The organism is Stenotrophomonas sp. 62841_Sma, from assembly GCF_056482945.1.
This window is the reverse complement of record NZ_CM151224.1, coordinates 4,308,570-4,363,238: the sequence shown is the minus strand read 5'-3', so window position 1 is coordinate 4,363,238 and position 54,669 is coordinate 4,308,570. Positions and strand designations below refer to the sequence as shown.

Genomic DNA, 54,669 nt, shown 5'->3' with positions numbered 1-54,669 from the left:
GGTGGCCGTAGTGGCGGCCGTTCCGGCAGTGGTGGTGGCCGCGGTGGCCGCGACGGTGAGCGCAGCGGCGAGCGCCGTTCGCGTGGCCCGCGCAAGCCGCGCGTGGAAGGCGAGCAGGGCGCTGCCGCCCCGGCCGCCGGTGCCGAAGGCGCTGCCGCGCAGGCCCCGCGTCCGCCGCGCCCGCCGCGTGCTGAAGGCGCACCGGAAGGTGCGGTGGACGGCGAGCACAAGCCGCGCAAGCGCCGTCGTCGTCGCCACGGCCGTCCGGTCGAAGGTGCCGAGGGTGTGCAGAACGCCGCCGGCAATGGCGCCAGCCCGGTCACCCCGGTGCAGGTGGTGGCCAAGCCGGTGCGCACGGCTGCTGATACCGGCGATTCGTTCCTGACCCGCATCGGCCGCAAGATCCGCCGGATGCTGTCGGGCAGCTGATCCGCCGATGGTGGTGCCCCATGGGGCAGGGTAGTGCCGGCCGCTGGCCGGCAACCCACGAAGCTGCCGGCCAGCGGCCGGCACTACCGATGGCGCTACCGATCCGTCGCGCCGCTCCTGCATAATCGGGGCATGAGTGTCCTGCGCTTCGACAATGTCAGCAAACAGTACGCCGGTGGCCACGAGGCGCTGACCGATGTCAGCTTCGAGGTCGCGCCGGGCGAGATGCTGTTCGTCACCGGCCATTCCGGTGCGGGCAAGAGCACCCTGCTCAAGTTGATCCACCTGGACGAGCGGCCCAGCCGCGGCGCGGTGGTGTTCGACGAGCGCAACCTGCTGAAGGTGCGCGGTGGCGACGTGCCCCGCCATCGACGCGCGGTCGGCGCGGTCTACCAGGACCACCGCCTGCTGATGGACCGCTCTATTGCCGAGAACGTGGCGCTGCCGCTGATCCTGCGCGGCACCCGCCGTAGCGACATCAACAAGCGTGTGCGCTCGGTGCTCGAGCGGATGGGCCTGGGGCATCGCGAGAAGGCACTGCCCTCGCAGCTGTCGGCCGGTGAGCAGCAGCGCGTCGGCATCGCCCGCGCCATTGTCGGTGAGCCCAAGCTGCTGGTGGCCGATGAGCCGACCGGCAACCTCGACCCGACCCTGGCGGCGGAGATCATGGCCCTGTTCGCCGAGCTGCCCGCGCGCGGCACCAGCGTGCTGGTGGTCAGTCACGACCTGCCGCTGCTGCGCCGCATGCGCAAGCGCGTGCTGATCCTTGACCACGGCCGGCTGGTGGATGACATCTCGCCGCAGGACCTGGCGGAGTAATCGATGGCGAAGAACGAAAACAGCGAAGCCGCCGCCCCGTCGCGTGTGGGCGTCTGGTTCCAGCACCACGTGCACAGCGTGGTGTTCAGCCTCGGCCGCGCCTGCCGCAAGCCGTGGGCGACCCTGCTGACGGTGATGGTCATGGCGCTGGCGCTGGCCCTGCCGCTGGGCCTGTCGATCGCGCTGGACAACCTCAAGCAGTTCGCCGGCAGCGTGCAGCAGTCGCGCGACATCAACGTGTTCCTGAAGGGCAACGTCGATGGTCCCGGCGCGCTGCGCCTGGCCGGCCAGCTGCGCGATCGCGATGACGTGGCCGAAGTGAACGTGCGCACGCCCGAGCAGGGCCTGCAGGAACTGCGCGATGCCGGCCTCGGCGAGGCGATCGATGCACTCAACGATAACCCGCTGCCCTCGCTGCTGGTGATCACTCCGGGCCAGGGCAAGGACGACGCACGCCTGGCGCGCGCGCTGGAAAGCCTGCCCGAGGCCGACCTGGTGCAGCACGATGCGCTGTGGCGCCAGCGCCTGGATGCCTGGCTGGCGTTCGGTGCAAGGCTGGTGCAGGTGCTGTCGGTGCTGCTCGGCGTCGGCGCCGCGCTGGTGGTCGGCAACACCGTGCGCCTGGACATCCAGGCCCGCCGCGAAGAGATCGGCGTGCTGCAGCTGCTCGGCGCCAGCGATGGCTTCATCCGCCGCCCGTTCCTGTACCTGGGCGCGTGGTACGGCCTGGGTGCCGGTGCGGTGGCGCTGGCCCTGATCGGCGCCGCCGGTGCCGCACTGCGCGTGCCGCTGGCTGAACTTTCCCGCAGCTACGGCAGCCCGTTCGTGCTGCACGGCCTGGACCTGCTGCATGGCGGCCTGGTCCTGCTCGGCACGCTGCTGCTGGGTTGGCTGGGCGCGTGGCTGGTGACCGGCCACTTCCTTCGCCAGACCCGCCCGACCGACACCTGAGACCGGCATGCAACCGCAAGCGCTGAAGCACCTTGATGGGCCCGCGACGCGGGTGATGGTGGTCGATGGGTCAAAGCTGGTCCGCAAACTGATCGCCGACGTCCTGCAGCGCGACCTGCCGGGCGTGGAAGTGATCGGCTGCGACAGCATCGAGGATGCGCAGCTGGCGCTGGCGCAGGGCCCGGTGGATCTGGTGACCACCTCGCTGACCCTGCGTGATGGCGACGGCCTGGCACTGGCGCGGATGGTCCGCGAAGCCGCAGGCCAGGCCTATGTGCCGGTGATCGTGGTCTCCGGCGATGCCCAGCAGCATCTGGAGCAGCGCCGCTTCACCGAGTACGTCACCGACTATTTCGACAAGGCGCTGGGCCACGAGGCACTGGCGACCTTCATCCGCGGCTACGTGCAGCCGCAGACCATTCCCGGCGCCACCATCCTCTACATCGAGGACAGCCGCGTGGTCGCCGAGGCTACCAAGCGCATGCTGGAACGCCAGCAGTTGAACGTGCTGCACGTGGTCAGCGCCGAAGAGGCGTTCACCCTGCTCACTGCCGAGTCGCTGGGCCGCAGTCGCCACCGCATCGACCTGGTGCTGACCGACGTCACCCTGAAGGGCGAACTGAGCGGTCGCGACGTGGTGCAGCGCGTGCGCGTGGACTTCGGCTACGGCAAGCGTCGCCTGCCGGTGCTGGTGATGACCGGCGATGGCAACCCGCACAACCAGACCGGGCTGTTGCAGTCCGGTGCCAACGACCTGGTGCTCAAGCCGATCGAAGAGCGCCTGCTGGTCACCAAGGTGCTGTTCCAGCTGCGCCTGGCCCGGTTGAACGATGGACCCCTGATTCGATGAAGTGGCGTGATGATTGATGAAGTAGCCGGCACCCCGACGATCCAGCTCGAGCCGAGCTGGAAGCAGCATGTCGGCGATTACCTGATGCAGCCGCAGATGCGCGAGCTGTCCAGCTTCCTGCGCCAGCGCAAGGCCAGCGGTGCGGCGGTGTTCCCGCCCGGCCCGCAGATCTTCGCTGCGTTCGATGCCACGCCGTTCGAGCAGGTGAAGGTGGTGATCCTCGGCCAGGACCCGTACCACGGCCGCGGTCAGGCGCATGGGCTGAGCTTCTCGGTGGCGCCCGGAGTGCCGGTGCCGCCGTCGCTGCTGAACATCTACAAGGAGATCGAGAGCGATCTCGGTATCCCGCGTCCGGACCATGGCTGCCTGATCCCGTGGGCGCAGCGCGGTGTGCTGCTGCTCAATGCCGTGCTGACGGTGGAAGAGGGCCAGGCCGGTGCCCACCAGGGGCGTGGCTGGGAAGGTTTCACCGACCACGTGGTGGATGTGCTCAACCGCGAACGCGACGGCCTGGTGTTCATGCTCTGGGGCGCGTACGCGCAGAAGAAGGGCAAGGTCATCGACACCCGCCGCCACCGTGTGCTGAAGTCGCCGCACCCGTCGCCGCTGTCGGCCCACCGCGGCTTCCTGGGCTGCCAGCATTTCTCGATGGCCAACGAGTACCTGCAGCGCCGCGGCCAGGCCCCGATCGACTGGTCGCTGCCGCCGCGTTCGGCGCTCTGAGCGGGCCGGGCAGTAGCCCGGCGCCGCCAGCGATGGATCAATGGCCCGCTGCTGGCGCGATATCCGCGCGCCGATAGTAGGCACGCGCGCCTTCGGCGATCACGCTGAGGGCTTGGGCCGTGCCGTCGCCACCACGGTGGAACAGCAGCTCCGCACCTACGCTGCCGGCGAGGAAGCGAACAGGGGTCAGTGCCTGGAGCATGACGGCCTTGCCCCGTCCTGGAAGGCGCAGTTCCAGTCCCGCTTGGCCTGCCTGTACGTCCAACGTCGTGGCTTCGAACCAGTCAGCGAGACCGCCGCGGACGTCCATCGGCAGCGCGCCATCGAGTACGAAGTGGCCGCTGAAACCTGGGTAGCTGTCGCGCAGAAGCGCCGGGTCAAGCGTGCGGATGACTGGTTTGGCATTGTGGCCGAGTGCGTCGGAAAGGGCATTGCGGATCTCCCCGCGCAGTGCGGGGCCGTTGTCGCCATTGGTCAGGATGACGAATCCATCGCCGCTCTCCGGGTAGCCTTCGATGCCGGCGTGATAGCTGTCATTGCTGCCATTGTGGAAGAAGCGGCGACTGGCGCCGTTGCCGGCGAGCTCCGGTCCCAGGCCACGACCGGCCGGCGCCACTTCGCTGACCATCTGCAGGGCCAATGACTGCGGCAGCCATCCATCCTTGGTGCGGATGCTGCGCAGCAGGGCCGCGACGAACAGGCCCATGTCGTTGGCGCTGGTCCACAGCCCGGACGCCGCCTGTTCCGGAAAGCTCTGCCAGCCGCGTGGCAGGGCCTCCGGCAGGCCTTTGTTGTCGTGCGCATGGGCAACGTTGCCGTAGCCGGCAGGCAAGGGGCTCTGGTACGTGCTGCGGGACATGCCCAGTGGCGCGAACACCTCGCGACGTGCGACGTCGGCGAATGCTCTGCCCGTCAGGTCTTCGATCGCCAGCTGCACCACCGTGTAGCCGCCACCGGAATAGTCGACCTGCTGGCCGGGCGCGTGGATCAGGCGTATCGGTTCATTCTTTGCAGGCGCCAGTCCATCCAGTGTCTGCAGCAAGGTCGGCAAGCGTTCGGCGGGCTGGTAGTCCTGGAAGCCATGCACATTGAAGCCGGCGGTGTGCGACAGCAGCATGCGCAGGTTGATCGGCGGGTGCAGTCCCTGCGCATCGGCAGGCACATGCCAGCGGCGCAGGCGTGGATCGATGTTCTCCTCCAGCGAGACCTTGCCGGCAGCAACCAGCTTCAGGGTGGTCGCCGCAGCGCCCATCTTGCTGACCGAGCCCACCGAGAACACGGTATCGGCATCCACCGCGTCGTGCGTGCCCGCCTGGCGCAGGCCGTATCCGGCGGCGTACACCACCTTGCCATCGCGGATCACCGCAACGGCGGCACCCGGCACCTTGTAATGGGCAAGGCGTTCCTCGATCGACCACTGCGGCAGCGCCGCGCCCAGCTGCGCGGTGCTGGGGCGCAGGCCATGGGCCATTGCCTGGGCAAAGCGCGCAGCGTCTTCTGCGCTGGCGTCAGTGGCCATCACGTGGAACGGGGTCAGGCAGACCAGCAGCGAACACAGCAACAGGCGGTTCATCATCGACATCCTTGCGGGAGTGGAAGAGGGTTGGGATCGGCGCAGGCGTTGCCACGCACGCCTGCCGCGTCCGATCGTTGCGGGTGGAACAGGTTGCCGCCGCAGCGCAGAGGGCGATGCGGCGGCGGAGTCAGCGTCGTTCGCGGCGGGCGCCCTGCGTCAGCAGGTAATCGCGTACGGCCGCGGTGCCGGCCTGGTTCAACGGTGTCCGCCAGCGGCCCAGCCAGCCGTCGGCTTCCACCCCCAGGTTGATATCGGCGCCGTGCGCGAGCAGGTACTGCACGGTGACCAGATGCCCTTCGCGCGAGGCATTGATCAGCGGCGTCTCGTCATAGGTCACGACCCGGTTGACGTCTGCACCGGCCTGCACCAGCTGCTCGACGATGGGTTGCAGGCCCAGCGCGGAGGCGACGATCAACGGATTGCCTTCGCCCAGCGCAGCGCGATCAGGGTCGGCTCCCAGCTGCAGCAGGGCGTCGACCATCACCGGATCGCGTGCGCGGATGGCCTGGATCAGCGCCGTGCCATCGCCGAGCACGCGCGCATCGAGATCGACGCCCGCCACCGCCAACGCGCGCACCTGCGCGACGTCATGCGTGCTGGCGGCCTGGAGCAGAGTGTTGACGCGCGTATCGGAGGTGCTGGCCGCTGGTGAGGCCAGTCGTGGTGAGACAGCCACCGCGGTGCCGACGCAGGCCAGCAGAAGCAGCAGGCCCAGCATCAACAGACTGCGGCGCCGAGGGGCGTACGACGGGGCGTCCAGCAGTTGGTCGATGCGCTGCGCCAGCTGGCTGCGTGCACTGAACATGCCCAGTGCAAGCGTCGGCGCCTCTTCGCGCAGGGCCTGAAGCTGTTCGATACCGGCCAGCAGCGAGCCTGCATAGTCCAGCGGTTCGCGTGCCTGCATCGCAGCGCGTGCATCACAGGCCATTTCGCGCAGTAGCGCCAGGCGTGCCTGGGCAAGGTGCAGGAGTGGATTCCACCAGAACAGTGCTGTTCCCGCCCGCAGCAGCGTGCTTGTCCACAGATCGCGTCGATCCAGGTGTGCAACCTCGTGGCGGACGATGTCGCGCAGCACGTTGTTGTCCAGCCGTGCCAGCAAGGGGCGGGGCAGCAGGATCTGCGGGCGCCACAGGCCGACCACCATCGGCCCGACGACGGCGCAGGTGGCGATCGTCACGTGGGCGGGCACGATGTCGGCCAGGGCCGCGCGCAGTCCGGCGGACGCCGGTTGTGCCAGCCGCCGCAGCCGGCGCGCGTGCAGCATCGCGTCCAGCAGGCGCATGCCCAGCCACAGGGTGCCAAGCAGCCACACCACTGCAAGCACTGTCGGCAGGGTCTTCGGTAGTTCGACGTAATAGATGTCGGGCTGCCGTCCAGCTTCGAAGATGGCCTCTCCCGCCGTTGCGCCTTCGCCGGGCAGGGGGTGGAACGCGGCGGCGGGCGGTGCCGGTGCAGGCAGGGTGGTCGACCAGCCCGGCAGGAAGGCGCTGAGCGGCAACAGCAGGGCCGCTGCCATCGCGGCGGTCAGCAGCCAGGAGCGCTGTTCGGCACTGAGGGCCCGCCGCCGTGCCAGCCACAGTGCGGGCAGCAGCACAACGGCAGACAACAGCAACTGCCGAAGGCCCAGTGCCATCGCCATGTCGATGAGGTTCATTCCTTCCTCCCGGCCCTGGCATCGCTGATGCGCTGCTGCAGTGCCTGCAGTTCGTTGCGGTCGATTTCGCGTTCGTCCACCAGGTGCTGTGCCAACACGTTCGGTGAGCCGTCGAAGAACTGATGCAGCAGATGGTCGAGCGCTTGCCGGCGGGCCTGCTCGCGGCTGAGCGTGGCGTGATAGATGTAGGCGCGACCTTCCTGGCGATGACTGACAAAGCCCTTCTTCGCCAGCACGTTGAACATGGTCAGCACCGTGGTGTACGCGACCGGCTTGTGTTCGCCGAGCACATCCGCCACATCGCGGACGGACGCTTCGCCCTTGTCCCAGAGGATGTCGAGGATGGCCTGCTCGGCGGGGGTGGGATTCTGCGAGACAGGGCGGGCCATGCGCTTCTACGTATGAATTAGTTGATGCATCGGAGCATGTCGCCGGATGGCTGTCAACGGGTTTCTTAGTAGTAAAGGTGCGGCCCTCAGCCTTCGGGCCTGAACACCCGGCAACGTCTTCTGGCCTGAATGGGCCTCAAGAACGGCCCGTTCAGCTCCGCTTGACCGGAATCGGCCGGTTTCCAGCAGGTAATTGATTGAATTCCAAGGGATTGTGAATCCCGAAAAGCGTGCTCGCCACTGTCATCAAATCGCGCTACGGTAGGGCTCTGTTTGGGACCAGTGTTGCATCAATAGGATGCTGGAACTTTTTCCTCCTTTAGCAGTCCAAATGCCGGACTGCTAAGATGGGTGCCTATGAGCCAGAACACCTCTACTGCCCTTGTGGCAAACAATCTCCCGATTCCCAGTGCGCTCGGTTCGCTGGACGCCTACATCGGTGCCGTGCACCAGATTCCGGTGCTGTCGGTCGATGACGAACAGGACCTGGCCCGTCGCTTCCGCGACGGCAACGATCTCGACGCCGCCCGCGAGCTGGTGCATTCGCACCTGCGCTTCGTGGTGCACGTGGCCCGCGGCTACAACGGCTACGGCCTTGCGCTGGGCGACCTGATCCAGGAAGGCAACATCGGCCTGATGAAGGCGGTCAAGCGCTTCGACCCGGACATGGGCGTGCGCCTGGTCTCCTTTGCCGTGCACTGGATCCGTGCCGAGATGCACGAGTTCATCCTGAAGAACTGGCGCATCGTGAAGGTCGCCACCACCAAGGCGCAGCGTAAGCTGTTCTTCAACCTGCGCAAGTCGAAGACGCGCCTGGGCTGGATGAACGCGGCTGAGGTCAGCGCGGTGGCGAAGGACCTGAACGTGTCCGAGCGCGAGGTCATGGAAATGGAGTCGCGCCTGTCCGGTCGCGATATCGGTTTCGATGCGCCGACCGACGAGGACAACGAACACGCGCCGCCGTCGCCGGCTGCGTACCTGGTTGCCAACGACGAAGACCCGTCGATGGCCTACGAACGTGCCGACAGCGAAGACAACCAGATGCAGCTGCTGCGCGAAGGCCTCGCCGAGCTGGATGCGCGCTCGCGCGACATCATCCGCCGCCGCTGGCTGGATGCGGACAGCAAGGTGACCCTGCAGGAACTGGCTGACGAATACGGCGTGTCGGCCGAGCGTATCCGCCAGGTTGAAGCGAACGCGCTGAAGAAGATGAAGGCGCTGTTCACCGCATAAGCGGAAAGGCGTCGCAATTGTGAAAGGCTCGGCAGCAGTGCCGGGCCTTTTTCGTTTGTGGGGCTTAGCTACGCATGACGTGGCTCTATTCTGACGCCAGGACGGTGGTTGCGCCGACCTGATCATGTGCTGGATGCTGATGTTCACGCTGTACCACGCAGTGGCACGGTATGATCATGCCACGCGTCTTCCTCACACGAAGTTTCAATCGCAGCATGCGCAGGACCACCCTGTCCGACGCTGCGCTGTACCGGTCGGTACGTGAAATGGAAGCGGGTCTGGTGGATGCTGATCTTGGCGGCGGAATCTTCAAGAAGCGCGTTGCCTTGCCGGGGCGAGGAAAGCGTGGGAGCGTTCGAATCATCGTCGCCACACAGCGAGGCGGGCATTGGTTCTTACTTTTCGGCTACGAGAAGAATGAGCGTGCTGCGATCACGAATGCGGAACGCGATGCGCTGCAGTTGTACGCATCGGAGTTCCTGAAAATGAGTGCGGCGCAGTTGAATCGTGCCGTGGAGTACGGGGATCTACAGGAGATCGACCATGACGAAGACCCCTGAGCGACGGCGCGCGAAAAGTGCGCTTCTTGAAGCGGTGCATGATGCCGCTGTGAGTCTGCACGCGCATGGTTTCATCGATAAACGTCGATTGAGCAGCTACGAAGCGCTTTGCCTTGAGCCGGTGCCTGAGTACAGCAGTGCCCAGATACGTGCCCTGCGTACGTCATTGCAGCTCAGTCAGCCGGTCTTTGCGGGAGTTCTCAATACCAGCGTTTCCACCGTACGCAGCTGGGAGCAGGGCGAAAAGAAGCCCAGCGGACCGTCACTGAAGTTGCTTAACCTGATTGATCGGAAGGGACTCGAAGCAGTCCTGTAAAGCAAAGGCCCGGTTCTGCCGGGCCTTTGTTTTTCCGAGGCGTTCAATCCACGCATGGCGTGGATCTACTGCTGATTCCAGTAGAGCCACGCCATGCGTGGCTGCTCTGCTATCGCGTGGGCCTCAGCCCTCGCGTGCGATCGCCCGCCAGCCGATGTCGTTGCGGTGGAACTCATTGGCCCAGGTCACCTTGGCCACGCCTGCATAGGCATTGGCCTGCGCGTCGCGCACGCTGTCGCCCAGCGCCGCCACACACAGCACGCGGCCGCCGGCACTGACCACCTGGCCCTGTGCATCCAGCGCGGTGCCAGCATGGAACACCTTGGCACTGGCCGGCACATCATCCAGGCCGGAAATCACGTCACCGGTGATCGGTGCTTCCGGGTAGGGCTTCGCGGCCAGCACGACGCCCAGCGACGGGCGCGGATCCCAGTGTGCTTCCACCTGATCCAGCCGGCCATCGATGGCGGCTTCCACCAGCTCGACCAGGTCCGACTGCAGGCGCAGCATCACCGGCTGGGTTTCCGGATCGCCGAAGCGCACGTTGAATTCGATCACCTTCGGCGCGCCGCTGGCATCGATCATCAGGCCGGCGTAAAGAAAGCCGGTGAACGGGATGCCGTCGGCGATCATGCCCTGCACGGTCGGGTTCACCACCTCGCGCATCACGCGGGCGTGCACCTCCGGGGTGACCACCGGGGCCGGCGAATAGGCGCCCATGCCGCCGGTATTCGGGCCGGTGTCGCCGTCGCCGACGCGCTTGTGGTCCTGCGAGGTGGCCATCGGCAGCGCATGAACGCCGTCTACCATCGAAATGAAGCTGGCTTCCTCGCCGTCGAGGAATTCCTCGATCACCACGCGGGCACCGGCATCGCCGAAGGCGTTGCCCGAGAGCATGTCACGCACAGCGTCTTCGGCTTCGACCTGGGTCATCGCCACGATCACGCCCTTGCCGGCGGCCAGGCCATCGGCCTTGACCACGATCGGTGCGCCCTTCTCGCGGATGTAGGCCAGCGCGGCGTCCACCTCGGTGTGCACGGCGTAGAACGCGGTGGGGATGTTGTGGCGGGCCAGGAAGTCCTTGGCGTAGGCCTTGCTGCCTTCCAGCTGCGCGGCAGCGGCGGTCGGCCCGAAGATACGCAGGCCGGCGGCGCGGAAGCGGTCGACCACACCGGCCACCAGCGGTACTTCCGGGCCGACCACGGTCAGCGCCACGCCTTCGGCCTGCGCCAACGCCAGCAGGCCGTCGATATCGGTCACCTTCACCGCCACGTTGCGGCACTTGTCTTCGCTGGCGGTGCCGGCGTTGCCGGGCGCCACGATCACTTCGGTGACACGGGAGGACTGGGCCAGCTTCCATGCCAGGGCGTGTTCGCGGCCGCCTGAGCCGATGACAAGGATTTTCATTGAGAGGAGATCCTGGGAGACAAACATGGTTGAAAACAGCAAATCATTCAGATGGGCTTCTTGTCGGAAGCCAAGAGCGCTACCTCTGCATTGAGCTTCCTGATATCAAGCTCAGCTTCGTGTTCAGATGCCTTCACTGCGGATGCACGTCGTGTTGCTTCGAACGCAGCGTAACGTTCTGTGATGATGGTCTCCATCTGCTGCTTGGATACTCGCCCGGGGCCGTCGAGAATGGCGCGTTCATTGAAATCAAGGAAGCGATCGGTCTGCTTGATCCAGTCCGACATACGGGTTTCGATTCGTCTCTCCGCCCGATCCTCAGCGAAGTCCAGAAACATAGAGACCAACCGGTTGAGCTGTTCAAGTTCTGGCTGGAGTAGGTAGTTCTTGGAGATGACGGCATCCGATTTACGAGGTGTTTCGCCTGCCCAGTTGGTCAGCCCCATGTGGGGCGCGTCGGGGGATGCGCGTTCCACGATTAGTTGGGCGGCGGTGCGGCCGGTGACTGCGTAGACCAGCTTGTTCTGAATGGTGGCGAAGAACGTTCTAGCGGTGGAGGCGGTGCCGTCGTAGTCGGAGCTGCTGATTTTGAAAAGGTCACGCAACGTCTGATAAAAGCGCTTCTCCGTGCTGCGGATGTCACGGATTCGGAGCAGGAGTTCCTTGAAGTAGTCAGCACGCTCGGCGTCTTTGAGCCGCTCGTCGTCTAGAAGAAAGCCTTTGACCAGATACTCGGACAGGGTATCACTGGCCCATCGGCGGAACTGGCTCCCTCGGGGCGACCGGACGCGGAAGCCGACCGCCAGGATCATCTCCAATCGATACAGCTGAATCGATCGGCTGACTGTGCGCTTGCCCTCGGTTTGAACTGTCAAGTAATCCTTGACGGTTCCGTCGGCTTGTAGTTCGCCATCCTGCAGGACATTCCGGATGTGAAGGCTGACGTTCTGCTTGGTGGTGTCGAAAAGCTCAGCCAGCTGGCCTTGTGTCAACCAGACTGTGCCGTCTTCGGCACGCAGATGAATGGCCGTCCGACCATCCTCGGTGCGATAAAGGATCAGCTCGCCGTGGTTTTTGATCATGACGTTGTCCCTGCCTTGCCCAATACTGTCATTGGCAGTGAAATCTCCCAATGGTCGTCAGTCGATACCCACCGGCCGCTTGGCAACACGGCTGCCAGAGACGGCGGCGGTGAACTTTACTGCACTATCCTTTCGATCAAAGCGAGCGCCGGAGGGGCAATTGCAGGAATGCTGCTTGCCACTGTCATCAGGTCAGCAAGAATCGAAAGGCCTTCCCTCAGCGCATTGGAGTTCGGCATAGTTTCGCCTGCGTCCTTAAGGGTGCTTATATCGAAAGCGGTTGCCTTAAGTAGATCAAATATTGCTTCCTGCCCGACAATGCCATAGTTCTCGATTGCAGCAATCAAAGACCGAATCCTCTCCAAGAGGATGATCTTCGCTTCTGGCGCGAGCTCTGATGCAACAATGTCATCAAGTGAAGTCCGCAGAGCGGACAGGGCGTGATCCAGGCGGTCCCCGTCAAGCTTCGCAGTCCGGCGTTCGCCATTCACCAATTTTGCCTGCATTTTCAGGTAGGTGATGGAATGGGAATCCACATGCTTGAAAAAGTCATTCCAAGACGACTGGAGGGTTGCCATAGACATCGCGGCTGTCAGTCTGGAGCGCCAGTGATCGACGCCTGCGGTGCAATCAGGGTGAAGCTCCACGATCTGTCGCGCAGCCTCGCCAGAAAGCGACAGCAACGCACCAATGTGTTCTGGGACTTCATGATCGTGATCAATGCCAAACAGAACCTTCCAATTGTGCAGGCATGGATTGGATGGGGGTAGTTGCTTCGCACGCAACAGGATGTCAAGAAGTCTGGATGCTGCATTATCCATGGATACCTCGTGAGCGGATCAGTGGCGGAAGTGGCGCACGCCGGTGAACACCATGGCCAGGCCATGTTCATCGGCGGCGGCGATCACTTCGGCATCGCGCATCGAACCGCCCGGCTGGATGACCGCCTTGATGCCGGCGGCGGCAGCGGCATCGATGCCGTCGCGGAACGGGAAGAACGCGTCGGAGGCCATCACCGAGCCCTCGACCACCAGGTTCGCATCGGCGGCCTTGATGCCAGCGATGCGGGCCGAGTACACGCGGCTCATCTGGCCGGCGCCGACACCAATGGTGCGGTTGTCCTTGGCATAGACGATCGCGTTGGACTTCACGAACTTGGCCACCTTCCAGGCGAACAGCAGGTCGGTGAACTGCTTGTCGGTCGGCGCCAGCTTGCTGACCACCTTCAGTTCGTCGCGGGTCATGCCGCGGTTGTCCGAGGACTGCAGCAGCAGGCCCGAGCCGACGCGCTTGCTGTCGAAGTTGTTCAGGCCATCGCCGTGCGGGATGCGCAGCACGCGCACGTTGGCCTTCTTCTGCGCGTATTCCAGCGCGGCCGGCTCGTAGTCCGGGGCGATCAGCACTTCGACGAACTGGCGGTCCAGAATCACCTTGGCGGTGGCGGCGTCCAGCGGTTTGTTGAAGGCAATGATGCCGCCGAAGGCGCTGGTCGGGTCGGTGGCGTAGGCCAGCTCGTAGGCATCGCCGTTGCCGGCACCGACGGCCACGCCGCACGGGTTGGCGTGCTTGACGATGACGCAGGCCGGCGCATCGAACTGGCGCACGCATTCCCACGCCGCGTCGGCATCGGCCAGGTTGTTGTAGCTCAGTTCCTTGCCCTGCAGCTGCTGGAAGGTGGCCAGCGTGCCCGGCACCGGGTACAGGTCGCGGTAGAACGCGCCGCTCTGGTGCGGGTTCTCGCCGTAGCGCAGGTCCATCACCTTCACGAAGGTGGAGTTCATCTGTGCCGGGTACTCGGTACGCGCCGGCACCGCAGCGTGGGTGGCGGTGACCGCCGACAGGTAGTTGCTGATCGCGGCGTCGTACTGGGCGACGCGGTTGAACGCGGCCACCGAGAACGCGAAGCGGGTGGCAGCCGACAGCTGGCCGTTGTTGGCCTCCAGCGAAGCCAGCAGCTCGGCGTACTGCGACGGATCGGTAGCCACCGCCACGCGGGCGAAGTTCTTGGCTGCCGAACGCAGCATCGCCGGGCCGCCGATGTCGATGTTCTCGACCGCGTCGGCGAGGGTGCAGTCGGCCTTGGCGGTGACCGATTCGAACGGGTACAGGTTCAGCACCAGCAGGTCGATGGCGCCGATGCCGTGCTCGGCCATCACCGCATCATCCAGGCCGGAACGGCCCAGCAGGCCGCCGTGCACCATCGGGTGCAGGGTCTTGACCCGGCCGTCCATCATCTCCGGGAAACCGGTGACGTCGGCGACGTCCTTCACGGCCAGGCCCATGTCGCGAATGGCTTTTGCGGTGCCGCCGGTGGACAGCAGTTCCACGCCACGTGCGGCCAGCGCAGTGGCCAGCTCGACCAGGCCGGTCTTGTCGGAAACGGAGAGGAGGGCCCGGCGGACGGGCAACAGATCGGCAGTCATGGGACAGAATCGGCAGCGGAGCGGGGCCGATATTGTAGGCGGTGGGGGCCGGTGGCGGGTGCCGCAGGAGCAGATTCGCCGCGTTCAAGGCCGGCTTGACCGTGATGGGCACGATTGGCGGGCTTGTCAGCCATCGCCGGGCACGGCACGGTGCCGCCTGTCCCCCGTGTGCAGGATGCCGCCCCATGACCGTCGCCAAGCGCCTGCAGGCCGCCCTCGATGCCGAAGGGGCGCTGCTGTTCCTGGCCCGCTATGTGCGCCACGCGCGTTGTGGCCAGGCCGCGGCCTGGTGCGCCTCGGCCGATGTACCGACGCTGCAGGCTGAAGCCGCCGAGCGCTGGGGTGAGCAGGCCGAGATCCTGTCCTGGGAGGTGCAGCGCCGTGAACGCCGGCGCTGGCGGCGGCTGGAGTTCAAGGTCTACCTGGACGACGACAAGTGCTGGTATGGCGATGCCATCGCGCCCTACCGGCGCGCACCGAGCGTGGCCGAACTGCTGCAGGTGATGCATGCGCAGTACTGGCTGGACCCGTTCGAGCTGTATCTGTACGCCGATGGCCTGGATGAGGGCGCCATCGTGCTGCCCGCCGGCGGCATCATCCACTTCCAGCGCTCGCCCGGCGGTGTGTACCGGCTGCTGGCGCTGCAGGCGGGGTTCGCCGATGCTGGGGCGCGGGAGCGGGCCGTGCAGGCGGTGCGCAATGCCATGCAGCGTAGCCATGACGCGGTCTGGTTGCGCCGCCATATCGATCCGCAGCTGCCATGGCAGGACTGGCTGGGCCCGGCGGAACTTGCCGGTACCCGTATTTGATGGGGTAGGCTGTGGCCGCACTGCCAAGGACCAGCGGATACAGATCGTGTCGATCTATGCACTGAAAGGACGTTTCCAGGACCTGTTGCGTCCGGCCGTACGCGGCCTGTACCGCATGGGGATCACCGCCAACGCGGTGACCGTGGCCGCCGCCGTGGTTTCGCTGCTGGTGGCCGTTGCCGTGTGGTGCTGCGCGCCTGCCCAGCCCCTGCTGTACCTGCTGCTGCCGCTGTGGATGCTGCTGCGCATGGCGCTCAACGCGGTGGATGGCATGCTGGCCCGCGAGTTCGGCCAGCAGTCGAGGCTGGGCGCCTATCTGAACGAGCTGTGCGATGTGATCGCCGACGCGGCGCTGTACCTGAGCCTGCTCAGCGTGCCGGGCGTGCGCCCGGAAGCGCTGTGGCTGCTGGCCTGGACGGCGGCCCTGAGCGAGTACACCGGGGTGCTGGGGCTGATGGTCGGTGCCAGCCGCCGCTATGACGGCCCGATGGGCAAGAGCGACCGCGCGTTCGTCATCGGCGTGCTGGGCCTGCTGTTGGCGTTCGGCTGGGGGGCTGCGATGACTGTCACTGGCGTGGCCGCGGCCATGGCGGTGCTGTGCGTGCTGACGATGATCAATCGCGTCCGTCGCGGACTGCGGGAAGCGGCGGTTTCGCCGAATTAATCAAGCAGATACAAAAAGACAATCAGGAGATTGCATGCGTCAGGCGCAGGAACGGGAATTCCACAGCTTCGACCAGGTACCGCTGTTCTACCGGTACTGGGCGGGCACCACTGCAACGCCGGCCACCAAGGCCATCGTGCTGCTGCACCGCGGCCACGAGCACTCCGGGCGGGTCACCCACCTGGTCGATGAGCTGGACCTGCCCGACACCGCCTTCTTCGCCTGGGATGCGCGCGGCAATGGCCGTTCGCCGGGTACGCGTGGCGATGCACCGGGCTTCCCGGCGCTGGTGCGTGATCTGGACAGCTTCATCGCCCACATCGGTGCCGAGCACGGTATCGCGGTGCAGGACATCGTGGTGATCGCACAGAGCGTGGGGGCGGTGGTCGCCGCCACCTGGGTGCACGACTATGCACCACGCCTGCGCGCGCTGGTGATGGCTTCGCCGGCGTTCAAGGTGAAGCTGTACGTGCCGTTCGCACGCCCGGGCCTGGCGCTGATGCAGAAGCTGCGCGGCAATTTCTTCGTCAACAGCTACGTCAAGCCGCAGTGGCTGACCCATGACCCGGCGCGGGTGGAAAGCTATCGTACCGACCCGCTGATCACCCGGCCGATCTCGGTGCGCGTGCTGCTGGGCCTGTACGAGGCGGCCGACCGCATCGTGGCCGATGCGCAGGCGATCAGTGTACCGGTGCAGCTGCTGGTGTCCGGCTCGGATTTCGTCGTGCACCGTGGCCCGCAGGACCGCTTCTACGAGCGCCTGTCCAGCCCGATCAAGGAGCGCGTGCACCTACCGGGCTTCTTCCATGACACGCTGGGCGAACGTGATCGCGCGCCGGCACTGGCGCGCATCCGCAGCTTCATCCAGGCGCGTTTTGCCGAGCCGCTGCGCGAGCTGTCACGGCGCGACGCGCATCGCCATGGGCCGACCTTCGAGGAATCGGAGATCCTGGCCTGGCCACCGGAACGCAACGGCCTGGCCGACCTGCGCTGGCGCGTGGTACGTGGCGGCCTGCGCTTCGGCGGAACGTTGTCCGAAGGCATCGCGCTGGGTCTGCAGACCGGATTCGATTCGGGCAGCACGCTCGACTACATCTATCGCGATGAGGCGCGCGGCAAGGGCCCGTTGGGGCGCATGGTCGATCGCAACTATCTGGATGCGATCGGCTGGCGCGGCATCCGCATTCGCGGCCAGCACCTGCAGGAACTGCTGCGCGACGCTGCCCAGCGCCTGCGCGGGCAGGGCACGCCGGTGCGCGTGCTGGACGTGGCTGCCGGCCATGGCCGCTACGTGCTGGAAGCGCTGGGCCAGGGCGAACAGCGCGCCGAGCGCATCGTGCTGCGCGACTTCAGTGATCTGAACGTCACCCAGGGTCAGGCCTTGATCGAGCGCCTGGGGGCGGCCGACATCGCGCGCTTCGAGCAGGGTGATGCGTTCGACCCGGCACAGCTGGCCAAGGTCGATCCAGCACCGACGCTGGCCGTGGTATCGGGCCTGTACGAACTGTTCCCCGACAACGATGCGGTGCTGCGCTCGCTGCAGGGCATTGCTGCGACGGTGCCGGCGGGCGGCTACCTGGCCTATACCGGCCAGCCGTGGCACCCGCAGCTGGAGTTCATCGCACGCGCACTGACCAGCCACCGTGGCGGCGCCGCGTGGGTGATGCGCCGCCGTACCCAGCAGGAAATGGACGAGCTGGTGCGCCTGGCCGGGTTCGAGAAGGTGGCGCAGCGTATCGACGACTTCGGCATCTTCACGGTGTCGCTGGCGCGCCGGACCGCGTGATGGCGACGCTCGCCGCATCCCCGCTGGCCGCAGAGGGGCGCCCCTGGCGGCGCGCCCTGTTGTGGCTGGCCCTGCTGGGCCCATTTTTCTTCGCCAGCTATGGCTTCGCCAACTGGATGGCCGGCCGCCATGCCGAACTGCCGGTGATGGCGTTCGGATGGGAAACGCAGATTCCGTTCGTACCGTGGACGATCGTGCCGTACTGGTCGATCGATCTGTTCTATGCGGTTTCCTTCTTCCTGTGCCGGCAACGGTTGGAGCTGGACCGGCATGCGTTGCGGTTGTTCAGTGCACAGTTGATCGCGGTGACCTGCTTCCTGCTGTGGCCACTGCGCTTCAGTTTCGAGCGGCCGGAGATCGGCGGTGTGTTCGGTTGGTTGTTCGATGTGCTGCTGGGCTTCGACAAGCCGTTCAACCAGGCGCCATCACTGCACATCGTGTTGCTGATCGTGCTGTGGGTGAAATTCGCGCAGTACCTGCATGGGGCGTGGCGTTGGGTACTGCATGTGTGGGCGCTGCTGATCGGCGTCTCGGTGCTGACCACATTCCAGCATCATTTCATCGATATCCCGACCGGCCTGCTGGCCGGTTGGCTGTGTGTCTGGCTGTGGCCGGAGCAGGGCACGCCACCCTTGCGTGCCTGGCGCACCGCGCGTGACGCCAAACGTTGGCGCCTGGCAGCGCTGTACCTGCTGGGGGCCGCTGCATTGCTGGTGCCGGTGGTGCTTCTGCGTGGCGCGGCGTTGTGGCTGCTGTGGCCGGTGGTATCGCTGCTGCTGGTGGCGTTGGCGTATGCGGGGCTCGGTACGGCGGTGTTCCAGAAGCGTGCCGATGGTCGCCTGACCATGGCGGCACGCTGGTTGCTGGCGCCGTACCTGGGTGCGGCCTGGATCAATTCGCGGCTGTGGACGCGCCGCGCGCCGCAGCCGGTGCCGGTGATGGACGGTGTATGGCTGGGGCGTGTTCCCTGCGCTGCATTGCCGGCACCCTTGGTCGGCGTGGTCGATGCCTGTGCCGAACTGTCCTGTCGTGCACCGGGCGCGGCGTATGCCAGCGTGCCGATGCTGGACCTGGTGGTGCCCACGCCGCACCAGTTGCGCGAGGCGGCCGAGGCCATCGAGCGGCTGCGTGCGCACGGACCGTTGCTGGTGTGCTGCGCACTGGGCTATTCGCGCAGCGCCGCCAGCGTGGCGACCTGGCTGCTGCGCAGTGGCCGTGCGGACGATGCCGAAGCAGCGGTGGCGATCGTGCGCGCTGCACGCCCCGGCATCGTGCTGGGCACGGCGCATCTGCAAGCCATCACTGCTGCAGCGGGAGTGCGCGCATGAGTACGGTTCCCGATCTGGCGACCATGCAGTTGCTGCTGAGGCAGGGGCGTTGGCCGGCGCTGCTGTCGCTGGGCCTGTTGCTGGTGGCGTTGCTGCTGCTCGGCACCGAACCGGGCCTGGCGATGATTGCCGCCGGCCTGTTGCTGCTCAGTGTTGCCGCGGGCATCGCACAGATCTACCACGCGTGGCGGGTGGCGCTGGATGCCAGCCTGCTGCAGCTGCTGCGCGATGAAGGCCTGGAGGGTGACGCCGCCGCGCGCCGCACCGACCAGCTGCTGCACGCCAGTGGCCTGCGCCGCATGCAGCCCGACGCGCCGCTGCGCGGCTGGGATGCGCGCTGGGCCGGCATGCGTCGCCTGCTGCTGCGCCAGTACCTGCTGACCGCAGTGCAGTTCGCACTGCTGGTGCTGGCCGTGTTGTGGCCGCAGACGTGAACGGGAGGGACCGATGTTCGCTGAATTGATTGCGCGCGCCTGCAGTGGCGCGATCCATGTAGTGACCGGCGCCCGCGCGCTGTGGATCGGCTGTGCGCCGTCCAGCGAACGGCGCGTGTATTACGGCAACCACGCCAGCCATGGTGACTTCGTGCTGATCTGGTCGTCGATGCCACCGGCACTGCGGCGCCAGGTGCGCCCGGTGGCCGCGGCCGAATACTGGCAGCGCGATGGCCTGCGTCGCTACCTGATCGATGCGGTGTTCAACGGCGTGCTGGTCGAGCGCGAGGCCGGCCATCGCCAGCAGGATCCACTGCAGGCCCTGCGTGACGCGGTGGACGAAGACTGCTCGCTGATTCTGTTTCCGGAAGGTACCCGCAACGTGGGCGAAGAGCCGCTGCTGCCGTTCAAGAGCGGCATCTATCACCTGGCACGGCAACGCCCGGAGCTGGAATTCGTACCGGTGTGGATCGACAACCTGAAGCGGGTGATGCCCAAGGGCCGGTTCCTGCCGCTGCCGCTGCTGTGCACGGCCACCTTCGGTACGCCGCTGCGGCTGCAGGCCGACGAGGACAAGGCCGCCTTCCTGGCCCGCAGCCGGCAGGCGCTGCTGGACCTGGCGCCGAACGGGGGCAGGGCATGAGCTTCCTGATCGATGTGTCCGGCGACCTGGCCACGCAGAGTGTCGGTCAGCAGACCGGCCTGCTGTTTGCTGGCGTGGGTGCGGTGCTGGTGCTGGCCACGCTGGTGGCCGAGACATTGCGCTGGCGCCAGCGTGGGCAGCCCAGCGCGGTGATCGCCAACCTGGTCTCGCGCATCCGCGCGTGGTGGGTGATGGCGATCGTGGTCGGGCTGGCGCTGTTCTTCGGTCGTGCCGGGGTGATCGTGCTGTTCGCGATCATCTCGCTGTTCGCACTGCGCGAGTTCATCACCCTGGCGCCGACCCGCTCGGGCGACTACTACGCGCTGCTGGCCGCGTTCTACATCGTGCTGCCGTGGCAGTACTACCTGGTCTGGATCGACTGGTACGGCATGTACACGCTGCTGATTCCGGTCTATGCGTTCCTGTTCCTGCCGATCCTGTCGACCATTGGCGGTGATACCACGCACTACCTGGAGCGGACCGCGAAGGTGCAGTGGGGGTTGATGATCTGCGTGTTCTGCATCTCGCATGTGCCGCTGCTGCTGAACCTGCACGTGCCCGGCCATGACCCGGCGCGCAACGTGCTGCTGTTCGCCTTCCTGGTGATCGTGGTGCAGTCTTCGGACGTGCTGCAGTACATCTGGGGCAAGCTGCTGGGCAGGCATCTGATTGCGCCGAAGCTGTCGCCGTCGAAGACGGTGGAGGGCTTCGTGGGCGGCGTGCTGAGTGCCAGCGCGCTGGGCGCGGCACTATGGTGGATCACCCCGTTCACACCGCTGCAGGCGTTCGGCCTGTCGCTGCTGATCAACCTGATGGGGTTCTGGGGCGGCCTGGTGATGTCGGCGATCAAGCGTGATCGTGGCATCAAGGACTGGGGCCACATGATCGAGGGCCATGGCGGCATGCTCGACCGGCTGGACTCGGTGTGCTTCGCCGCGCCGGTGTTCTTCCACGTGGTGCGGTATTACTGGAAGGCGGGCGGCGGCGGTTGATTCTGCCGGCTTCCATCCACGCATGGCGTGGATCTACTGGCGGGCGGGGGCGGTTTACTCTGCCGGGCCTTCATCCACGCATGGCGTTGATCTACCGGTAGTGCCGGCCGCTGGTCGGCAACTGCAACATCCTGCCATCGTTCATGGGGTTGCCGGCCAGCGGCCGGCACTACCCTGGTGCGCGCTTACGCGCTGATGCCGTATTCCTTCAGCTTCTTGCGCAGGGTGGCACGGTGGATGCCCAGCATCGCGGCGGCGCGGCTCTGGTTGCCTTCGCAGTGGTTGAGCACTTCCACGAACAGCGGAATCTCCATCTCGCGCAGCACGATCTCGTAGACATCGTCCGCATCGCAGCCATCAAGGTCACGCAGGTAGCGGCGCACGGACTGGGCGACGTGTTCACGCAGCGGTGGCCGGGGAGCGCCACGACTGTTGTCAGGACGAGAAAGGACAGCGTTCAAGGGGGTTCCCGATTCGGTTGGCCCGTGCGCGCGGAGCGCGCGGCCGGACGAGGTGGTGGCGGCCAGTCTAGCGCGAGCGTGCCCGGCCTGCCACGGCTGGTCGCCTCTCCCCGGTCAGAGGAAGTCGAAGGTGAATGCGACGGTGGACGCAGCGGGCTCCTGCAACCGGAAGGCGACGCGCGCGCTCTGGCCCGGTTCCAGCAGGGCTGCACCGGGGTTCTCGCCCAGGTACTGCGCGGGCGTGAACACGCCGCTGCCGATCACCCGGCCATCGGCATCGGACAATGACAACCGCAGGTCCGGCCACGCCTGTGCCCAGCGCGCATCGTTGCGGATGCTGGCCTGCACCTGCAGCACACCGGCCTGGCCCGGCAGGGGGCGGATCTCGCGGCTGGTCATGGTGAACGCAGTGGGCTCGTGCCAGGCAGGCAGGCTGCAGCGCAGCACGCCGCACAGCGTGCCCAGCCATGCGCGGTTGCCGGCGTCGGCGGCCAGCCGCGCGCGGTCGGCCAGCACGCTCTGCAGTACCAGCAGCAATGCCAGCCCGGCGACCAGCAGCCAGTGCCAGCGGGGTGTTGGCAGCGTGCGCGTGCGCGCGCTGCCGAGGAAGCTGGGGGCATCACTGGCGACCGCCGTTGCCTGCACCGCGACCGGCGCCGGTTCGATGGCCGCTGCTTCATCAACGATGACAACGTCATCGTCGTGTCGCATCTCTGTCGCCGGTGGGCGTGCCAGGTCGATGGGCTCGGCCTGCATCTGCTCCACAGGCGCTGCGTGCCGGGCTTCGTCCTGCATGCGCGCATCGGTCGCAGGCGCAGGTTCACCCTCCGGCGTCGTGCGCAGGAAGGTGGCCAGGGGACGGCGCGGTGGGTTCGGCTCGGACATGCTCAGGGCGCGGGCTCGGATCCAGCGGTCATTCAACCACGATCAGGCGCGGCGCACGCCGGTGATGCGCATCCAGTCGCCATCCTGGGTGGCCTGCAGATCGTCGAACCATGCTGCATAGCGCTGCAGCAGTTCGCCTTCCTGGCCATGCAGGATGCCGGACAGGGCGATGCGGCCACCGGCAGCAACGCGCGCAGCCAGCAGTTCGGCCAGCGCATCCAGCGCCGAGGCGAGGATGTTGGCGACCACGATCGGATAGGTCGCGACCGCTTCGTCCTGCGGCAGGTACACATGCATGCGGGCCTGCTCGCCGTTGCGCTCGGCATTGTCGGCGGTGGCGACCAGGGCCTGCGGATCGTTGTCCACGCCGATGGCTTCGGCGGCGCCCAGCTTCAGCGCGGCCAGTGCGAGGATGCCCGAGCCGCAACCGAAGTCGAGCACGCGCTGGCCCTGCAGCAGGCCATCGACCGCCAACTGGTCCAGCCAGCGCAGGCACAGTGCGGTGGTCGGGTGGGTGCCCGAACCGAACGCCAGGCCCGGGTCCAACCGCACCACGGCGGCATCGGCGGCCTGTGCGGCATCGGGCAGTTCATGGTTCCACGGCACGATCCAGGTACGGCTGCCGAAGTCCATCGGCTGGAACTGGTCGAGCCAGGCACGTTCCCAGTCTTCATCCTCGACCGCGCGGAAGCTGCCGCTGCTCCAGTCCAGCTCCGGATCGAAGGATTCCAGTGCGGCCAGCAGCAACAGCGCGTTGCTGTCGGCGGGGAACAGCGCGCTCAGCACCAGCGTGTCCCACAGCGGGGTCTCGCCCACGCCCGGTTCGAGAATGGCCTGTTCGTTGCTGGTATCGGCCTCGGCATCGAGCAGGGTCACGGCCAGTGCACCAACGTCCTCCAGCGCATTTTCATAGCGGGGCTGGGTGGCTTCGGTGCAGCGCAGGGTCAGTTCCAGGAACGGCATGGTGGTTGGGGGCAATCGCAGGAAAGGGGGCCATGCTAGACCATCGGGGCGTCTCCGTATTGCCTGAGATGCCGCTCCGAGATGAACGAAGCCCGTTCAGACAGGCCCGTCGGGCCTTGCTAAACTTCGTGCTTTCCTATGCGCCGCATCGCCTACCGCCGCCGATGGCCTTCGCTCCGACCCTGAAAACCTGGTTGCTCGTACTGCCGGCTGTGGCCGTGCTGGGCGTGGCCGGTTATCGGGCCAGCGGCCATGCTGCGACGTCTTCGGTAGCGTCGGTGGATCTGGCAGGTGCGGTCGCGGCCGCTGACAGTGCGGCGCCGCTGCCGGTGATGCCGGAGGCGCTCGCGCGCCGCCTGGCACCCTTCGAGCGTGGCAACGCATTGCCGTCCGGGCTGCCCCTGGATCTCCGCGCCGATATCGAAGACGCCACCGACCTGTATGCCTATGCTCAGCGGTTGCGTGCCCAGGCGGACGAAGGCAACCACGAGGCGCGCTGGATGCTCAGCCGTGTCTATGACTACTGCGCGCAGTACGCGGTCGATCCGGGTGGCTACCGCTTGGACAACAACGTGCTGGCCGGGCTGGGCCTGACCGCCGCACCGGCGATGGTGCAGGCGCGCGAACGCGTCGCGCAGCGTTGTGGTGGTTTCGTGCCGGGCGACAAGCTGGGCACGGCCTTGGTGCTGTCCGAACGTCGCAAGGCGGCCGCACAAGGCAATCTGGCTGCTGAGGCTGCGTTGTTCGCCGAGGGCGAACCGCTGCAGGACAGCCCCGAGTACCGCCGTGACCTGGTTGAACGGGTGCGCACCTCGCGCGACCCGGAGGCCTTCATGGCGATCGCACCGGGCATGGGCGTGCGCGCCTCGGGTGACCGCGCGCTCAACGGCCTGGTGGCGGGCGAGCAGCTCAGTGAACTCGCATGGCGGCTTGCGGCCTGCGAACTCGGTCTACCGTGTGGGGCAGACAGTGTGCTGGTCAACAGTTTTTGTGCGAACGGAGGGATCTGTTCGCAGGATGGTACGCAGGATTTCCGGGATTTCGTGTATGACGCTGCGGTATCGCGGCAGGGCGCTGGGAAGATGAAGGAATGGATCAAGCGATTGGTTGGAAAGAGGAACGAGCAATGAACTACCGCCGATTCCTGCACGGGGCCAAGTTCTGGTTCTGGGTGGCCCTGTTCGTGGCCTACTCGGCCGGCGCGGTTGGCCTGTTGATGATCGATACCTATGAAGATCGCTACCGGCATCTGTCGAAGGTGGAACTGACCACGGTGAAGGCGCAGGAAGACGTGCGCCGTGCCGGTGCCAGCCAGGTGGCCGCGGTCTATCGCGCGCAGAGCGGCATGCCGTTCGCGTCGCTGCCGGCGGGCAGCACCTTCCAGGTGGTGTGGCCGGATGGTTCGACCGAGACCATGGTGATCGTCGACCCGACGTCGCCCAATGGCGTGCGTCCGCTGGCGAACTCGCAGATTCCGGCCGAAGCTGCCGACAAGCGCTGATGCGCCTGCTGTAGCGCCGAGCCCACGCTCGGCTGAGCTTTCCGGCAAGCCGAGCATGGGCTCGGCGCTGCAGCAACAGAAAAGGGCGGGGATATCCCCGCCCTTTTCATGTCCAGCACGTGGCGCCGATCAGGTCAGCGCGATCGGCTTGTTCTTGCGTTCGGCCAGGCGCTTTTCCAGGTAGTGGATGTTCTGGCCACCGGCCTGGAAGCCCTTGTCGCGCATGATCCGCTGCTGCAGGGCGACGTTGGTCTTGATGCCATCGACCACCATTTCGCTCAGTGCCACGCGCATGCGGGCAATGGCGGTTTCGCGGTCCGGGCCGTGCACGATCAGCTTGCCGATCATCGAGTCGTAGTTCGACGGCACGCGGTAGCCACTGTAGATGTGGGTGTCCACGCGCACGCCGGGGCCGCCCGGCGGATGGAAGCCGGTGATGGTGCCCGGGCTCGGCACGAAGGTTTCAGCATCTTCGGCGTTGATGCGGCACTCGATGGCATGGCCGGTCAGCACCACGTCGCTCTGCTTGATCGACAGCTTCTGGCCGGCGGCGATCTTCAGCTGCTCGGCCACCAGGTCGATGCCGGTGACCATTTCGGTAACCGGATGTTCCACCTGGATGCGGGTGTTCATTTCGATGAAGTAGAAGCGGCCGTCCTCGTACAGGAACTCGAACGTGCCGGCACCACGGTAGCCGATGCGTACGCAGGCTTCGGTGCAGACCTTGCCGATCTGCTCGCGCTGCTCGGCAGTGATGCCCGGTGCCGGCGCTTCTTCCACCACCTTCTGGTGGCGGCGCTGCATCGAGCAGTCACGCTCGCCCAGGTGGATGGCGTTGCCCTGGCCGTCGGCCAGTACCTGGATTTCCACGTGGCGCGGGTTCTCCAGGAACTTCTCCATGTAGACCTCGCCATTGCCGAACGCGGCCTTGGCCTCGCTCTTGGTGGTTTCGATCGAGGTCTTCAGCGAGGCTTCGGCGTGCACCACGCGCATGCCGCGGCCACCGCCACCACCGGCCGCCTTGATGATGACCGGGTAGCCGATCTCACGGGCGATCTTGGTGTTGGCGACGATGTCTTCGCCCAGCGGGCCGCCCGAGCCGGGCACGCACGGCACGCCGGCGGACTTCATCGCGCGGATGGCTTCGACCTTGTCACCCATCATGCGGATGGTGTCGGCCTTGGGGCCGATGAAGATGAAACCGGACTCTTCCACGCGCTCGGCGAAGTCGGCGTTCTCCGACAGGAAGCCGTAGCCCGGGTGGATGGCCTGGGCGTCGGTGACTTCCGCCGCGGCGATCAGTGCCGGGATGTTGAGGTAGCTCTGCGGCGACGGCGCCGGACCGATGCAGACCGACTCGTCGGCCATGGCCACGTGCTTGAGGTTGCGGTCGACCGTGGAATGCACGGCCACCGTGCGGATGCCGAGGGTGTGGCACGCGCGCAGGATGCGCAGCGCGATTTCCCCTCGGTTGGCGATGACGACTTTGTCGAGCATGGCGTGCCCCTCAGCCGATCACGAACAGCGGCTGGTCGAATTCGACCGGCTGGCCGTTCTCGCCGAGGATGGCGACGATGGTGCCGGACTTGTCGGCTTCGATCGGGTTGAACATCTTCATCGCTTCGATGATGGCCAGGGTCTCGCCTTCCTTGACCTGCTGGCCAACGCTGACGAACGCAGGCTTGTCCGGGGCAGACGACGCGTAGAAGGTGCCGACCATCGGCGAGCGCAGCACGTGGCCTTCCGGCAGCGCCGGGCCCGGCTTGGCGGTGCCACCGGTGGAGGCTTCGGTCGGCGACTGCATCGGCATCGCCTGCGGCGCCGGAGCGGCCGGAGCGGCGTACACCGGGGCGGCGACCGGGGCGGCATAGCCGGCCACCGGGGCGCGCGACAGGCGCACCGACTCTTCGCCTTCCTTGATTTCGATTTCAGCCAGGTTCGACTCTTCCAGCAGGTCGATCAGCTTCTTGATTTTGCGGAGATCCATGGTGGCCTCTTTGCTCTTGATGTCAGTGTGGTGGGAAGCGCATCGCGCTCGGGTCAAAGCAGTTCGTAGAACTCGCGCAGCTGCCGCGTACGGTCGCGCGTCTGGGTGATCAGGCACTGCATCTTCGCAGGGTTGCGCGAGGTGCCGTCTGCATTGAAGGCGTAGACTGCCTCGCAGTCTGCATCGCGCAGGGTTATCCAGATGCGCTGGGCCTTCACCAGCTGCTGTTCGGCCGCTGCGCAGCGGCTGCAGCTGCCATCGGCGGCCTGCGCCTTCAGTTCGCCGCGCGCCTGGACGTAAACGGCGTTCAATGCGCTGTCGGCGTCATCCAGGCGATCGGAATCGCACATGTCGCGCTCGTAGCCGCCGGTCGCCTGCGCGCAGTCAATGCCGGCGGCCGCGCGCTCGGCGGCGATGCTGGCGCCGCACACGCCGGCCCACAGCACGATGCAGGCAAGCACTCTTGGGAGCATCTTCACGCGCGGGCCGCCTGCACGCGCAGCAGCGCCGCGTCCATCGCGTAGCGGTAGCTGTCGGCGCCGAAACCGCAGACCACGCCCACGGCCTTGTCACTGAAGTAGCTGTGCTGGCGGAACGGTTCGCGGGTATGCGGGTTGGACAGGTGGATCTCGATGAACGGCACCGCCACCGCCGCCAGCGCATCGCGCAGGGCGACCGAGGTGTGGGTGAAGGCGGCGGGGTTGATCAGGATGAAAGCGGTTCCGTCGTCGCGTGCGGCCTGCACGCGGTCCACCAGCACGTGCTCGGCATTGGACTGCAGGCTCTCCACCGCGTGCCCGGCAGCCGAGGCCTGGGCGGCCAGCGCCTGGTCGATGTCGGCCAGCGTGGTGTGGCCGTAGACCTCCGGCTCGCGGGTGCCGAGCAGGTTGAGGTTGGGGCCGTGCAGGACCAGCAGCTTCGCCATGGGATCCGGAAGACGGGAAAGGGCGGCAGTCTGGCGGAACCGGCGGATGCTGTCCAGTTCGGCGAAGTTTGCAGCGTTTCAATCGTTTGTTTGAAATTCCCCGGAGGGCTTGCGGCCGTATGGCGGGCGCTGGATCAAGGCGCGCTGAACGCCGTGCAGCTGGGGGATGCGTGCACGTAGGCCGACGATGGCGGCAGGCCGGGCGATGTCCGATGCCGCAACGGGCTGTGATGCGGTAGATCCACGCCATGCGTGGATGAAGGAAGTTCGGTGCGCAGCAGGCTACGCACCCACCGAGGGGCAGCCCAAGGTGCGCTGCACGCCACCCACCGCCCTCGCCACGCACCCGCTCACGTCTCCAGCGGCACCGTCGGCACCACGTTCGGGAACACCTCCTCCAAGGGCTCCCGTTCCCCCGGCTTCGGTGCCGGCCAGTTGTAGGCGTTCACCGGCTGCGCGCGGTTCACCCACAACGCGTAATACAGATGGTCGGCGCGGCCATCACCGGTATTGGGGTGGATCAGGATGGTCAGGCCCAGGCTGTTGAGCTGCAGCCAGGGCACCAGCACCGGCAGCAGGTCGTTGGTGAAGCCGAAATAGAACGACGGGGTGACGTGCGGTCCGCGTGGTTCCAGGTTCCAGTTGCCCAGCTCCACCGGGAAGCGCTCGGCCGCCCAGCGCCGCAGCAGCGCAGCTTTCTCGAAACTGTCCTCGTCGAAGTAGATATGCGCGTGATAGCTCTTGATGTCGGTGTAGGCACGTGGGGTCGCGGGCAGGGTGGCCTCCCCGGGACGCACGCTGGCTGGGCGCGGGGTCGGTTCGCTGGCGGTGACCTGGCCCCAGGGGCTGCTGCCCTTCACCGGCGGCGGGACGATGGCACGGAAGCCGGGGCGCCCGGGTTCGGTGGTGTTCACCGTGCTTTCGCCGCGCGGGGCTGCGGCGGCGGTCGACGCACTGGCCAGGCCGCCGGCGGCCAGACCGGCCGATGCGATCAGGCGGCGGCGTGTGGGCGAAAGCAGGTCGGCCCAGTGGGCGTCATCGTCGCCGGCGTCGATCAAGATCAGCGGGTCCGGGTGCATGAAGGGCTCCGTGGCGGCATCGTGTGGGCAGGCAAGCACGCTCGGGCACCTGCATCCACAGCGTCCAATAAGCAGGTGGCATCACCTCATGCAGGTTTGCGCCGTCGTCGTTGAGCCCGGCTGCAGGGCGGGCTAGGGTGCAGGTCTGCCGCCCCGGAGCCCGCCATGACCTCGCCCGATGCCGATACCCAACGCAAGCGCGCGGCCTTCCGCCAGCTGCATGCAGCAGGGTGCTTCGTACTGCCCAATCCATGGGACGTAGGCAGTGCGCGCTACCTGCAGCGGCAGGGCTTCCAGGCACTGGCCACGACCAGTGCCGGTTGTGCCTGGAGCGAAGGGCGGCCGGACGGAGCGGTTTCGCTGCAGGCCACGCTGGACCATCTGCGCCTGATGGCGGCAGCGACGCCGCTGCCGTTGAACGCCGATTTCGGCGATGGCTTCGGTGAAACGCCGCAGAAGGTGCAGGAGGCGGTGGCCGCGGCGATCGACACCGGCATCGCGGCGTTGTCGATCGAGGATGCCAGCGGCGTCGCCGATGCACCGCTGCGTCCGATCGATCAGGCGGTGGAGCGCCTGCGCGCTGCCCGTGCAGCCATCGACCGCGCGGGCGGCGACGTGCTGCTGGTTGGCCGTGCCGAGAACTTCTTCGTCGGCGTGCCGGATCTGCCGGACACCCTGCAGCGCCTGCGCGCCTATGCCGAGGCCGGCGCCGATGTGCTGTATGCACCGGGCATCAGCACGCGCGAACAGATCAGCGCGGTGGTTGCCGCCGCAGGGTCGAAGCCGGTGAACCTGCTGGTCGGTGGGCCGACACCGCTGAGCCTGCAGGACATTGCTGCACTCGGCGTCCGCCGCGTCAGCCTGGGCGGCGCATTGGCCCGTGCTGCATGGGGCGGACTGATGCAGGCGACACAGCCGATCGTGCAGGACGGACGCTTCGACGGACTGCAGCCGGCGGCTTCCGGGGCCGTGTTGAACGCGCTGTTCCGTTGAGCGGAATCCCGGTGCAGTCCCAGACCAGCAGGGATAGTAGATCCACGCCATGCGTGGATGGATGCGCCTGCGATTACAGCGCTTCCATCCCACCCTTGGGCAGCGTCACCCCAGGCTCCAACGCTGGCAGCAGTTGCCGCAGCAGCGCGGGATTGTCCAGCAACGCAGCACCGTCAATGAAACTCCATTGGGCTGTGCCGACGCCGCGCACGGCGAGCATGAACGAGGTGCTGCGCATCGGCGCCTCGCGCACGCGCAGCAGCGACTGGCGTGGCACGAAGCAGACTTCCTCATCACCGGCTGCATAGGTGTGGCCCGGCACGCCGGCCTCGTCGCTGATGATGGTGACCCCGGCCTTGCGCAGCTCTTTCAGGGTGTCGCGAGTCATACGCGCATAGGCCTCATCGCCCCCGGCCAGGCGCTTCAGGCTGGGATGGGTTCGGGCGATGATCAACTCGGCATCGCCGCGGGCGAATGCGCCCATCATTGCCTGCACGTCATGGCGCAATGCGGCTGAGTCTTCCGGACTGAGCTCACCGGCCAGCACTGGCGCAACGGCCATTGCCATCGGCAGGGCCAGCAGAAGGGCGAGCAGGTATCGGTGCATCGTCGGGTATCTCAGCGGGAACCGCCGCACTATACGGCGGATGCGGAAACAGCGTCCCACGCATGGCGCTGGTGTCCCGGGTGCCATTACCTACTATTGGTAGGTAGTGAATTCCGGACATCCCCCATGCACACCCTCATCGTTACCGCCCATCCTGAATCCGCCGCGTTGACCCATGCCATCGCCAGACGCATCGGCGAAGCCATCACCGCAACGGATGCCGCCAATACCGTGACCCATGCCGATCTGATGGCCGAAGGCTTCGATCCGCGCTTCAACATGCACGACCAGGCGCTGTTCCGTGGCACCGGCGCACCTCCAGCCGACGTCGCCGCCGAGCAGGCGCGGCTGGATGCTGCCGACACGCTGGTACTGGTCTACCCGCTGTACTGGTGGTCGTTCCCCGCGCTGCTGAAGGGCTGGATCGATCGCGTGTTCACCCAGGGCTGGGCCTACCAGGACGGTGCAGACGGCAAGGTGCAGAAGAAGCTGCAGCGGTTGCGCGTGCACCTGGTCGGCATCGGTGGAGCCGGCGCGGACATGATCGAACGGCGCGGTTACGGCGCGGCGATGAAGACGCAGATCGACATGGGCATCTTCGACTACTGCGGCGCGCGCGTGCTGACGTCAGACCTGCTGCTGGATGCCGATACCGGTGCGGCCGAAACGCATCTGCAGACCGCACTGGCGATCGGCCGTAAAATCGGAACTCCGATGCACTGATCGCCGTGTTCCGCCGATGCCTGCCAACGCCGCTCCCACGCGCCGCCGATTGACCCGCGAGCAACGCGCCCGCCAGTTGCTGGACGTGGCCTGGGCGCTGGTTGGCGAAGAAGGCACCGACGCGTTGACCCTGGGTCGGCTGGCCGAGGCCGCGGGCGTGACCAAGCCGGTGGCCTACGATCACTTCGTGACCCGCAACGGCCTGCTGGCCGCGCTCTACGATGACTACGACGGTCGCCAGACGGTGGTCTTCAACGAGCGCATCGGCCGCGCCCGGGCGCAGTTGGCCGATCGTGCGGCGGCCATCGCCTCCGGCTACATCGACTGCATCCTCAGCCAGGGCAGTGAAGTGCAGGGCATCCTGGCCGCGCTGGTGGGCGCTCCGGAACTGCACGAGGTACGGCGGCGTTACCAGCAGGATTTCATCGACAACTGTGACGCCTGGCTGGGCCCGTTTGCTGCCGACGGCACGGTATCGCTGGCGGGACGCTGGGCGATTCTCGGTGCGGCTGAAACCCTGTCCGAGGGTGTGGCTGCGGGCGCGCTGGACAAGGCCGACGCCGGGGCCGAACTGCAGCGGCTGATCGTGGCAACGGTCAAGCGGCGCTGAGCCGCTCAGGCGTCGGCGGTGCTGTCGGCCAGCGCCGCGAACCCGGCGGCCAGCCGCTCGCGCACAAGGGCATCGCGTGCGTCGCGGCTTTCAGAACCCAGCACCACGGTGATCAGGCGTACCGGCTGATCCCGCCCGGGCACTGCCCGGCAGGCGGTGGCGGCCAGGCAGAAGCCTGCGGCCTGGGTGTAGCCGGTCTTCAAGCCATCCACGCCGTCATCGCCAAGCAGGGCGTTCTGGTTGCTGCGGCTGAAGCTGCCGTGCGCGAACACGCGCTGCGCGGTGATCGCCAGGATCTGCGGATAATCGTTCAACAGGCAGGCGGCCAGCACCGCCATGTCGCGCGCGCTGGACGCATGGTGCGGGGTGGTGATGCCGGACACGCTGGCGAACCAGCTGCTGCGCAGGCCGAGCTGGCGTGCGTGCCGGTTCATGCGCTCCAGGAACGCAGGCTGTGATCCGTCCAGATGGCGCGCGATGGCCAGCGCCGCGTCATTGCCGGAGACGATCATCAGTCCTTCCAGCAGGCGCGCGAGGGTGACTGTTTCACCGGGCACCAGGCCCATGCGCGTTTCATCATCGGCCACCGCGTGCACATCCCCGGCGGCGATGGTGACCGCTTCGTCCCACGCGCCTCCGTTCTCTTCGACGCATTCGTACGCGGCATAGGCGGTCATCAGCTTGGTCAGCGAGGCCGGTTGCCTGGCGATGTCCGCGTTGTGCTGGTGAATCACCGCGAACGTTGCCGCATCGAGGGTGATGAAGGACAGCGGTGCACGCGCGGGAGCAGGAGACGGCATGGAAACGAGGATGGCAGTGGGGGCCTGCAGGATAGTGCGCAGCGGCTGCACGAAGCTGCAACATTGAAACGATATAACGTATCGTAATTGTGGGCCGCCGATGGCCCGACGGGCCACCCGATGACTGCACGCATTCCACGCCGCTGGCTTCATTCTTCGTTGCTGCTCGCGCTGGCCGCACTTGGCGGCTGCCAGCCCAATCTGCGCGCCGAGGCTGTTGCTTCCGGCCCAGCGCGCCCGCACAACGTGATCGTGATGATCAACGACGGCGCCGGTTGGGGCACCTGGGACGCCGCCGCCTACTGGCAATACGGCGGCCGCGAAGGGGCCCCGTATGCGGATTTCCCGCAGCGCCTGGCGGTAACCACCTTCCCGTTGAATGCCAGCAGCCAGCCGACTCGCGACAACGCACAGACCCTGGGTTACGACGCGGGCAAGGCCTGGGATGACACACCGGTTCCTGCGCAGGACCTGCCGTTTGCGGGCTACCAGTACCTGGCTGCGGTGGCTACCGACAGTGCGGCGGCGGGTACCGCGTTGTCCTCGGGCATCAAGACCTATAACAACGCCATCAACTTCAACAACGATGGCCAGCCGATCGAGTTCAATACGCTGCGCGCCAAGCGGCTGGGCATGGCCACCGGCGTGGTGACTTCGGTACCGTTCGCGCATGCCACGCCGGCCGCGTTCGCGGCGCAGAACGAATCGCGCAACAACTATCACGCCATCGCCCATCAGATGCTGGCGCAGAGGCATATGGATCTGGTGATGGGCACCGGAGGCCCTGGCTACAGCGTTGATGGTCGCGCCTGTGACGAGAGTGCCGGCGCGGCCAAGGCCGAGGGCTGCGCGAACCCGTGGGAATGGGTGTCGCAGCAGGATTGGCAGCAGCTGGAAGCGGGCAGCACCATTGCCGGCAATCCGTCGGGGCCGTGGCGCCTGATCCGCAGCAAGGAAGCGTTCGCCGCGCTGGCGCAGGGACGGTTGCCGGCCGACCGGCCGCTGATCGGTGTACCGCGCGTGGCCAACACGCTGCAGCAGGCGCGGCAGCTGCAGGTGCTGGGCAAGGATACGGCCACGCCTTCCGGTGTGAGGAAGATCGACAGCGTGCCGGATCTTGCGACCATGACCCGTGGTGCGCTGCAATTCCTGCAGCAGCGTTCGTCCAACGGCCTGTTCCTGATGGTGGAAGGTGGCGCCACCGACTGGGCCGCCCATACCAGTGCCTGCGGCACTGAATGGCACTACGGCCAGTGCAGCGACCAGCCGCAGTACGGCCGGCTGATCGAGGAAACCGTGGAGTTCAACGACGCGGTGACAGCAGTGATCGAGTGGATCGAACGCAACGGTGGCTGGGAGCGCAATCTGCTGATCGTCACCACCGACCACGACAACAGCATGCCGATGGGCCCGGATGCACAGAACGTCGCCTTCGAGCCGGTGCGCAACAACGGCCGTGGACGCATGCCGGGGATCAGCTTCCGCCCGACCGGCAACCATTCCAATGCGCTGGTGCCGTTGTGGGCCAAGGGTGCGGGCGCGGAACTGCTGGGCCAGCGCGTGCGGGGCGTTGATGCCGGCTACCGTCAGCACGTGCGCTGGAACGACGGCAGTTACATCGACAACACCGACGTGGCTGCCGCGGTGCAGGAAGCGCTGCAGCGTTAGGGGTGTGCCGGCCGCTGGCTGGCAGCTGCAGATTTCCCGGTCGGCGAGGTTGCCGGCCAGCGGCCGGCACTACCGGGGGCGGTGCTGGGCGGCGGCGTCGGCGACGGGCTGGCCAGCTGGCGTGCCAGCTCGGCGCTGGCCACGTGGCCGTGCAGGAACAACAAGCCGCTGAAGATGTTCATGAGCGTGCCTCCACTTGAGTGGATTGCACGATACGGGCAGCATGGACAGGCAAAAAGCGACATTTCCGCAAGCATGCCTTGAGAGGATTTCAAGCCTGATGTCCCGCCCTCCGCTCCATGCCCTGCAGGGCTTCGTGGCTGCTGCCCGGCTCGGCAACCTGTCGCGCGCGGCGGCGTCGATGAACCTGACCGTCAGTGCGCTCAGCCATCAGATGCGGCAACTGGAAGAACGGCTCGGGCAGCCGCTGCTGATCCGCCAGCCGCGTGGTGTCACCCTCACCCTTGAGGGGCAGCGCCTGCTCGACCAGGTCGGACCGCATCTGGATGCGATCAACGAAGCCTTCCAGCCCTATGCCGCACGTGCCGAGCACGTGTTGACGATCAGCGCGGTGCCGTCGATGGCGTCGGCCTGGCTGGTGCCGCGCCTGGGTCACTTCGTGGCCGAGCATCCACAGATCGAGGTCAACCTGCAGTCGAGTGAACGCCTGATTGATTTCGAGCGGCAGCGCCAGTTCGACGCCGCGCTGCGTCTGGGCAGCGGGCAATGGCCGGGCCTGGTGGTGGAACCGCTGTTCGACGAGTGGCTGGTGCCGATGGCGAGCCCGGCGCTGATCGAACGCATGGGCGGCATTGACCGTGTGCCGTTGACCCGGTGGCCGCTGCTCGGTGATCCGGACGGCGCGTGGGGCGCCTGGTTCGCGTTGAGCGGGCAGAGCCCGCCGTCGCGTTTCGTGGCGGTGCTGGATGATTCGGAGGCGCACCATCGCGCCGCTCTGGATGGCGTGGGCGTAGCGCTCGGGCGGGTGACGCGGGCGCGGCTGCTGCTGGATTCGGGCCAGCTGGTTGCACTGTCCAGCCAGCGCCTGAAAACCGACTGGCCGCATTGGCTGGTGTACCCGCAGCGCTCGGCCAGCCATCGCGGTTTCCTTGCGTTCCGCGACTGGCTGCATGCGCAGGCCGCCGAGCACGTGCGGCACATGGCAGACGCACATCTATAGCGCCGAGCCATGCTCGACCATTGCATCTGGATCTGCAGCATCGAGCCATGCTCGACTGCTGGTGCTCGACTCTACAGTCATCGCACCAGCGTGACCGCCTGCCCGGCACGCGCGAACGCTTCCTCAAGCAACGGGCCGGCCTTGATCGCCTCCACTTCCTCGAACAACGCCCGCAATGCATCGGCCGGGCGTGAGGCCGGCGCCGCCACTGCCTGCTGGATCGCGGTGAAGCGGTCGGCCAGCACGCGATGGCCGGGATGGGCCTGTGCCCAGGCCAGCAGCGGCTGGCGTACGCCGGCGGCGGCATCCAGGCGCTGCTGATCGAACAGCGTGATGGCGGCTGCCGAGGTCTCCGCCCGCTCGATCGTGGCATGGCGCAGTTCGCGACTGAGGAACAGGTCATAGGCCGCGCCACGCCCCACCGCGATGCGCAGCCCCTCGCGATCCAGGTCGGCTACCTGCTGCGCAGGGCTGTCCGCGCGAACCAGATAGGTACCTTCGATCTCCAGGTACGGGGCACTGAAGGCAATGTGGTCGGCACGTGCCGGATCGATGGCCAGGAAGGCCAGATCCCAGCCGTCTTCGCCTGCTGCCTCGACCACCGAGGCTGCGGCATCGTGGCAGGTGAAGCGAGCCTGCACCCCCATCCGTTGCGCCAATGCGGTAGCCAGTTCCAGCGAGGGGCCGCGCGGTGAGCGCGCATCGCCCTGTGCCAGCACCGGGTTGCCCAGGTTGATCGCCACGCGCAGGAAACCGTGCGGTGCCAGCGTACTTCGGTGGTCGGCCAGGGACATGCGGGACTCCACGGGGCAGGGGAGACCCAGCATGCCAATAACGGTGTCCGCGTGGCGTGGAATCAGCCGCGCGCGGCGAAGGTGCCGTGGAAGCCCAGTGGTACCGCATAGGGCAGCCAGGCCTGTGCCAGCGGACCGTCGTCCAGGTGGCGGGCATCGAGCACCGCCAGGCCGCTGCGCTTGTTCACCGGGTCAAGCAGGGTGCCGATCAGCCAGCCATCATCGGCGTTGCCGCTGCCCGGGCGCGGTACGAACACATGCTCTTCGGCCATGATGTCCGGGCCATAGTTCCACAGCTGGCGGCGCCCGTGCTCGATGTCGAACGCGGCCACGGCGTTGAAGTACGGCGCATTGGCCGTGCCGTCGATGGTCGGCGCATACAGCCGTGCGCCACGTGTGTTCGCCGAGCGCGGGTCGAACAACGGAAACTCCACTGCGCTGATGCCCAACATCTGCCAGCGGGCCTGTCCACGACGCAGGTCCAGATGCAGCTCGACCAGGCTGGCGCCACTGTTGGCAGCGTGTGCGCCATCACCGGCCATCGCTTCCTTCATCGGCGAGCGCGCCTCATTGATGTCATCGTGGCGCACTGCACGCAGCACGATGCCGCCATCGCGGGTGAACGCATCGCCGAAGTGGTAGATCGCCGCGAACGGGGCTTCGAACCACTGCGCCTTGTCCGGCGCATCCTTGGCGACCACCGCGATGCGCACGGGGCGCTGCGGTGCGAACTGCATGCGCTCGAAGAAGCTGCCGCCTGTGCCGGTGAAATCGAACGGCATCATCACGAACACCAGGTGCTGGTCGGTCATCGCGAAGGCATGCAGGTAGCCATGCTCGGGTGTTTCGATCACATTGGCGCTGCGCAGCTGGCCGTTCGCACCGATGTGCCAGACCAGCAGGCCATGGCCACCCATCAGGCTGATCGAGCCGAAGTTCCAGACGCTGCCGTCGCGGTCGCGCAGCGGGTGCGCCGAGAACGGCAGTGCGGCGAGGTCCGGACGCCAGGTCACCGGACCCAGCGTCTGCAGGGAATCGGGGTCTACTTCGAATGCCGACCCGGACTCGCACAGCGCGAACAGGCGGCCATTGATCATGGTTACCGAGGTATTGGCCACGTTGGCATCGTCGTTGTTTCGAACTGCCAGCGCACCGGGAACGCTGGTGCCGGCAGCTGGATACTGGAAGCGGCCGGCCTTCTGTTCACGGGTGAATTTCGGCGTGGCGACCATGCGCCCGTGATGGGTCAGGCTGCCGTCACCATTGAAGCGCCAGCCATGCACCATGCCATCACCGTCGAACCAGTGGTCGTAGCGGAAGCCATCGCGCTCGGTCCAGGCCGGGCCGTTGCGGTACAGCGTGCCTGCCAGGCCCGCTGGCAGCTTTCCCTGCAGTTGCACGGTGGCCGGGCCGAGGCTTTCGCTGCCGACGCTGCGCCAGCCGAGCAGCCACGGGTGTTCCTGCATGCCCTGCGCGAACCGCGCCGGGTCGCCGGCGAAGGCGGGAGCGCTGCGCAGCGAGGTGGCGCCCAGGGCCAGACAGGCACTGCTGCTGAGCAGGGTACGAAGGAAGCGGCGACGGTCCATGGTGGCCTCGGGTATGGATGCGGGAATCAGCGCAGGGTGATGTCGATGGCGGTGCCAGCCGCCGGCACGTCGACGCGCGCCTCGTCGAAGGTCGGCTTGCGCATCACCTGCGGGTTGTTGCTGAAGCCGTAGCCTTCCACCGGCATGCCGACCAGGTTGGTGTCGAGCTTGCCGTTGTCGTTCTCGTCGTGGGTGAGCAGTACGGCATAGGTGCCGGCCGGCAGGTTCTTGAACACGAAGCGGGCGCTGTCACCGCTGGGCGCCGCCTGCTGGGCCTGCACGGGCCTGGCCTTGCCGTCCCAGGCGGCCGCGCTGTCAACCAGCGCAACGCGCAGGGTGCCGGTCTGCACGCGGACGTCGTGCACGGTCACGGCCAGGTCGGCGGCGTGGGCACTGCCGGCCAGGGCCAGGGCAGTCAGGGCGGTGCTGAGCAGGGCGGTGCGGATCATGGCTGTGGCTCCGGAAGTGGGTGAGGCGGTGTGGAGCCAGTCTGCGTCGGGCGGTGCACCGGGTTCAGGGCCAGTGGTCATCGATTCGACGTGCCAGAAGTCACTTTCTGCGCCGGACCCATTGCCGCCGGCGTGCGCGGCCGTCAGCATCTGGCCATGCCCAGCCTGTTCCGCCATCTGTTGCGTCCGCTCAGCCTCGCCGGCCTGGTCACCGTGCTGGTGGTCGGCCTGTCGTTCGCAGTGCAGCGCAGCGGCGCCGGGCTGAGCCTGCTGCTGCTTGCTGTGTTCCTGCTGCTGTTCGTGGTGCACGGCTGGGCGTCGATGCCATCCCGCGTGCGCGCCGTCGCTGCGGTGTTGCAGGCGCTGTTGGCGGTTGTGCTGGTTGCGCTGCAGCCGCGTACCGGTACCGCCCCGGTGCTGCTGGTGGTGCTGGTTGCACAGCTGGCCGAACACTGGCCGCCGCGCTTCGTGCTGGGTGTTGCGCTGCTGGCCAACCTGGCGGTGTATGCCGTGCTGCGCCACAGCGGCTTCAGCCAGCCCCTGCTGGTGGTGCTGCTGTATGGCGGTTTCCAGGCCTTTGCCGCGCTGACCGCGCACTATGCCCGCAGCACGGCGCTGGCCCGCGATGACCTGGCCCGGGTCAACGCCGACCTGCTGGCCACCCGCGCGCTGCTGGCTGACAGTGCACGCGATGCCGAGCGCCTGCGCCTGGCCCGCGAACTGCATGATGTGGCCGGGCACAAGCTCACCGCGATGCGGCTCAACCTGCGCGCCCTGGCCGCTGACCCTGCGCTGGCCGGTCGCGAAGGGCTGGTGCTGGCCGAACAGTTGTCCGGCGAGTTGCTGGCCGACATCCGCCAGGTGGTGCAGTCGATGCGCGATGATCGCGGCCTCGATCTGGCCACCGCGCTGCATGCGCTGGCCGCACCCTTCCCACGACCGAAGCTGCAGCTGCAGATCGGCGACGGGGTGCGCGTGGCTGACCCATTGATGGCCGAGACCGTGCTGCGGCTGGTACAGGAAGCCCTGACCAACGCCGCCCGCCACGGCAATGCGGACACCGTGTGGCTGACGATCAGTGAAGAGGATTCCCAGTTGCGTATTGATATCCGCGATGACGGCCAGCGCGCCGAACGCATCCGCGAGGGCAATGGTATCGCCGGCATGCGCGAGCGTCTGGCGGCCGTACAGGGGCGGCTGGAGTTGGCCCGAACCGTGCAGGGCGGCATGCATCTGACCGCGCGGTTGCCGGCATGAGCCCGGCCGCAATCCGCGTAGCGCTGGCCGACGACCAGGCATTGGTGCGTGCAGGCCTGCGTGCGCTGCTGCAGGGCCTGGGGGTGGACGTGGTGCTGGAGGCCGAGGATGGCCAGGCCCTGCTGGATGCGCTGGATACGCAGCGCGTGGACGTGGTGCTCAGTGACATCCGCATGCCCGGGCTGGATGGGATCGAGGCACTGCGCCAGCTGCGGGCGCGCGGCGATGCCACGCCGTGGCTGCTGCTGACCACCTTCGATGAAAGTGATCTGCTGCTGCGCGCCAGCGAGGCCGGCGCACAGGGCTTCCTGCTCAAGGATGCCGCGCCGGCCGACCTGCGCGAGGCCATCGAACGCGTTGCCGCTGGCGAGACCCTGCTGCTGCCGGTCAGTACCGATCCGGTGCGCGCGCGTTACCGCTTCCACGACGAAGCGCCGCCCACCGATACCTTCGGCGAACGTGAAGTGGCAATCCTGCGCCTGCTGGCTGGGGGCTACAGCAACAAGGAGATCGCGCGCAGCCTGTTCCTGGCCGAGGGCACGGTGAAGAACTACGTGTCCGCCATACTCGACAAGCTCGGCACCCGCGACCGTACCCGCGCGGTCCTGAAGGCGATTACCCTGCGCATCATCTGAGTCAGCCGCGTAAGGAGCGTCAATGAACCCGATCCTGCATGTGGAAATCCCGGCCAGTGACCTGGACCGGGCCATCACGTTCTACCAGCGATGGCTGCAGGTTGCGGTGGACAAACCTATCGTGCTGCACGACTGCCGGATGGCCTATCTGCCGTTCTCCGATGAGGCCGCCGGTGCCAGCATTGCGCTGGTGCACGGCGCGGACTATCTGCCTTCCGAGCAGGGCGCGCGCATCTACATCGGCGTCGATGACCTGGATGCCAGCCTCGAGCGTGCGCTGCAGGCCGGAGCCGAGCTGCGCTTCGGCCCGGCCGATGCGGGTGACTGGCGTGTAGCCGAGATCCGCGACAGCGAAGGCAACCGTATCGCATTGCAGGCGCGCACAGCGCCGTAACGTCAACGCTGCGGTGCGCGCATCTGTAGAGTCGAGCTTGCTCGACTGATTTTGACGTCGCCGTAGATGCATCAGTCGAGCAAGCTCGACTCTTGTGTCTTGGATCGTGCCCTGATCAGGCACAATCCCCCGGTGACCCGGGAGGCTCCGATGACGCTGCCTCGGCTCTTAAGCCTTCGAGCTTGCAAAGTAGATTCAGCGCGTCGGCGGCCTGACACCGCCATGGAACTTGAACGGTATCTTAGGCCCGCCATCGGGTGAGAGCCTGTACTCACAAGGGCAAGTCTGGCGGCTTCCGATCACGATCGTAAGTTCAAGCTGGAGCGAAATCATGCAATTTATCGGCATCGACGCAGCCAAGGCGACTTTTGACATCGCCCTGCCTCTATCTCACGGCAAGTATCGAACCAAGGCCAAACTCCCCAATACGCCAAAGGGTTTTGATGAGCTTCTGGCTTGGCGCGCCAAACATGCGCCGAACGCGGCGGTAGGTATGGAGGCTACAGGCATCTATCACGAGGCCTTGGCTCAAGCACTGGTGGAGGCAGGGGTCGTGGTTCATGTGGCCAATCCCGCCCGAGTAAAGGCGTTTGGGCAGGCGGAGGGGATGCGGACCAAGACTGACCGCAGCGACGCCAAGCTGATTGCCCGTTTTTTTGAGGCACAACGCTCGGAAAAGCTATATCCCTACGTTCCACCGACGCCCTCGGAGGTGAAGCTGCGCGCCTTGGTACGGCGTCGAGATGACCTCCAGGAAATGCTGCAGATGGAGCACAACCGCCTGGACGTTGCCGATATCTCGGTCCAGCAAGGGATCAAGGATGTGATCCGGACGTTGGAAGAGCAGATCAAGCAGGTCCAGAAGGCGATTGAGGACCATATCGATAACGATCCGGACCTGCGCCGGCGTCATCAACTGCTTACCAGCATCCCCGGTGTAGGCAACACCAGCAGTGCCCAGCTGTTGGCCATTCTGGGGGATCTAAGCAAATACAGCGACGTGCGCCAGGTGGTTGCCCACGCGGGCCTGAATCCGGCCCAGCGTCAATCAGGAAACTACGAAGGCAAATGCCGGATATCACGCGTCGGCGACGCCAATTTCCGCAAAAAGCTGTACATGCCGGCGCTGACCGGGAAGACCCACAACCCCACACTGAAGTCCTTTGCAGACCGGCTCAGCGCGAAAGGCAAGCCCTTCAAGGTCGTCATGTGTGCAGTGATGCGCAAGCTCATCCATCTGATTTGGGGCGTACTGAGAAGTGGCCGACCCTTTGAGCCTGACGTCGCCCTTGCCTAGGCGAGGGCGACACGGTATCTACAGCGTCGCGGCGCGTGAGCGCTGCAGCCAGTCGTTGATTGCGGGATCCAGCCGCGGGTCGTCCGGAAGCTGGATGCCGAAGCGCTGCTCCAGCACGTCGCGCACATCACCCACATCATGCAGCGGGCGCTTGTCCGGTGCCTGTCCGGGGCGGTACTCGGTGTAGTTGCCGCTGCCGATGGTGCGGCGCCAGTCCGGCCCGGTCAGCGACGCGCGCAACTGGCCGGGGAAACTGGAATCGGGATGGGTACATACGTACCAGTTGCCCACCACGTTGTCGATCGGCGCCGGCGCCTGCAGATCGAAGCGGTACATCACCCGCCAGCCGTCGCTGGATTCGGCCGACAGCATGAAATCACCGCCGTCTTCCAACCGCTGCAACAGGTAGCGTTCGTGCGGGGTGGCCTGCGGCTGCGGGTCATGCAGGCGCAGCGGTACGGTCGGCGTCAGGCTGCCAAAACCGGCATCCACCAGCCAGTCATCGCCGTCCACGTGCACGCGCAGCAGCAGATGGGTACGCGCGGTCAGTTCGCCGTCCTGGGCGGCCAGCAGTACGCGCGCGCTCAATGGCTGGGCATCGAAGCCCAAGGCCTGCAGCAGCGCCAGCAACCCACCATTGAGCTCGAAGCAGTAGCCACCGCGGCGCTCGTCAAGCAGCTTGCGCTGCACGCTGTCCAGGTCGATCGGCACCGCATCGCGCAGCAGGCAGCTGAGGGTTTCGAAGGGCAGCAGTGCGTTGTGGCGCTGCTGCAGCAGGGTCAGGCCGGCCAGGGTCCGTGGTGGCGGCGCATCCAGCTGCAGGCGCTGCAGGTAGCGGGGGACATCGAGCGTCGTCATGGGGGCACCGGGCGGGGAAGGGAGGTCCACTGTGCTCCCCCAACCGGGGTTGAGGTCAAGCACGGCGGCCGTGTCATGCCCCCGTCGCCTGCACCCGGTACAAAGACCGCGTCCGCCAGTGACGGGGGACGCAGACGAAAAAAGGCCTAAAGTTGCCCTGAATCCGGCCGATACAGGTGCGTCTTTCCGCCTGGAGTCTGTCATGTCGGCCGTTGTCCCCCACCTCCGGTCCCTGCGCACGCGTCTTGCCACGTTGCGCTCGGCGTCCCCCGGCCTGCTGCTGTGGCTGCAACCACACCGGCTCAGCGTGGCCAACAAGCTCAAGGCGACCCTGTGGGTCTGTGGCCTGGGGCTGGTGGCGATCGCCGCTGTCTACGCCTGGACTGGCCATGCCAACGCCCTGGCCGCGCGCAGCCAGGCCAGCTACCAGCGCGGCAGCGATCTGGCTGCCAGCCTGTCCACGCGGGTGGCCGAAGCGCGCCGCCTGCAGACCCAGTATGCACGCAGTTTCGATGATGCTGACCGCAGCCAGTTGCTGGCAACACAGAAGGCCCTGCAGGCTGACCTGCAGGCGCTTCGCGCGATGCCGATGGACGCCGGCCGGCGCATGGCGCTGCAGGTGCTGACCGAATCGGCCGACGCGTTCTCGCAGGGTGTCGCCGCCCTGTTCGAACGGGTCGACGAGATGGGCCGCGGTGAGGCCGGCCTCGCTGCACAGCTGCAGCAGGCCGCCGAAACCCTGCAGGCGCAGGTGGATGCGCTGCAGCGGCCGTCGCTGGCGCTGTCCCTGCAGAAGATGCGAAGGCAGGAGGCCCTGCTGCTGCTTGACGGTGATTCCACCCACGCCGACCGCGCCAGCGAGGAAAAGCTGCCGTTCGACCTCGCGCTGGCGGGCCTGCCCGCGGATGCGCAGGACGCCCTGCGCACCGGGATGGAGGGCTATCAAGGCGCCCTGCTGGGGTATACCGCGGCCCGCGTCGGCCTGGATGTGGAAGCGCAGTCGCTGCTGGATACCGCCGCGGGCGTAGCGCCGGCGCTTGCCGCTTTCCAGCAGGCGCAGGTGGCAGCGCTGGCCAAGGTGCAGGCGCGCCAGCAGGTCGGCGCGCGCACGATGAGCGTGCTGTTCGCACTGACCCTGCTGCTGGTGGCCGGCGTGCTGATCACCAGCCTGGTGCTGGTGCTGCGTGCGGTGCGCCAGCCGATCCAGGACACCCTGCGTTTCGCCAGCGACATCGCCGACGACCGCCTCGACACCACTCTGCGCGTCTACAACGCCAACGATGAGATCGGCCAGCTGGCCCGACGCCTGGTCGACATGCAGCAGCGCCTGCGCGCGCGCATCGAGACCGAACGTGCTGTGGCGCGCGGCAACACCCGCGTGCGCCAGGCGCTGGACAGTGCGCAGACCGGGCTGATGGTGGTCGATGCCGAAGGCCTGGTGGCGTACGCCAATCCGGCGCTGCTGGAGCAGTTTGAACTCCAGGTTGAAGATCTGGTGGGGAGCGATGCGGTGCGCCTGCATCCGGCACTGGTAAGCCTGGCCGGCGTGCGACAACGCGAAGAACGCGAGATCGGCCATTCCGGTGTGCGCTATCAGCTGGTCGTCAATCCCATTGTCGACGAGGGGCATTTCCTCGGCGTGGCGGTGGAATGGCGCAGTCGCGCGCTGGAAACCCTGCTGGAAACCGAAGTGGCAGCCCTGGTCGACGCGGCCGCGCACGGTGACCTGCACGGTCGCATCGCGCTGGAGGGGAAGCAGGGCTTTGTGCGTACGTTGTCGACCAGCATCAATCGCCTGTTGACCACCTTCGAGACCAACCTTGGCGATCTGCAGGCGCTTCTGGCCGCGCTGGCCCGAGGTGACCTCAGCGTGCGCATGGAAGGTGAACTGCAGGGCGTGTTCGCGCGCATGCGCGATGATGCCAACGCCACCGTCGCGCAACTGGGCCGCATCGTCACCCGCATCCAGCAGGCCACGTCCAGCCTCGACACCGGTGTTGGTGAGATCGTCGCCGGTCACCATGATCTGTCGCAGCGTACCGAACAGCAGGCGGCCAACCTGGAAGAGACGGCAGCGTCGATGCACGAGCTGACCGACACTGTTGGCCGCAATGCCGATGCCGCGGGCCGTGCGGATGCGCTGGTCAAGGGCGCGGCGGCAGTGGCCCAGCGTGGCGGCGAGGCGGTCGGCCAGGTGGTGGCAACCATGCATGGCATCAGCGAAGCCTCACGGCGGATCGGTGACATCACCCAGCTGATTGATGGCATCGCCTTCCAGACCAACATTCTCGCGCTCAACGCAGCAGTGGAAGCGGCGCGTGCCGGAGAGCAGGGCCGCAGCTTCGCCGTCGTGGCTGCCGAAGTGCGCCTGCTGGCTCAGAGCAGCGCGGAGGCGGCCAAGCAGATCAAGGGATTGATCGAGGATTCGGTGGCGCGTGTGGGCCAGGGCAACCAGCAGGCCGAACAGGCCGGCACCACGATGGGCGAGATTGTCGGCAGCGTGCAGCAGCTGGCGGATCTGCTGGCCGGAATCCGCAGCGCGTCGCAGGACCAGCATGCCGGCATCGCCCAGGTGAACCAGACCATCGTGCAGATGGAGGCCAGTACCCAGCGCAACGCCAGTCTGGTGGAAGAGGCGGGGGCCTCGACCGCGCAGATGCAGGCGCAGGTGCATGCCCTGGCAGAAGCCGTGGGCGCGTTCCGTCTGCAGTCGATGCCACAGGCGCGCGCTGCGGCCTGATCCCGCTCCGGTAGTGCCGGCCGCTGGCCGGCACCGTCGATGATCCTGCCGGCCAGCGGCCGGCACTACCCTTTTGGCTCAGTACACGTCGCGCCGGTAGCGCCCGGTCTCCAGCAGCGTTTCCACAACCTCATCGCCCAGCGCAGCGCGCAGCACCTGGTCCACGCCTTCGGCCATGCCCTGCAGCGAGCCGCAGACATGAATCACCGCGCCACGCTGCATCCATTCGCGCAGCGCATCGGTGGCGGCATGCAGGCAATCCTGCACGTAACCACCTTCGCCATCGCGCGAGAACGCCAGGTCCACCCGCGCGAGATGGCCATCGGCCTGCCACGCTTCGATCTCGTCGGCGAACAGGAAGTCGTGCGCGCGCTGGCGCTCACCGAACAGCAGCCAGTGCCCGTGTTCGCCTGCATGGGCAGCTTCGCGCAACAAGCTGCGCAGACCCGCGATGCCGGTGCCATTGCCGATCAGCACCATCGGCACACCGCCAATGCGATGGAAACCGGGGTTGCGATGCACACGGGCCACGATGCTGGCACCGACCGGGGCATGCAGCGCCAGCCAGCCCGAGCCCAGCCCGGCTCGACCCGACAGGTCATGCACCAGGCGCACCACCAGTTCCACCACTTCATCACTCGTGGAGGAGGCGATGGAGTATTCGCGTCCGGGCAGCGTTGGCAATCCGGACAGCCACAGGCAGGCATCCTGCACCGTCAGCGCGGCGTCGGCCTCGGGCAGCTCGCGTTCACTGGCCAGCGCCAGCAGGGTGCGTGGGTGGCCGTCCACCAGCAGCGGCTGCAGCGGATCCAACCCCTGTGCCTTCAACACGGCGCTGGCGTGCCGTGCGTTGTGCCGGGGCGCGATATGCAGGATGTCGCCCGCCTGCCACTGCACGTCGGCCGGTGGCGCAAGACGGATGCGCCAGATGGCACCACCGATGCTGCCCGGATTGAGCCGGTCGCGGCCGAGCAGCCGCCACTCATGCATCTGCGTGGCCGCCGGCAGCACGCTGTCATCGGTGACGATGCCGGTCAGCGCGCCCAGCTGCAGCTGCCATTGGCGCAAGGCCGCTACCGAGGCGGCATCGACTTCGATGCGGTCGAACAACGGGCGCGCGCCGTTGCCGAGCAGCCAGCCATCAACCTGGCGACCGAAGCCGCAGTAGTGCGGGTACTGTCGGTCACCCAGCGCCAGCAGTCCAAACTGAAGGCCTGACAGGTCGAGTGTCTGTGCCATCAGCCGTCGTGCAGCGCCTCGCGCCGCATCCGGTGGCTCGCCGTCGCCGAAGGTGCTCAGTACCCACAGCACCTGCGCGGTGCGTGCCAGCTGCGCGGCATCGACGCGGGCCAGTGGCAGCACCTGCACCGCATGACCGGACGCCTGCAGCTGCGCGGCGGCGCGCCATGCCAGTTGTTCTCCCAGTCCACTCTGACTGGCATGCACCACCAGCCACGGCGTACCACCGCCATCGGCAGGCGTTGCTGGCAGCGACTGGCGCAGGTCACGCGCGGCGCGCTGGCTGCGGCGGCGGTCCAGGTAGAGCATCCAGCCGGTGATGAAGAACAGGCTCATGCCCAGGCTGCTGAGCATCACCACGACACGCCCGGGCACGCCGAAGTAGCTGCCCGAGTGCAGCGCGAACACGCTGGTGGCCAGCTGCGCGCCGGCGCCCTGGCGCGCATAGGGGCGGGCATCGAGCGTGGCCCCCGTGCCTGGGTCCAGCTGCAGCAGATCATGCGCGCGGTCATGCTGGCCGCCGCGCTGCGACGGATCACCGGCCATCACCCGCACGTTCAGTGCCTGCCCCGGCTTCTCCGGCAGGCGCAGGTCGATGTAGCCGGTGCGCACGCCGGGCAGTGCGTACAGCGTGGCTTCGATGCGTTCCAGGTTCAGGGCGGCGTCGGTGGCGACCTTGTGCTTGGCGGCCGGTGCGACGCCCAGCAGGGTGTTGGCGGCACTGCGATACCAGTCGAACGACCACCACAGGCCGGTCAGCGCACTCATCAGGTAGATCAGCAGCACCCAGGTGCCGACCACCGAGTGCAGGCTCCACAGGAAGCCACGGCCGCTGCGTTTCCATTCCACCGCCAGCCAGCTGCGCCAGTGCCACCAGCGCCGCGGCCAGCGCAGGTAGAGCCCGGACAGGGTGAAGAACAGCAGCGCGATGGCACAACTGCCGGTGATCCATTTGCCGCGCTCGCCGGCGGCGAGGTGGCGATGCAGATCCTCGACGAAATCGAAGAACGCCTGCCCGCGCAGGGCGCTGAAGCGCTCGCCGGTGTACGGATCGAAGTAGACCCAGTGTTTCTTGCCGCCGGCGAAGCGCGCCACCGAGGGCCGTTGCCCGGTGGCATCCACGCGCAGGCGTTGCAGGGGGCGATCACTGCCGGCCTGCAGCAGCGGCACCAGTTCGCTGAGTTCAAGCGGAAGCTGGCCGTCGGCATGGTGCTCGGCGATCTCGGCGAAGCCGGGATTGGCCGCCCGCAGCAGTTCATCCTCGAAGGACAGCACGGCGCCGCTGAGGCCCATCACGGCCAGTACGGCACCGGCGGTGATGCCCAGCAGCCAGTGCAGTTGGAACAGGACGTTCTTGAACATCGAAGGAGGAGGGCCTGGAAGGCTGCCGCCCGCATCCTGCGCAACAGCAAATGAGAATTAGTCGCGGAATTCTCCGTGGCGCCCCGGCTGCGGTCAAGCAGGGGATATCGGCCGGGCGGCGCCCGGCACCCGCGGTAGTGCCGGCCGCTGGCCGGCAACCTCAGAAGCAACAGCCGAAGCAACAGCGGGTTTCCTGTGAGGAGGCGGGGTGGGTCCGGTTGCGGGGGACGGCGTGAATACGTCCATGTAGCCTCGGTCGCGCCATCCATGGCGCTCACGCCCCCTCAACCGGACCCACCCCGCCTTCGACAGATTTCCGCGATCTGTTGGAAATGCTCTTGGGGATCTGACCCCAGAATTTCATTCGATATCTGACGGATGTGTCGACCAAGGTCGACACCTACCGAAAAGCACCGGGAATCTGTCGGGGGTGGGGCGGTGTGGGGCTGCAGGACCGTTGGCGCCATGGATGGCGCCATCGAGCCCCCATGGACGGGTTTACGGCGTGTCCTGCAGCCTCACACCGCCCCGCCCAATTCTCAGCACTGCAGGGCCGCTTTGGCTGTTGCTGTGGCCTCGGCAGGTGCAGGGCGCAGCCCTGCCGAACCCTCACTTCACCCAGCTGTCGATCTCGCCGTGGGCGAACGGTCCCAGCTTCGCCTTCACCAGCCGGCCCTGTGCATCGAACAGCACGCTGTAGGGCAGCAGGCCCTGCGTATTGCCCAGCTGCACGCTGGCATCGCGTGGCCCGGGTGTCTCGATCACGATCGGGTAATCCACCGGTACCCGCTGCAGGAAACCGCGCACGTCTTCCGGCGTATCCAGCGCCAGGCCAAGAACCTGCACACCGTTGTCGCCCTGGGTGTGGGCAAAGCGCGCCAGTTCAGGCATTTCTTCAACGCAGGGCGCGCACCAGCTGGCCCAGACATTGATCAACAGCGGGCGGCCGGTAGCGTGCTGGCGCAGGTCCAGCGGTCGGCCTTCAAGATCGGGCAGCGACAGCGCGGGCAGGCTGTCGCCGACCTGCAGGGCGGGTGCCACCGCCGCCACCGCAGGCGCCGCTGGCATGGCCTCAGGCGCAGCCGGCGCGGGAGCCAATCGATGCCCGGCCCACAGGCCGAGGCCGGCGGCCAGCACCGCTGTCCACAGCAGCGCTGGCCGTTGCCATTTCATCGTGCGGTGCGCAGCAGCGCTTCCTCGACCACCGCCTGGGTCAGCAGGGTCGGCAGCACGGTCGGCGGTGCGCCGGGGCCGTACACCACGTACAGCGGCACGCCCACGGCCTTGTGCTCTTCCAGGAACGTGGTGATCTGCGGATCGACGTTGGTGTAGTCACCGCGCATGTACACCGCGTTGGTGCGCTTGAGCAGTTCCTTGAACTCTGGGCGCGACAGCACGGCGCGCTCGTTGGCCTTGCAGCTCACGCACCAGTCGGCGGTCATGTTCACGAACACCACGCGGTTGTCGGCGCGCAGGCGATCCAGCAGCTGCGGCGAGTATTCGACCACGTTGTCAGTGGCCGCCTGTGCGGCACGCGCCGGCGCTGCCAGCTGGGTCACGCCCCAGGCCGGAACCAGTGCACCGATCGCCAGCAGCACGCCGAGCAGGGTGACGGCGCGCGAGCCGGTCCAGCGGTTGCGTTCAAACAGCCACAGACCGAAGGCCAGCAGCAGCAGGCCACCCAGCACCAGCGCCATGCCGTCCACGCCGCGCTGCTTGCCCAGCACCCACAGCAGCCACAGCACGGTGGCATACATCGGGAAGGCCAGCACGTGCTTGAGCGTTTCCATCCACGGGCCCGGCTTGGGCAGGCGGCGCGCCAGTGCCGGCACGAAGCCGATCAGCAGGAACGGCAGCGCCAGGCCCAGGCCGAGGAACAGGAACACGGTCATCGCCTTCAGCGGCGGGGCAATGAACGCGTAGGCAATCGCGCCGCCCATGAACGGGCCGACGCAGGCACTGCCGACCACGCAGGCCAGCGCACCGGTGAAGAAATCACCGGCCGGGCCACTGCGGCTGGCCAGCGACTGGCCGAGGTTGCCGATGCCGCCGCCCAGTGTGAACACGCCGGACAGGCTCAGGCCCACCGCGAACATGATGTAGGCCAGCGCCGCCACCACGCCCGGGTGCTGCAGCTGGAAGCCGATGCCGACGGCGTTGCCGATCGCGCGCAGGCCAACCATCAACGCACCGATCACCGCGAACGCGACCAGTACGCCCAGCGTGTACCAGAGGGCATGGCTGCGCGCGCGCTGCGGGCTTTCGCCACTCTGCGCCAGGCTCAGGACCTTCAGCGACAGGATCGGCAGCACGCAGGGCATCAGGTTCAGTACCAGGCCACCGGCCAGCGCCAGCAGCAGGACCCATACGAACGAACGGTCCGGATTCGGCGTGGTCACCGGCGGTCGCGTGCGCAGCGCGTTGTCACCCTGTGCATCGGCGGCGAACTCACGGCTGGCGGTGCCGTCACCTGCAGCAGGGGTCGTTGCATCCGTATTGGGCACGGTTGGCAGCAGGCGCAGCGGTGCGCCGTTGGCGGCTTCGCGTGGTGCGCCGTTGGCAGCGGGCAGCGGGCTGATCACCTCATTGCGCGGTGGCGCCTGGTCGGCACTGCTGCTGACCTTGCCGGCCGGAATGGACAGCTTCACCCGGCGGGTCATCGGCGGGTAGCAGATGCCATCGGTCTGGCAACCCTGGAAGGTCACCACCAGAGTGCTGTCGACCGCATCGGCGATGGAGCGGCGCAGCGGCAGCGGCACTTCCACCTGGTTGAAGTACACCGAGACATCGCCGAAGTGTTCGTCGCGATGCGACTGTGCGGCAGGCCAGCGCAGCTTGTCGGCCAGCACCCCGGTGCTGCCGTCCAGCTTCACCGAAGTGCGGTCGCGATACAGGTAGTAGCCCGGCGCCGGGCTGAAGCGCAGCAGCAGGGTATTGCCGTCGCTGGCGATGGCGTCGAAGCCGAACGCCTGCTCCGACGGCAGCGGCAGCGCCTGGCTGTTGCTGGCCGCGCCCGGCAGGCGCAGGCCACCGCTGTTGCCGGCACCGGCCAGCGGGTTGTTGAACGGGCTTGCCGCACCGGCACGCGCGGCAGGCACCGCGGCCGCCGCACCGGCGCCCGGCAGGGTGACCTGCACCACGCGCTTCTGCGGCGGGTAGCAGACACCGGCATCGGCGCAGCCCTGGTAACGCACTTCCAGGCTGATGGTGCCGGCGGCGTCGGTCGGCGTGCCGGGCAGGGTGGCCTGCAGGCGTTCGCGATAGGTTTCGACTTCGCCGAAGAAATCGTCGTGGTGCTTGTCGCCCTTGGGCATCTGCAGCGCGCCGGCATTGAAGGCCGGGTCGGCCTTGACGCTGGTGCGGTGGCGATACAGGTAATAGCCCGGTGCGATCTTGAACTGCAGTTGCACCTGGCCCCGTTCGGGGGCGCTGGCGGTCAGCGCGAACGCCTGGTCCACCGGCAGCAGGTCCTTCTCATCCAGCGCGAAGGCCGGCAGCGAGAGCCACAACAGGGCGCACAAGGCGGCGCCGCGCGCAAACAGAGTCTTCAATCAGTGTCCTCCCGGGTCTGTGCCCGGATCCAGTCCAGATACGCCGGCAGGCCGGCCCGGGTTTCGACCGCAATGCACTCCGGGAGTTCATACGGATGCAGTTCGACGATCCGGGCAATCGCGTCATCGACGCGACTCGCGGTGGTTTTCACCAGCAGCTGCAGCTCGGCGTCGGTGGTCACCTCGCCCTGCCAGCGGTAGGTCGACTGCGCGCTATCGAGGCGGGTCACGCACGCGGCCAGGCGCTCGCCGACCAGCGCGTGCGCGATGCGCTCGGCACTGGCCCGGTCCGGGCAGGTGGTCAACAGCAGCAGGACGGGATCGATGGTCGACATGACCGTCGAGTATAGGGCCGCCGCCGGGTCAGGGCCCGGCGGCGGCAGTGGACCGCTGCGTTGCGCGGTCAGTTGGCCAGCTGGCAGGAGGTCGGCTTGGCCGAGGTGAACAGGCCAGGGGTCGCCCACTCGGGGTGGTCGATGAACGGGTTGCGGTTGCCCTGGAAGCTGTAGATCACGTCGTTGCGGGCACGCTCGGCATCATCCGGCGGATCGGACAGGTGCCAGTCGATCAGCGTCGAGAGCAGGCCCATGTAGGCCGGCGAACTGCTGGTCTTGACGATCCTGCTGCGGTCGTCGGTCAGCTCCAGGTCCGGCTCGGACTGGCCGGTGGCCGCATCCTTGCCGCCCTCGTAGCGGATCGCCATGTACATCACCGCACGCGCCATGTCGCCCTTGCGCTTGCCCCACACCTCGAAGGTACCGGTGTTGCCGTCCGGCGTGCGCACCCAGTTGGAGTTGCCCGGGTAGCCGCCGCTGCCGCCGCCCTGGCCGTTGTTGGCCTCGGTGGCGCGTTCGCCGCAGTTGGCGTCGCACTTGCCGAACGGCTTGTTGCCACGGTCGGCGTTCCACTGCGCGTCGGTCAGGTACAGCATGTGGGTGTCGGTGTACGGCGCGTACGGCAGGCCCTTGTCGCCGGTGGTGCTGGCAAAGCCCAGCGAGTTCGGCCAGGTGTGCTCGCGGTTGTACTTCAGGCCGCCGCCGCTGCCGGCGCGGTCGGTCACCTTGGCGTAGCTGCGGTTGCGGTACGCATCCAGGATCCTGCCGCTGTTGTTCGGATCCTCGTCGGCGATTTCCAGGATGGTCCAGGTGCTGGTGCCCGAGCCGCTGTACGGGTAGGCGGTGTGGCCCTTGATGGTGGCGTGCAGCGAGCAGCGCAGCTGGCTGGGGCTGCTGGTATTGACCTTGGAGTAGTAACCGGCCGGCACGCCCGGGTTGCCCGGGTCCGGATTGCCGCCGGTGCTGGCCACGGTGAAGGCGATGCGGCTGTCGGCGGCGGGGTGCGCCCCCTGCAGGTCGGTGATGCGTGCGGCGCGGATGTCGAAGCGGCAGGCTTCACCGGCCACCAGCGCGGTGTTGGTGGACAGCTTCACGCTGCGGCCGCTGGCCGGGTAGGTCAGCGGCACGCTGCCGGAGGTGCCGCAGCTCAGGGCGAAGGCGCCACTGGCCAGGTTCACCGTCTCGCTGAACACCACTTCCAGGTCGGCGGCGGCCGGGAAGGTGCTGCTGCCCTGCGCCGGGGTGGTGGTGGACACCGACGGCGGCGTGTTCGGGCCCGGGGTGCCACCCCCGCTGAAGGTCTGGCCGTTGTTGCAGCTGCCAAACGTCTGCTTGGCCGATTCGGCCCAGGTGAAGTGGGCGTACTGGCTGCCGCTGCCGGTCAGCTGCAGCGAGGTGCCCGGGGCCGTGCTGTTGGTCTCGGCCACCGGAATGTTCTGGCTGGTCATGCCGGCGGCAGGGCCACCGGAGGCGGTGATGGCGCCCTCGTAGCTGAGGAACTGGACCACCTTGCCGCTGGCATCGACCAGGGCGATGCCGTCGTTCGGGCCGTTCTGCAGGCCGTTGGTCGGGTAGCTGACCACGGCCAGGGTGGCGCTGCCGCAACCCGCGGCGGTGCCGGCCGGGACCGGATTGTTGGCGTAGACCGTGGCGGCCGAAGGATTGCTGCCGTTGTAGAGATAGAGGCGGTAGCCGGACAGGTCCTCGCCCGCGGTAGCGACCACTTCGATGGCTTCGCCGACGTCACCGGCGGCGGTGCTGTCGTCGTAGTGCAGTTCGTTGATGAAGACCTCGGCCTGGGCCGGCGCGGCGGCCAGCGCCAGCAGGCAGGCGGCGGCAAGCGGGGACAGCAATCGCATCGACTACTCCTTGTGATTGGGAATGCGCGGCCGAGCCTAAGGCCGATCCAGTGACACTTTGTCGTAAATGAACGTCAGATATCTGACAGTGCGACGCGAGTCACCAAAAGTCGAGGATTCCAGAGACAGGGTTGCCGCGTTGCACCGGCATCCAGGCCTTCACATGGGCGCAGATCGAGTGGGCCCGGGGCAGTGAAATTTTTTCCGCGAGCGGCCTTGAAAGGTCCGGGGCCAGCTCCATCTCTGTCCTGCTCCCGATTCATCGGGCTTTTTCGCGAGCAATGCTGGCAGTCACCTGGGGTGAGTGCTAACATCGCCAGACTTTTTCAGACCAATCAATAACTTAAGAGGTCTCTCATGAGCATCAAGCCGCTGCACGACCGCGTTGTGGTCAAGCCGATCGAAGCCGACGAAATCTCCGCCGGTGGCATCGTCATTCCGGATTCGGCCAAGGAAAAGTCCACCAAGGGTGAAGTCGTGGCCGTCGGCCCGGGCAAGCCGCTGGACAACGGCAGCGTGCGCGCGCCGTCGCTGAAGGTCGGCGACAAGGTCATCTACGGCCAGTACGCCGGCAGCTCGTACAAGAGCGAAGGCGTCGAGTACAAGGTCCTGCGCGAAGACGACGTGCTCGCCGTCATCGGCTGAGCCTCGGCGCGACCTGTTTCAACCTGATCCCCAAATCCCAGCCGCCGGGCATCGTCCGGCGCTACCAATGAGGTAATTGCAATGGCTGCCAAGGATATTCGTTTCGGTGAAGACGCCCGTTCGCGCATGGTGCGCGGCGTCAACGTTCTCGCCAATGCCGTCAAGGCCACCCTGGGCCCGAAGGGCCGCAACGTCGTGCTGGAAAAGAGCTTCGGCGC

The 54,669-nt window shown here is 66.9% G+C and carries 56 protein-coding genes (2 of these 56 running past the window's edge); 29 read left to right on the top strand and 27 right to left on the bottom strand.

Annotation, left to right across the window (positions count from 1 at the left end; translation table 11 throughout):
* The 5 genes from rhlB to ung form a co-directional block, all read left to right on the top strand.
* On the top strand, positions 1-429 hold the 3' portion of the coding sequence (gene rhlB / locus ACZK5G_RS20355) for an ATP-dependent RNA helicase RhlB (RefSeq protein ID WP_032129537.1). The gene continues 1,296 nt to the left of window position 1, outside the view; the window shows 429 of its 1,725 coding nt (coding positions 1,297-1,725); the start codon falls outside the window, past its left edge; its stop codon occupies positions 427-429.
* Positions 430-561: 132 nt separating this feature from the next.
* Positions 562-1,248 carry a cell division ATP-binding protein FtsE gene (ftsE, locus tag ACZK5G_RS20350; RefSeq protein WP_032129538.1) on the top strand — a complete coding sequence of 229 codons (687 nt, stop codon included), beginning with the start codon at positions 562-564 and terminating at the stop codon, positions 1,246-1,248.
* 3 nt (positions 1,249-1,251) lie between these two features.
* The gene (gene ftsX / locus ACZK5G_RS20345; protein ID WP_087923798.1) at positions 1,252-2,199 is read left to right on the top strand and encodes a permease-like cell division protein FtsX; all 948 of its coding nucleotides are present in this window, start codon (positions 1,252-1,254) and stop codon (positions 2,197-2,199) included.
* A 7-nt stretch (positions 2,200-2,206) separates the two neighbouring features.
* The gene (locus tag ACZK5G_RS20340; protein ID WP_478464589.1) at positions 2,207-3,049 is read left to right on the top strand and encodes a response regulator; all 843 of its coding nucleotides are present in this window, start codon (positions 2,207-2,209) and stop codon (positions 3,047-3,049) included.
* A gap of 9 nt (positions 3,050-3,058) precedes the next feature.
* Entirely contained in the window at positions 3,059-3,772 is a 714-nt protein-coding gene (gene ung / locus ACZK5G_RS20335) for a uracil-DNA glycosylase (RefSeq protein ID WP_049400766.1), read from the top strand.
* A gap of 37 nt (positions 3,773-3,809) precedes the next feature.
* On the opposite strand, the gene ACZK5G_RS20330 is transcribed toward ung, so the two are convergent.
* The 3 genes from ACZK5G_RS20330 to ACZK5G_RS20320 all read right to left on the bottom strand — a co-directional run bounded on the left by ACZK5G_RS20330 (position 3,810) and on the right by ACZK5G_RS20320 (position 7,391).
* Positions 3,810-5,345: a serine hydrolase domain-containing protein gene (locus ACZK5G_RS20330; RefSeq protein WP_235202899.1), complete on the bottom strand. Its 1,536-nt coding sequence runs from the start codon at positions 5,343-5,345 to the stop codon at positions 3,810-3,812.
* A gap of 130 nt (positions 5,346-5,475) precedes the next feature.
* Positions 5,476-7,002, bottom strand: a complete 1,527-nt coding sequence (locus ACZK5G_RS20325; RefSeq protein WP_478464586.1) for a M56 family metallopeptidase — start codon at positions 7,000-7,002, stop codon at positions 5,476-5,478.
* A complete protein-coding gene (locus ACZK5G_RS20320; RefSeq protein WP_032129544.1) occupies positions 6,999-7,391 on the bottom strand; it encodes a BlaI/MecI/CopY family transcriptional regulator in 393 nt (130 codons plus the stop codon). Before ACZK5G_RS20320 ends, ACZK5G_RS20325 begins: the two co-directional genes overlap by 4 nt.
* A 357-nt stretch (positions 7,392-7,748) precedes the next feature.
* Between ACZK5G_RS20320 and rpoH the strand changes: the two genes are divergently transcribed.
* From rpoH to ACZK5G_RS20305, 3 genes are all read left to right on the top strand, one after another.
* Positions 7,749-8,624: an RNA polymerase sigma factor RpoH gene (gene rpoH, locus ACZK5G_RS20315; protein WP_032129545.1), complete on the top strand. Its 876-nt coding sequence runs from the start codon at positions 7,749-7,751 to the stop codon at positions 8,622-8,624.
* Between the two features lie 176 nt (positions 8,625-8,800).
* A complete protein-coding gene (locus ACZK5G_RS20310; RefSeq protein WP_183080207.1) occupies positions 8,801-9,184 on the top strand; it encodes a type II toxin-antitoxin system RelE/ParE family toxin in 384 nt (127 codons plus the stop codon).
* Positions 9,168-9,500 (top strand): helix-turn-helix domain-containing protein, encoded by a 333-nt coding sequence (locus ACZK5G_RS20305; protein ID WP_019338970.1) that lies wholly within the window; start codon positions 9,168-9,170, stop codon positions 9,498-9,500. Before ACZK5G_RS20310 ends, ACZK5G_RS20305 begins: the two co-directional genes overlap by 17 nt.
* A gap of 123 nt (positions 9,501-9,623) precedes the next feature.
* On the opposite strand, the gene purD is transcribed toward ACZK5G_RS20305, so the two are convergent.
* From purD to purH, 4 genes are all read right to left on the bottom strand, one after another.
* Positions 9,624-10,907: a phosphoribosylamine--glycine ligase gene (gene purD, locus ACZK5G_RS20300; protein WP_478464584.1), complete on the bottom strand. Its 1,284-nt coding sequence runs from the start codon at positions 10,905-10,907 to the stop codon at positions 9,624-9,626.
* 47 nt (positions 10,908-10,954) lie between these two features.
* Entirely contained in the window at positions 10,955-11,989 is a 1,035-nt protein-coding gene (locus ACZK5G_RS20295) for a virulence RhuM family protein (protein WP_182266797.1), read from the bottom strand.
* A gap of 116 nt (positions 11,990-12,105) precedes the next feature.
* On the bottom strand, positions 12,106-12,810 hold the full coding sequence (locus ACZK5G_RS20290; RefSeq protein WP_182266796.1) for a hypothetical protein: 705 nt from the start codon (positions 12,808-12,810) through the stop codon (positions 12,106-12,108).
* 18 nt (positions 12,811-12,828) lie between these two features.
* Positions 12,829-14,412, bottom strand: coding sequence for a bifunctional phosphoribosylaminoimidazolecarboxamide formyltransferase/IMP cyclohydrolase (purH, locus tag ACZK5G_RS20285; RefSeq protein WP_478464583.1), 1,584 nt, complete (start codon positions 14,410-14,412; stop codon positions 12,829-12,831).
* A gap of 185 nt (positions 14,413-14,597) precedes the next feature.
* Here purH and ACZK5G_RS20280 point away from each other — a divergent pair, with 185 nt between their 5' ends.
* From ACZK5G_RS20280 to ACZK5G_RS20250, 7 genes are read left to right on the top strand one after another with little or no spacing between them, the layout of a single operon-like run.
* Positions 14,598-15,221 carry a hypothetical protein gene (locus ACZK5G_RS20280; protein WP_248858373.1) on the top strand — a complete coding sequence of 208 codons (624 nt, stop codon included), beginning with the start codon at positions 14,598-14,600 and terminating at the stop codon, positions 15,219-15,221.
* Positions 15,222-15,267: 46 nt separating this feature from the next.
* On the top strand, positions 15,268-15,885 hold the full coding sequence (locus ACZK5G_RS20275; protein WP_197615969.1) for a CDP-alcohol phosphatidyltransferase family protein: 618 nt from the start codon (positions 15,268-15,270) through the stop codon (positions 15,883-15,885).
* 34 nt (positions 15,886-15,919) lie between these two features.
* Positions 15,920-17,671 carry a bifunctional alpha/beta hydrolase/class I SAM-dependent methyltransferase gene (locus ACZK5G_RS20270; protein WP_478464580.1) on the top strand — a complete coding sequence of 584 codons (1,752 nt, stop codon included), beginning with the start codon at positions 15,920-15,922 and terminating at the stop codon, positions 17,669-17,671.
* On the top strand, positions 17,671-18,999 hold the full coding sequence (locus tag ACZK5G_RS20265; protein WP_478464578.1) for a phosphatase PAP2/dual specificity phosphatase family protein: 1,329 nt from the start codon (positions 17,671-17,673) through the stop codon (positions 18,997-18,999). The genes ACZK5G_RS20270 and ACZK5G_RS20265 overlap by 1 nt, the downstream gene beginning before the upstream one ends.
* On the top strand, positions 18,996-19,433 hold the full coding sequence (locus ACZK5G_RS20260) for a hypothetical protein (protein ID WP_478464577.1): 438 nt from the start codon (positions 18,996-18,998) through the stop codon (positions 19,431-19,433). Before ACZK5G_RS20265 ends, ACZK5G_RS20260 begins: the two co-directional genes overlap by 4 nt.
* A 13-nt stretch (positions 19,434-19,446) precedes the next feature.
* Complete coding sequence (locus ACZK5G_RS20255; RefSeq protein WP_032129554.1) at positions 19,447-20,076, top strand: lysophospholipid acyltransferase family protein; 630 nt, start codon at positions 19,447-19,449, stop codon at positions 20,074-20,076.
* Positions 20,073-21,068 (top strand): phosphatidate cytidylyltransferase, encoded by a 996-nt coding sequence (locus tag ACZK5G_RS20250; RefSeq protein WP_478464575.1) that lies wholly within the window; start codon positions 20,073-20,075, stop codon positions 21,066-21,068. Before ACZK5G_RS20255 ends, ACZK5G_RS20250 begins: the two co-directional genes overlap by 4 nt.
* A gap of 185 nt (positions 21,069-21,253) precedes the next feature.
* Here the strand turns inward: ACZK5G_RS20250 and fis are convergent, their stop codons facing one another.
* From fis to prmA, 3 genes are all read right to left on the bottom strand, one after another.
* Positions 21,254-21,529 (bottom strand): DNA-binding transcriptional regulator Fis, encoded by a 276-nt coding sequence (gene fis, locus ACZK5G_RS20245; protein ID WP_005419706.1) that lies wholly within the window; start codon positions 21,527-21,529, stop codon positions 21,254-21,256.
* Between the two features lie 114 nt (positions 21,530-21,643).
* Entirely contained in the window at positions 21,644-22,414 is a 771-nt protein-coding gene (locus ACZK5G_RS20240; protein ID WP_182266793.1) for a DUF3426 domain-containing protein, read from the bottom strand.
* A 42-nt stretch (positions 22,415-22,456) separates the two neighbouring features.
* A complete protein-coding gene (gene prmA, locus ACZK5G_RS20235) occupies positions 22,457-23,377 on the bottom strand; it encodes a 50S ribosomal protein L11 methyltransferase (protein ID WP_478464572.1) in 921 nt (306 codons plus the stop codon).
* A 164-nt stretch (positions 23,378-23,541) separates the two neighbouring features.
* On the opposite strand from prmA, the gene ACZK5G_RS20230 reads away from it, so the two are divergent.
* Both ACZK5G_RS20230 and ACZK5G_RS20225 read left to right on the top strand, forming a co-directional pair.
* Positions 23,542-24,507, top strand: coding sequence for a hypothetical protein (locus tag ACZK5G_RS20230; RefSeq protein WP_478057467.1), 966 nt, complete (start codon positions 23,542-23,544; stop codon positions 24,505-24,507).
* Entirely contained in the window at positions 24,504-24,878 is a 375-nt protein-coding gene (locus tag ACZK5G_RS20225; protein ID WP_010481078.1) for a hypothetical protein, read from the top strand. The genes ACZK5G_RS20230 and ACZK5G_RS20225 overlap by 4 nt, the downstream gene beginning before the upstream one ends.
* 129 nt (positions 24,879-25,007) lie before the next feature.
* On the opposite strand, the gene accC is transcribed toward ACZK5G_RS20225, so the two are convergent.
* From accC to ACZK5G_RS20200, 5 genes are all read right to left on the bottom strand, one after another.
* Positions 25,008-26,375, bottom strand: coding sequence for an acetyl-CoA carboxylase biotin carboxylase subunit (gene accC, locus ACZK5G_RS20220; RefSeq protein ID WP_032129559.1), 1,368 nt, complete (start codon positions 26,373-26,375; stop codon positions 25,008-25,010).
* 10 nt (positions 26,376-26,385) lie between these two features.
* Positions 26,386-26,865: an acetyl-CoA carboxylase biotin carboxyl carrier protein gene (gene accB, locus ACZK5G_RS20215; protein WP_032129560.1), complete on the bottom strand. Its 480-nt coding sequence runs from the start codon at positions 26,863-26,865 to the stop codon at positions 26,386-26,388.
* Positions 26,866-26,918: 53 nt separating this feature from the next.
* On the bottom strand, positions 26,919-27,344 hold the full coding sequence (locus ACZK5G_RS20210) for a lysozyme inhibitor LprI family protein (protein WP_080355197.1): 426 nt from the start codon (positions 27,342-27,344) through the stop codon (positions 26,919-26,921).
* Complete coding sequence (aroQ, locus tag ACZK5G_RS20205) at positions 27,341-27,790, bottom strand: type II 3-dehydroquinate dehydratase (protein ID WP_049423471.1); 450 nt, start codon at positions 27,788-27,790, stop codon at positions 27,341-27,343. Before aroQ ends, ACZK5G_RS20210 begins: the two co-directional genes overlap by 4 nt.
* Positions 27,791-28,140: 350 nt before the next feature.
* Complete coding sequence (locus tag ACZK5G_RS20200; protein ID WP_478464570.1) at positions 28,141-28,869, bottom strand: DOPA 4,5-dioxygenase family protein; 729 nt, start codon at positions 28,867-28,869, stop codon at positions 28,141-28,143.
* Positions 28,870-29,034: 165 nt separating this feature from the next.
* Between ACZK5G_RS20200 and ACZK5G_RS20195 the strand changes: the two genes are divergently transcribed.
* Positions 29,035-29,862: an isocitrate lyase/PEP mutase family protein gene (locus tag ACZK5G_RS20195; protein ID WP_478464568.1), complete on the top strand. Its 828-nt coding sequence runs from the start codon at positions 29,035-29,037 to the stop codon at positions 29,860-29,862.
* Positions 29,863-29,935: 73 nt separating this feature from the next.
* Here ACZK5G_RS20195 and ACZK5G_RS20190 read toward each other — a convergent pair whose 3' ends face one another.
* On the bottom strand, positions 29,936-30,469 hold the full coding sequence (locus ACZK5G_RS20190; protein WP_478464566.1) for a hypothetical protein: 534 nt from the start codon (positions 30,467-30,469) through the stop codon (positions 29,936-29,938).
* Between the two features lie 126 nt (positions 30,470-30,595).
* Between ACZK5G_RS20190 and ACZK5G_RS20185 the strand changes: the two genes are divergently transcribed.
* Complete coding sequence (locus ACZK5G_RS20185) at positions 30,596-31,192, top strand: NAD(P)H-dependent oxidoreductase (protein WP_107433190.1); 597 nt, start codon at positions 30,596-30,598, stop codon at positions 31,190-31,192.
* Positions 31,193-31,208: 16 nt separating this feature from the next.
* A complete protein-coding gene (locus ACZK5G_RS20180; protein ID WP_049423460.1) occupies positions 31,209-31,802 on the top strand; it encodes a TetR/AcrR family transcriptional regulator in 594 nt (197 codons plus the stop codon).
* Between the two features lie 5 nt (positions 31,803-31,807).
* Here ACZK5G_RS20180 and ACZK5G_RS20175 read toward each other — a convergent pair whose 3' ends face one another.
* A complete protein-coding gene (locus tag ACZK5G_RS20175) occupies positions 31,808-32,602 on the bottom strand; it encodes a D-alanyl-D-alanine carboxypeptidase family protein (protein WP_478464564.1) in 795 nt (264 codons plus the stop codon).
* Positions 32,603-32,722: 120 nt separating this feature from the next.
* Here ACZK5G_RS20175 and ACZK5G_RS20170 point away from each other — a divergent pair, with 120 nt between their 5' ends.
* Entirely contained in the window at positions 32,723-34,270 is a 1,548-nt protein-coding gene (locus ACZK5G_RS20170; protein ID WP_478464562.1) for an alkaline phosphatase, read from the top strand.
* On the opposite strand, the gene ACZK5G_RS20165 is transcribed toward ACZK5G_RS20170, so the two are convergent.
* Positions 34,267-34,452, bottom strand: a complete 186-nt coding sequence (locus ACZK5G_RS20165) for a hypothetical protein (protein ID WP_478464561.1) — start codon at positions 34,450-34,452, stop codon at positions 34,267-34,269. The two genes, ACZK5G_RS20170 and ACZK5G_RS20165, sit on opposite strands and share 4 nt — an antisense overlap.
* Before the next feature lie 98 nt (positions 34,453-34,550).
* Here ACZK5G_RS20165 and ACZK5G_RS20160 point away from each other — a divergent pair, with 98 nt between their 5' ends.
* Positions 34,551-35,450, top strand: a complete 900-nt coding sequence (locus ACZK5G_RS20160) for a LysR substrate-binding domain-containing protein (RefSeq protein ID WP_478464560.1) — start codon at positions 34,551-34,553, stop codon at positions 35,448-35,450.
* A gap of 77 nt (positions 35,451-35,527) precedes the next feature.
* Here ACZK5G_RS20160 and ACZK5G_RS20155 read toward each other — a convergent pair whose 3' ends face one another.
* The 3 genes from ACZK5G_RS20155 to ACZK5G_RS20145 form a co-directional block, all read right to left on the bottom strand.
* Entirely contained in the window at positions 35,528-36,244 is a 717-nt protein-coding gene (locus ACZK5G_RS20155; protein ID WP_478464558.1) for an ABC transporter substrate-binding protein, read from the bottom strand.
* Between the two features lie 62 nt (positions 36,245-36,306).
* Positions 36,307-37,830 carry a carotenoid oxygenase family protein gene (locus ACZK5G_RS20150; protein WP_478464557.1) on the bottom strand — a complete coding sequence of 508 codons (1,524 nt, stop codon included), beginning with the start codon at positions 37,828-37,830 and terminating at the stop codon, positions 36,307-36,309.
* A gap of 26 nt (positions 37,831-37,856) precedes the next feature.
* Complete coding sequence (locus ACZK5G_RS20145) at positions 37,857-38,279, bottom strand: DUF2141 domain-containing protein (protein ID WP_478464556.1); 423 nt, start codon at positions 38,277-38,279, stop codon at positions 37,857-37,859.
* A gap of 156 nt (positions 38,280-38,435) precedes the next feature.
* Here ACZK5G_RS20145 and ACZK5G_RS20140 point away from each other — a divergent pair, with 156 nt between their 5' ends.
* The 4 genes from ACZK5G_RS20140 to ACZK5G_RS20125 all read left to right on the top strand — a co-directional run bounded on the left by ACZK5G_RS20140 (position 38,436) and on the right by ACZK5G_RS20125 (position 41,862).
* Positions 38,436-39,536, top strand: a complete 1,101-nt coding sequence (locus ACZK5G_RS20140; protein WP_478464555.1) for a sensor histidine kinase — start codon at positions 38,436-38,438, stop codon at positions 39,534-39,536.
* Positions 39,533-40,171, top strand: a complete 639-nt coding sequence (locus ACZK5G_RS20135; RefSeq protein WP_032129575.1) for a response regulator transcription factor — start codon at positions 39,533-39,535, stop codon at positions 40,169-40,171. The genes ACZK5G_RS20140 and ACZK5G_RS20135 overlap by 4 nt, the downstream gene beginning before the upstream one ends.
* Before the next feature lie 22 nt (positions 40,172-40,193).
* Complete coding sequence (locus ACZK5G_RS20130) at positions 40,194-40,565, top strand: VOC family protein (protein ID WP_478464553.1); 372 nt, start codon at positions 40,194-40,196, stop codon at positions 40,563-40,565.
* Between the two features lie 331 nt (positions 40,566-40,896).
* On the top strand, positions 40,897-41,862 hold the full coding sequence (locus ACZK5G_RS20125; protein WP_032130373.1) for an IS110-like element ISStma4 family transposase: 966 nt from the start codon (positions 40,897-40,899) through the stop codon (positions 41,860-41,862).
* Positions 41,863-41,880: 18 nt separating this feature from the next.
* Here the strand turns inward: ACZK5G_RS20125 and ACZK5G_RS20120 are convergent, their stop codons facing one another.
* Positions 41,881-42,720, bottom strand: coding sequence for an arylamine N-acetyltransferase family protein (locus ACZK5G_RS20120; RefSeq protein WP_132810871.1), 840 nt, complete (start codon positions 42,718-42,720; stop codon positions 41,881-41,883).
* A 202-nt stretch (positions 42,721-42,922) separates the two neighbouring features.
* Here ACZK5G_RS20120 and ACZK5G_RS20115 point away from each other — a divergent pair, with 202 nt between their 5' ends.
* A complete protein-coding gene (locus ACZK5G_RS20115) occupies positions 42,923-45,460 on the top strand; it encodes a methyl-accepting chemotaxis protein (RefSeq protein WP_478464551.1) in 2,538 nt (845 codons plus the stop codon).
* Positions 45,461-45,538: 78 nt separating this feature from the next.
* Here the strand turns inward: ACZK5G_RS20115 and ACZK5G_RS20110 are convergent, their stop codons facing one another.
* The 5 genes from ACZK5G_RS20110 to ACZK5G_RS20090 all read right to left on the bottom strand — a co-directional run bounded on the left by ACZK5G_RS20110 (position 45,539) and on the right by ACZK5G_RS20090 (position 53,806).
* Positions 45,539-48,061: a PepSY domain-containing protein gene (locus tag ACZK5G_RS20110; RefSeq protein ID WP_478464550.1), complete on the bottom strand. Its 2,523-nt coding sequence runs from the start codon at positions 48,059-48,061 to the stop codon at positions 45,539-45,541.
* Positions 48,062-48,670: 609 nt separating this feature from the next.
* Positions 48,671-49,234, bottom strand: coding sequence for a TlpA family protein disulfide reductase (locus ACZK5G_RS20105; RefSeq protein ID WP_107433205.1), 564 nt, complete (start codon positions 49,232-49,234; stop codon positions 48,671-48,673).
* Entirely contained in the window at positions 49,231-51,612 is a 2,382-nt protein-coding gene (locus tag ACZK5G_RS20100) for a protein-disulfide reductase DsbD family protein (protein ID WP_478464548.1), read from the bottom strand. The genes ACZK5G_RS20105 and ACZK5G_RS20100 overlap by 4 nt, the downstream gene beginning before the upstream one ends.
* Positions 51,609-51,947 (bottom strand): divalent-cation tolerance protein CutA, encoded by a 339-nt coding sequence (cutA, locus tag ACZK5G_RS20095; protein ID WP_478464547.1) that lies wholly within the window; start codon positions 51,945-51,947, stop codon positions 51,609-51,611. Before cutA ends, ACZK5G_RS20100 begins: the two co-directional genes overlap by 4 nt.
* Before the next feature lie 68 nt (positions 51,948-52,015).
* A complete protein-coding gene (locus tag ACZK5G_RS20090) occupies positions 52,016-53,806 on the bottom strand; it encodes an endonuclease (protein ID WP_478464546.1) in 1,791 nt (596 codons plus the stop codon).
* 357 nt (positions 53,807-54,163) lie between these two features.
* Here ACZK5G_RS20090 and ACZK5G_RS20085 point away from each other — a divergent pair, with 357 nt between their 5' ends.
* Positions 54,164-54,451 (top strand): co-chaperone GroES, encoded by a 288-nt coding sequence (locus ACZK5G_RS20085; RefSeq protein WP_006396661.1) that lies wholly within the window; start codon positions 54,164-54,166, stop codon positions 54,449-54,451.
* A gap of 81 nt (positions 54,452-54,532) precedes the next feature.
* Positions 54,533-54,669, top strand: the 5' portion of a protein-coding gene (gene groL / locus ACZK5G_RS20080) for a chaperonin GroEL (protein WP_014038666.1). It continues 1,513 nt past the right edge of the window; the window shows 137 of its 1,650 coding nt (coding positions 1-137); it begins with the start codon at positions 54,533-54,535; its stop codon lies off the right edge, out of view.

Coding starts and splice junctions, on each gene's coding strand:
- ftsE (WP_032129538.1), top strand. CDS start 562: ATGAGTGTCCTGCGCTTCGACAATGTCAGCAAACAGTACGCCGGTGGC.
- ftsX (WP_087923798.1), top strand. CDS start 1,252: ATGGCGAAGAACGAAAACAGCGAAGCCGCCGCCCCGTCGCGTGTGGGC.
- ACZK5G_RS20340 (WP_478464589.1), top strand. CDS start 2,207: ATGCAACCGCAAGCGCTGAAGCACCTTGATGGGCCCGCGACGCGGGTG.
- ung (WP_049400766.1), top strand. CDS start 3,059: ATGATTGATGAAGTAGCCGGCACCCCGACGATCCAGCTCGAGCCGAGC.
- ACZK5G_RS20330 (WP_235202899.1), bottom strand. CDS start 5,345: ATGAACCGCCTGTTGCTGTGTTCGCTGCTGGTCTGCCTGACCCCGTTC.
- ACZK5G_RS20325 (WP_478464586.1), bottom strand. CDS start 7,002: ATGAACCTCATCGACATGGCGATGGCACTGGGCCTTCGGCAGTTGCTG.
- ACZK5G_RS20320 (WP_032129544.1), bottom strand. CDS start 7,391: ATGGCCCGCCCTGTCTCGCAGAATCCCACCCCCGCCGAGCAGGCCATC.
- rpoH (WP_032129545.1), top strand. CDS start 7,749: ATGAGCCAGAACACCTCTACTGCCCTTGTGGCAAACAATCTCCCGATT.
- ACZK5G_RS20310 (WP_183080207.1), top strand. CDS start 8,801: ATGCCACGCGTCTTCCTCACACGAAGTTTCAATCGCAGCATGCGCAGG.
- ACZK5G_RS20305 (WP_019338970.1), top strand. CDS start 9,168: ATGACGAAGACCCCTGAGCGACGGCGCGCGAAAAGTGCGCTTCTTGAA.
- purD (WP_478464584.1), bottom strand. CDS start 10,907: ATGAAAATCCTTGTCATCGGCTCAGGCGGCCGCGAACACGCCCTGGCA.
- ACZK5G_RS20295 (WP_182266797.1), bottom strand. CDS start 11,989: ATGATCAAAAACCACGGCGAGCTGATCCTTTATCGCACCGAGGATGGT.
- ACZK5G_RS20290 (WP_182266796.1), bottom strand. CDS start 12,810: ATGGATAATGCAGCATCCAGACTTCTTGACATCCTGTTGCGTGCGAAG.
- purH (WP_478464583.1), bottom strand. CDS start 14,412: ATGACTGCCGATCTGTTGCCCGTCCGCCGGGCCCTCCTCTCCGTTTCC.
- ACZK5G_RS20280 (WP_248858373.1), top strand. CDS start 14,598: ATGACCGTCGCCAAGCGCCTGCAGGCCGCCCTCGATGCCGAAGGGGCG.
- ACZK5G_RS20270 (WP_478464580.1), top strand. CDS start 15,920: ATGCGTCAGGCGCAGGAACGGGAATTCCACAGCTTCGACCAGGTACCG.
- ACZK5G_RS20265 (WP_478464578.1), top strand. CDS start 17,671: ATGGCGACGCTCGCCGCATCCCCGCTGGCCGCAGAGGGGCGCCCCTGG.
- ACZK5G_RS20260 (WP_478464577.1), top strand. CDS start 18,996: ATGAGTACGGTTCCCGATCTGGCGACCATGCAGTTGCTGCTGAGGCAG.
- ACZK5G_RS20255 (WP_032129554.1), top strand. CDS start 19,447: ATGTTCGCTGAATTGATTGCGCGCGCCTGCAGTGGCGCGATCCATGTA.
- ACZK5G_RS20250 (WP_478464575.1), top strand. CDS start 20,073: ATGAGCTTCCTGATCGATGTGTCCGGCGACCTGGCCACGCAGAGTGTC.
- ACZK5G_RS20240 (WP_182266793.1), bottom strand. CDS start 22,414: ATGTCCGAGCCGAACCCACCGCGCCGTCCCCTGGCCACCTTCCTGCGC.
- prmA (WP_478464572.1), bottom strand. CDS start 23,377: ATGCCGTTCCTGGAACTGACCCTGCGCTGCACCGAAGCCACCCAGCCC.
- ACZK5G_RS20230 (WP_478057467.1), top strand. CDS start 23,542: ATGGCCTTCGCTCCGACCCTGAAAACCTGGTTGCTCGTACTGCCGGCT.
- ACZK5G_RS20225 (WP_010481078.1), top strand. CDS start 24,504: ATGAACTACCGCCGATTCCTGCACGGGGCCAAGTTCTGGTTCTGGGTG.
- accC (WP_032129559.1), bottom strand. CDS start 26,375: ATGCTCGACAAAGTCGTCATCGCCAACCGAGGGGAAATCGCGCTGCGC.
- accB (WP_032129560.1), bottom strand. CDS start 26,865: ATGGATCTCCGCAAAATCAAGAAGCTGATCGACCTGCTGGAAGAGTCG.
- aroQ (WP_049423471.1), bottom strand. CDS start 27,790: ATGGCGAAGCTGCTGGTCCTGCACGGCCCCAACCTCAACCTGCTCGGC.
- ACZK5G_RS20200 (WP_478464570.1), bottom strand. CDS start 28,869: ATGCACCCGGACCCGCTGATCTTGATCGACGCCGGCGACGATGACGCC.
- ACZK5G_RS20195 (WP_478464568.1), top strand. CDS start 29,035: ATGACCTCGCCCGATGCCGATACCCAACGCAAGCGCGCGGCCTTCCGC.
- ACZK5G_RS20190 (WP_478464566.1), bottom strand. CDS start 30,469: ATGCACCGATACCTGCTCGCCCTTCTGCTGGCCCTGCCGATGGCAATG.
- ACZK5G_RS20185 (WP_107433190.1), top strand. CDS start 30,596: ATGCACACCCTCATCGTTACCGCCCATCCTGAATCCGCCGCGTTGACC.
- ACZK5G_RS20180 (WP_049423460.1), top strand. CDS start 31,209: ATGCCTGCCAACGCCGCTCCCACGCGCCGCCGATTGACCCGCGAGCAA.
- ACZK5G_RS20175 (WP_478464564.1), bottom strand. CDS start 32,602: ATGCCGTCTCCTGCTCCCGCGCGTGCACCGCTGTCCTTCATCACCCTC.
- ACZK5G_RS20170 (WP_478464562.1), top strand. CDS start 32,723: ATGACTGCACGCATTCCACGCCGCTGGCTTCATTCTTCGTTGCTGCTC.
- ACZK5G_RS20165 (WP_478464561.1), bottom strand. CDS start 34,452: ATGAACATCTTCAGCGGCTTGTTGTTCCTGCACGGCCACGTGGCCAGC.
- ACZK5G_RS20160 (WP_478464560.1), top strand. CDS start 34,551: ATGTCCCGCCCTCCGCTCCATGCCCTGCAGGGCTTCGTGGCTGCTGCC.
- ACZK5G_RS20155 (WP_478464558.1), bottom strand. CDS start 36,244: ATGTCCCTGGCCGACCACCGAAGTACGCTGGCACCGCACGGTTTCCTG.
- ACZK5G_RS20150 (WP_478464557.1), bottom strand. CDS start 37,830: ATGGACCGTCGCCGCTTCCTTCGTACCCTGCTCAGCAGCAGTGCCTGT.
- ACZK5G_RS20145 (WP_478464556.1), bottom strand. CDS start 38,279: ATGATCCGCACCGCCCTGCTCAGCACCGCCCTGACTGCCCTGGCCCTG.
- ACZK5G_RS20140 (WP_478464555.1), top strand. CDS start 38,436: ATGCCCAGCCTGTTCCGCCATCTGTTGCGTCCGCTCAGCCTCGCCGGC.
- ACZK5G_RS20135 (WP_032129575.1), top strand. CDS start 39,533: ATGAGCCCGGCCGCAATCCGCGTAGCGCTGGCCGACGACCAGGCATTG.
- ACZK5G_RS20130 (WP_478464553.1), top strand. CDS start 40,194: ATGAACCCGATCCTGCATGTGGAAATCCCGGCCAGTGACCTGGACCGG.
- ACZK5G_RS20125 (WP_032130373.1), top strand. CDS start 40,897: ATGCAATTTATCGGCATCGACGCAGCCAAGGCGACTTTTGACATCGCC.
- ACZK5G_RS20120 (WP_132810871.1), bottom strand. CDS start 42,720: ATGACGACGCTCGATGTCCCCCGCTACCTGCAGCGCCTGCAGCTGGAT.
- ACZK5G_RS20115 (WP_478464551.1), top strand. CDS start 42,923: ATGTCGGCCGTTGTCCCCCACCTCCGGTCCCTGCGCACGCGTCTTGCC.
- ACZK5G_RS20110 (WP_478464550.1), bottom strand. CDS start 48,061: ATGTTCAAGAACGTCCTGTTCCAACTGCACTGGCTGCTGGGCATCACC.
- ACZK5G_RS20105 (WP_107433205.1), bottom strand. CDS start 49,234: ATGAAATGGCAACGGCCAGCGCTGCTGTGGACAGCGGTGCTGGCCGCC.
- cutA (WP_478464547.1), bottom strand. CDS start 51,947: ATGTCGACCATCGATCCCGTCCTGCTGCTGTTGACCACCTGCCCGGAC.
- ACZK5G_RS20090 (WP_478464546.1), bottom strand. CDS start 53,806: ATGCGATTGCTGTCCCCGCTTGCCGCCGCCTGCCTGCTGGCGCTGGCC.
- ACZK5G_RS20085 (WP_006396661.1), top strand. CDS start 54,164: ATGAGCATCAAGCCGCTGCACGACCGCGTTGTGGTCAAGCCGATCGAA.